This window comes from Duganella margarita (assembly GCF_009857535.1).
Lineage (GTDB): Bacteria > Pseudomonadota > Gammaproteobacteria > Burkholderiales > Burkholderiaceae_D > Rugamonas > Rugamonas margarita.
In genome coordinates this window covers 1-57,193 of record NZ_WWCS01000014.1, presented here as the reverse complement: position 1 = coordinate 57,193, position 57,193 = coordinate 1, and the positions used below count along the sequence as shown (strand labels likewise).

Sequence of the window (57,193 nt, the reverse complement as noted above, 5' to 3'; positions counted from 1 at the left end):
GTGTGCCACCCAGATAGGCGGCGCGTTCGCGCGCCATGCGCAGGCCGAACTTGCCGGCCGCGAGCGCCTGGTCGGCCAGCACCGGACCGCTCAGGCCGACGCCATTGTCCTTCACCGTCAGCATCACTTCATCTTCGTTGTCATCAACAATGACGTCGACTTCGGTCGCCTGCGCGTGGGCGGTGATGTTGCGCAGCGCTTCTTCCAGCGTGTGCAGCAGCACGATGCCGTGGCTGCGCGGGCAATCCAGTTCGTCCTCCGGCAGGCTGCAGCGGGCGGTGATGCCTTGCTGCTCGCCGAACTGCTCCACCAGCTCATCCAGCGCCACGCGTACGCCGAGGAATTCGAGCTTGTCGTTCCACAGCTTGAGCTGCATCTGGCGGTTGGTTTCAACGATCTGGCCCAGCAGTTTTTTCATGTGGCCGGCGCGGTCCTGCAACGCCGGTTCCGGCGGCAGCTTTTGCATCAGCAGGCCGAGGTGCATGGTGAGCGCCGTCAGCGACGAGCCCAGGCTGTCGTGCAGCTGGCGCGACAGCGAGCGGCGCTCGTTATCCCAGCAGGTGTGCACGTGCCCGAGCAGATCGCTCAGGTCGGCGCTGCGCAGCGCATCTGCCGGGGGAGTAGGAGGTTCTTGCGATGCCGGTACGGACATGGGTTTTTCTCGTTAAAGTCAGACGGACGACGGTGTGACCCGATCATACCCGAGCTTTGCCGGTCGTGGCGCACCGTGGGCAAGCGTGCGCCGCCGTGCGCGCAACCGGGCGCTACTGTTTGACCGGCACCTGGGCGCAGGTATCGATCACCTCCATCAGCTGGTCGATGTCGACCGGCTTGACCAGGTGGCGGTCGAAGCCGGCTTCCATCACGCGCCGCAGGTCTTCCGCCAGGCCGTAGCCGGTCAGGGCGATCAGCTTGATGTCGCGCGTGGACGGGTCGGCGCGCAGCCGGCGCGCCACTTCGTAGCCGTCGATGCCGGGCAGGCCGATGTCGACCAGCGCCAGGTCGGGCTGGTGGTGGCGCGCGGCGTCCAGGCCCAGCAAGCCGTCGGCGGCCGCGGTGACGTCGTAGCCGTAACCGCCCAGCATCATGGTCATCATTTCGCGGCCGTCGTCGTTGTCTTCGATCAGCAGCACGCGCGGCTTGCCGTGCTCGCTCAGCGAGGTGACCGGCGGCGCCAGCGGCGCCACCTGGTGCTCGATGCGCGGCATGCGCAGCGTGAAGGTGCTGCCGCGGTTCTCGCCGGCGCTTTCGGCCTCGACGCCGCCGCCGTGCAGCTCGGCCAGCCGGCGCACCAGCGACAGACCGATGCCCAGTCCGCCCTGTGAACGGTCCAGCGTGCTGCTGCCCTGGACGAAGACATCGAACACATGCGGCAACAGCTCGGCAGCAATGCCGACCCCGGTATCGCGCACGCTCAGCACCACATCGTCGTTTTCGGTCCAGGTGCGCACTTCGACGCGGCCGCCGGGTGGTGTGTACTTGAGGGCGTTATCGAGCAGGTTGCTGGTGATTTGTTCCAGCCGGGTCGGATCGCCGTCGATCCAGCCGGCGTCCAGGTCCTGCACCAGGTCATAGTCGGTGCTGCGGCCGGTGGCGCGGCAGGTTTCCAGCGCCGTCGCCACCAGCTTGGACAAGTCGAGCGGCACGCGGTTGAGCAAAATCTTGCCCGACATGGCGCGCGACAGGTCCAGCAAATCGTCGACGATGCGGCCCAGATGCTGGCTCTGGCGCTGGATGATTTTTTTGGCGCGCTGCACGCCGTCGACCGACACGCCGGGAAGGCCGATCAGCGAAGCGGCGCTGCTGATGGCGCTGAGCGGATTGCGCAGCTCATGGCCCAGCATGGCGAGGAATTCATCCTTGGCGTGATTCTGCCGCTCCATCGACTTGCGTTCTTCGATTTCGCGGGTCAGGCGCTGGTTGGTGGCGGTCAGTTCGGTGGTGCGCTGGCTCAGCTGGCGCGCCTGCTTCTTCAGCTCCTCGTTCTTCATGGCCAGCGCCACGAACACTGCGATCTTGGCGTACAGCACCTGCGGAATGACCGGCGTGAACAGGAAATCGACAGCGCCGTGCTGGTAAGCCTTCAGGCGGTCCAGCTCGTCGGCGAGGAAGGCGGTGATGAAGATGATCGGGATATCGGCCGAGCGTGCGCGGGCGTGGATCGCTTCGGCGGTTTCAAAACCGTCCATGCCGGGCATGTTGACGTCCAGCAGGATCACGGCGAAGTCGTGCATCAGCACCTGGCGCAGCGCCTCCTGGCCCGAGCGCGCGGCCAGAACTTCATAGGCTTCCTGCTCGGCCCATTGGGCGAGCAGGCTGGTCAGCGCGAACAGGCTGTTGGCGTCGTCATTGACGACCAGGATCTTGGGTTTATCGATTTTAGGCACGGGTTCTCTGCACGCGGCAAGATGCACAATTGATCATAACAAGCGGGTAAATGAAAGTCAAAAACAGCCGGGTTGAAGCGAACGCGGGAAGCGGCGCACCGGAACAGCGTTCGCTTCCGCACAGACCCGGCGGCGGCTTGCTGTCAGAGTGGGCCAGGACGTCAACTTAAAGGATTCCATCATGAACATCGATACTGTCGTGGACAAAGAATATGTAGGCCACAGCTTCCGCGCGCTGGCCGATGCACCGACCAGCGCCTTGCGCGGCCTGAGCGCCAAGGACGCCAAAGCGTTGACGCAAGCGTTCAACGTGGTCACGGTGCGCGACCTTGCCAACCTGGAGTTTGTCAAATGGGCGGTGGCGATCACCACCCTGGCCGAGCTGGAGCAGGAAACCCCGGCCGAGCAGGCGCGCGAAACGCTGCTAGACAGCGCCGTGGAAATGACTTTCCCGGCCAGCGATCCGGTGTCGATTGATTCCGGCATTACCCGCATTGAAGTCCCTCCGGATGTGGTGAACGCGCATGAAGACCATCAGCATGCCGGCAAGGTGGAAGAGTCCACCAAGACCGGCCTGAAGGAAGAGGCAGCGCACTAAACGCGGCTGCAGCATGAAAAAAGCGGGCCGCGGCCCGCTTTTTTCATGCCGGCGTGGCGGACATGGTGTGGTGCTGGGTTGGCTGGTTGCGCATCGACTGCGCGGTGCAGCAGCGGTTCTTGCCGGAACGCTTGGCTTCGTACAGGGCGCCATCGGCGGCGGCGATCAGGGCCGCGACCTCGGTGGCGTCGTCCGGGAACAGGGCGACGCCGATGCTGGTCGACAGTTGCAGCGTCAGGCCGTTGACGACATACGGCTGGGCGACTGCCTCGATCAGCTTGTTGGCAGGCTCCTGGGTGTCGCCGACATGGGCGATGTCGCCCATGACGATGACGAACTCGTCGCCGCCGACGCGCGCCACCGTGTCTTCCTTGCGCGAACAGCCGACCAGGCGCTGCGCCACCTGCTTGAGGATGTCGTCGCCGTAGGCATGGCCGTGGGTGTCGTTGATGGCCTTGAAGCCGTCCAGATCGAGATACATGACGGCGGCCTTGTTCTGCTGGCGCGACGCGTGCTGCAAGACGGTGGCGATGCGGTCTTCCAGCAGACGGCGGTTGGGCAGGGCGGTCAGCGGATCGTGCAGCGCCAGTTCCTGCTGCTGGCGGCTGTACTGCGCCAGTTCCTTGTACAGCAGGCGCACTTCCAGCATATTGTGGATGCGTTTGTGGACTTCCAGCAGATCGAAGGGCTTGCTGATGAAGTCGCGCGCGCCAGCTTCCAGCGCGGCGATCTTGAAGCTCGGCTGCGCGGTCAGCGCCAGCACCGGCAGGTAGCCGCCCTGTTCGATTTCCTTCAGGCCCTTCATGACCTGGAAGCCGTTCAGGCCTGGCATTTGCAGGTCCAGCAAAATCAGGTCGTAGCACTGCTGGCGGTGCAGCGGGCACACCTGTTCCGGCAGCATGGTGGAGGACACATCGGTATAGCCGGCCTCGCGCAAAATCTCCAACATCAGTTCGACGTTGTCGGCGCTGTCATCCACCACCAGGATCTTGGCGTTCAGGATTTCGTCTCGGCTCGGCATGATGGTCTCAGTCTTTTACGTTTAATAGTAATTCGATAATAGCGCAATGTTGGGGTGGTGCGCCGCACACAAGCGTATTTATTTCCTTGTGGAAATTATACTACGCTGTTTCGTATAGTTTTGTAGTGTATCAAGAGTTCGTTAGATTGCTTGTAGGACATTGCCGCGTCATGAAGTAGGAGTTGTAAAGTTGCCGCATGGAAATTTATTCACGCTTGTGATCATCGTGATATCGATTTCAACGCGGACGATTATGCCAGCCGGCGAGTAGCGCCCATGGCGGCCACCTTGGCGATCAATTCGTTCGGCTCCACCGGCTTGGCGATGTGCGCCAGAAAGCCGCTGGACAGCGCCTTGATGCGGTCCTCCGAGCGGGCAAACGCCGTCAGCGCGATGGCCGGCAGGTCGCCGCCACGCGCCGGTCCCAGCGCGCGGATCCGGTCCAGCAGGCCGTAGCCGTCGACCTCCGGCATGCCGAGATCGCTGACCATCAGGTCCGGCCGCTCGTGTTGCAGCAGCAGCAGGGCTTCGGTGGCGGTGGCGGCGGTCAGCACCTCGGCGTTGCAGTCGGACAGGATGCGCCGGATCAGTTCGCGCGCATCGTCCTCGTCGTCGACCACCAGCACTTGCAGGCCGCTTAAATCATGCGCCGCACCATGTCCGCTGGTGACCGGCGGCAGCGGCTCGTTGATCGCCTGGAGCGCCTCGTGGCGCGGCAGCCGCAGCGTGAAGCAGGCGCCGCGGCCTTCGCCTTCGCTGGCCACGCTGATGGTGCCGCCATGCTGCTCGACCAGATGCTTGACGATGGCCAGCCCCAGCCCCAGACCGCCATGCTCGCGGGTGGTGGTGGAATCGGCCTGGCGGAAGCGCTCGAACACATGGCAGAGGAAGTCGGCCGGAATGCCGATGCCACTGTCGCGTATCGTGAAGGCGATCTGGTCGCCCTCGCGTTCCACGCCCACAGTGACCACGCCGCCGCGCGGCGTGAACTTGAGCGCGTTGCTGAGCAGGTTCCACAGGATTTGTTGCAGCCGGTGCGGGTCGCCCACCACCATGCCGGGCGCGACGGCGAATTCCTTGTCGATGCGGATCTGCTTGGCCTCGGCGGCCGCGCGCACCGATTCGATGGCGGCGGCGGCAATCGCGGCCGGCCCCAGCGACTGCATCTCCAGCCTGACGCGGCCGGAGGTGATGCTGCTCATGTCCAGCAAGTCTTCGATCAGTTGGGCCTGGTTGCGGGCGTTGCGTTCGATGGTCAGCAGGCCGCGGTGCAGGTCGGCCTCGCCGCGGTTGCCCCGGCGCAGCACCTGGGCCCAGCCGAGGATGGCGGTGAGCGGCGTGCGCAGCTCGTGCGACAGCGTGGCCAGGAATTCATCTTTCAGCTGGCTGGTGCGTTCGGCCTCGGCGCGCGCCTGGCGCTCCGAGTCGAGCAGCAGCTTGCGCTCTTCGGCGGCGCGCTGCGAGGCTTCGTATAGCTGCGCGTTGTCAATCGCCACGGCGGCCTGGGCGGCAATGGCACCGATGATGCGCTCGGTGCGTTCGCTGAACATGCCCGGTTCCGGATGGCCGAACATCAGGCAGCCGATCACCGCGCCGCTGCGCAGCGCCACCGGCACCGCCAGGTAGCTGCGCACCAGCGGCTGGCCCGGCTGGCCCGGCGGGCCGTCCGGCGCCAGGTCGTCGCAGCGCACCGAGCCTTCGCCGATGCTGGAACTGAACAGGGCGGCGGCACGCTGTTCGGCGAAATGGGCGAAGGCGTCGGCGGCGCCGGTCGACAGCGTGTGCGGCGCCATGGTTTCGTTGGCGCCGTTGGTGGTGTGGTAGAAGAAGGCGCCAAAGCGGGCGCCGCTGATGCTGGTGGCGGCGTCGGTGACGTCCTGCAGCAAGGGATTGAGGTCGCGCTGCGAGGCCAGCGCGGCGCCGGTGCGGTTGAGCAGCTCGAGCACGGCGGTTTCGTCGCGCAACGCTTCCTGCGCGCGCTTGACCTGGTCGACATCGGTGCAGGTGCCGAACCACCGCAGCACGCTGCCGTCGGCGCGGTGGACCGGATTGGCCAGCATCAGGAACCAGCGGAACTCGCCGCTGGCGCTGCGGATCGGCACTTCCAGTTCAAACGGCGTGCCGCTGCGGCAGGATTGTTGCCAGTGGCCGATCATGGCGGCCAGGCAGTCTGGCGCATACACGCGCTGCCAGCCGTTGTCGGCCATCTGCTCCGGCGTGGTGCCGGTATAGTCGTACCAGCGCTGGTTGTACCAGACCACGGCGCCGTCCTGCTCGGCGATCCAGGCCAGTTGCGGCATGGAGTTGGCCAGTGCGCGCAATTCCAGCTGGCTACGGTGCAAGGCTTCCCTGGCGCGCAACAACTCTTCATGCGCGTCCGGCGCAAGAGGCAAGGGGCCGCTGGAGTCGTTCTGAACTATCATGCAGCCATTCTAGCCTCAACCCCCGCGCCGCCTCCGCACGGTTGGTGGCCCGTGCCGGCGGCTGCCAATCAGCCGGCGCGCAGGGTTGTGGCGATGTGTTCCAGCATGGTTTGCAGTTGTTCGATATCGTACGGCTTTTGCAAGGATTGGGCCGGAAATTCCAGGTGGCGGGTCAGCTCGTCGCCGTAGCCGGAAGCGAACAATATCGCCAGCTCAGGCCGCTGTTGCAAGGCCTGGCGCGCCAGGTCGACGCCGGACATGCCGGGCAGGCTGACGTCGGTGAACAACACGTCGAACTGCTGCTGGCCCAGCATCGGCAGCGCTTCCTCGCCGCTGGCCACCGCTTCCACTTCATGGCCGAGCGCGCGCAGCGTCTCGCACACCAGGTAGCGGGCGTCGTTATTGTCTTCCACCACCAGCAGGCGCAGCGGCGCCTGGTTGTCAGCGGCGGCGGCCGGGCGGGCCAGGGCCAGCGTGCACAGGATGCCGGCCACGCCGTCCACATCCTTCACCGGCGTGTAGTACAGATCCAGCGCCTGCTGCTCCATGCGGCCATCGCGCCACAGCGGCAGGGTGCAGCCGCGATAGCTCAGGCTGCGGCCTTCGCGGACCGGGGCCAGGGCGGCGCTGTTCCAGCTCCAGGCGGCCGGCTGCATGGACGGCACGTTGCCGCCGGGCGGGCGCAGGCTGGGCAGGCCGATCAGGGCGGCGTAAGCTTCGTTGTAAACCATGATTTGCTGCGGTCCCCACATCAGCAGCATGGCTTGCGGGGAGTTCAGCAGGATGTCGATGGTCAGGCGCAGGCTGGACGGCCAACTGGCGGCATCGCCAAGGGCGGTTTGGGACCAATCGGGCGTAGGCGGCGTGACGGCGGCAGGGTGATTCATTCGATGCGGCGCTCTCTGTTATCAGTCTTCTATCTGTCTTGTTAAAAGGCACAGCTGAGTGCATCCTACACGGTAAAAAAAAAGCCCGCTACAGGAGCGGGCTAAATCTATTTCCTTGGAGGAGAATAGAGGAGACAACTGCATAATGCTGCAACGCGCAAAAGAATGCAAATTCAAATTCGTAATGTGCGCAATCACTGGCATGAATGAAGCGAGGGAAACATGGCTGACGTAATCAAGCACCGCAAGGTGAAGATCGTGGTACTGGCGGCGGGCGAGGAGATCGGCGCGCATTGCCGCGAGGGCGATATCGCCATCCTGGCGGACAGCGCGGGCTGGTGGATCAAGTTTGTCGGCGCCGACGGCCATCTGGATTGCTATGGTGATCCGTATCCGTCTTACAACGAGGCGCTGTGGTCGGCCAAGGCAGCCGCCGAATTCGGCACTTGAAGTTGCCCCAAGCACAGAGTGCTGGACAAGCCCGGGGAGTGTCCCTATAATGCTGCTTCTTTCGAACGGCACGCTGTTTGAAAGGCTTGCAGTAAAGCAGTTTGCAAAGCGGTTGATTCGGTGTTTCGTGCGCTGAACCGATTAAATGATAGAAAATATCAAACTTTGCAAAACGAAATTGATGCTTTATAATGCCTGCACAGTGCGGCTGTAGCTCAGCTGGATAGAGTACTTGGCTACGAACCAAGGGGTCGTGGGTTCGATTCCTGCCAGCCGCACCAATCGTTTTACCGGGAGAATTGGAAGATTCTTCTGTTTTCAAACAAGAAAGTGCTGTTATAATCTTGTTTTGCGCGGCTGTAGCTCAGCTGGATAGAGTACTTGGCTACGAACCAAGGGGTCGTGGGTTCGATTCCTGCCAGCCGCACCAAAATTTAGTAAGTAGTCGGATATCGTAGTCCGGCTATGCTGTAATGTTTCGCGGCTGTAGCTCAGCTGGATAGAGTACTTGGCTACGAACCAAGGGGTCGTGGGTTCGATTCCTGCCAGCCGCACCAAAATTCGTGAGTAGAAGGGCCTGAAGAGAAATCTTCAGGCCCTTTTGCTTTACCCCGTCTTTTTTGCTCAACGTCGCCGAACTTGGCTTTTGCCGCGAAATGCCTGATGATCTATTGATCATAATAAAAGGGGAGCGCGGATGGCCATCATCACCACTATTGAAGACTTGCGCGTGCTGGCACAGAAGCGCGTGCCGCGCATGTTTTACGATTACGCTGATGCCGGTTCGTGGACCGAATCGACCTACCGCGCCAATAACGAAGACTTCGGCAAGATCAAATTCCGCCAGCGGGTGGCGGTCAACCTGGAGAACCGCACGCTGGCCAGCACCATGATCGGCCAGCCGGTGGCGATGCCGGTCGCGCTGGCGCCGACCGGTCTGACCGGCATGCAGCACGCCGACGGCGAAATCCTCGCGGCCCGGGCAGCGGAAAAATTCGGCGTGCCGTTCACCTTGTCCACCATGAGCATCTGCTCGATTGAAGACATCGCCGCCAACACCAGCAAGCCGTTCTGGTTCCAGCTGTATGTGATGAAGGACCGCGATTTCATCAATAACCTGATCGACCGCGCCAAGGCCGCCAACTGCTCGGCGCTGGTGCTGACCCTGGACTTGCAGGTGCTGGGCCAGCGCCACAAGGATTTGCGCAACGGCCTGTCGGCCCCGCCCAAGCTGACCGTCGCCAACCTGATCAACCTGGCCACCAAGCCGCGCTGGTGCCTGGGCATGCTGGGCACCCGGCGCCGCACGTTCGGCAATATCGTCGGCCACGCCAAGTCGGTGTCGGATATGTCGTCGCTGTCGTCATGGACTTCGCAACAGTTCGACCTTAGCCTGTCGTGGAAAGATGTGGAATGGATCAAGCAGCGCTGGGGCGGCAAGCTGATCATCAAAGGCATCATGGATGAGGAGGATGCGCGGCTGTGCGTGGAAAACGGCGCCGATGCGCTGATTGTTTCCAACCACGGCGGCCGCCAGCTGGACGGTGCCGAGTCGTCGATCGGCGCGCTGCCGCGCATTGCGGCGGCGGTCGGCAAGCAGATCGAGGTGCATATGGATGGCGGCATCCGCTCCGGCCAGGATGTCATCAAGGCGCTGGCGCTGGGAGCGAAAGGCGTCTACATCGGCCGGCCCTTCCTGTACGGACTTGGGGCGATGGGCGAGCAGGGCGTGAGCAAGTGCCTGGACATCATCCGCAACGAACTGGACCTGACCATGGCCTTCTGCGGCCTGCGCGATGTGTGGCAGGTTGACCAAAACATTTTGTTGCCGGGGAGTTTTTGATGCTGGATCAGCCGACAGGACAGACGTACGAAGCGGCCAGCGCGCTGCCGCCCAGCCAGCGCATCCATCTGGTGCTGCTGGGCGTCGAGGATGTAACGCGCTCGGCCAAATTTTACGAGGCGCTGGGCTGGACCCGTTCGCCGACCGGCAACGATGGCTTCGTCAAATTCAATATGGGCGGCTATGCGATCTGCCTGATCAACCGCGCCGATTTCGCGCGCGATGCGCTGGCCTCCAATACGGACAAGCCTGGCTTCTCCGGCGTGGCGCTGATCCATCTGGCACGCAGCGTGGAGGACGTGCCGCGCATCCTGGCCCAGGCGGTGGCGGCGGGCGGCGTAATCGTCAAGCCGGCCACCCGCACGGACTGGGGCGTGGCGGGCTATTTCAAGGACCCGGACGGGCATCTGTTTGAAGTCGATTATGAAACCGTGTGGGCCTTCGACGCGCAGCACCATTTGCGCGTGGATGAGGTCAATATCGTGTAAGCTGCTGGCCTCATCAACAAGAAAGCCACCATGAAACATCTGATCTCTTCTTGCGCAATCGGCCTGACGCTGGCCCTGACCTTGTCCGCCTGCGATCGCAACAAAACGCCGGAGACCGCGCCGGCGTCGGCGCCGGCCGCCACTGCCGCTGACGCTGCTCCTGCTGCCGCGGTCACCGCGCTGCAAAAAAATGACACCGTTGTCGGCACCGGCACGGAAGCCAAGGCTGGCGTCACCGCCATCGTCAACTACACCGGCTGGCTGTTTGTGCCGGGTGCGCCCGACCAGCATGGCGCCAAGTTCGATTCGTCGATTGGCCGTGAGCCGTTCAGCTTCAGTCTCGGCGCCGGCCAGGTTATCCCGGGCTGGGATGAAGGCGTGCAGGGCATGAAGGTGGGCGGCAAACGCACCCTGATCGTGCCGGCCGCCATGGGTTACGGCGCAAACGGCGCCGGCCCGATTCCGCCGAACGCCACGCTGATCTTCGACGTCGAACTGCTGGACGTCAAGTAATTCACCCCACCACGTTGCGTGGCGCGCCCGCGTGCCACGCGTCGATGTTGTCGATCAACTGATCGACCAGCGTCTGCATCGCCTGGGTGCTGGCCCAGGCCGAGTGCGGCGTCAGGATGAAGTTGGGCAGGCGCAGGTTGAGCAGTACATTGTCGGTCGGTGGCGGCTCCGTCACCAGCACGTCGAAACCGGCGCCGCCGATCAGGCCGCTGCGCAGCGCATCGGCCAGCGCCACTTCATCCACCAGGCCGCCGCGCGCGGTGTTGATCAGCAGCGCGCTGCGCTTCATGCGGATCAGTTCCTTGGCGCTCAGCATATTGCGGGTCTGGTCGGTCAGCGGCAGGTGCAGGCTGATCACGTCCGACGTTTCCAGCACCTCGTCAAAGCTCGCTTCGCGCACGCCGTCCGCAGCCGCATCGGGCAGCGGCGAGCGGTTATGCACGATCACTTCCATGCCGAACGCGCGCGCGATCTGCGCCGTGGCCTTGCCCAGCGCGCCGTAGCCGAACAGGCCCAGCCGGCTGCCGGCCAGGTCCGAAATCGGATGGCCGAACAGGCAGAAGCGTTCCGACTTCTGCCACAGTCCCGCCGCGATATCTTCCCGATACGCCACCAGCTGCCGGCGCAAGGCCAGGATCAGCGCAAACGTGTGCTCGGGCAGCGTGTGCACCGCGTAGTTGCGGATATTGGTGACGACGATGCCGTGCTCCTTGGCCGCCGCCAGGTCGACGATATTGGTGCCGGTAGCCGCCACCGCGATCAGCTCCACGTCCGGCAGCTGCGCCAGCGCGTCGGCGCCAAGCGCCACTTTGTTGGTGATGACGATGGTGGCGCGGGCGTCGCGCAGGCGTTGCACCGTCTCGCCGGCCGGCGTGGATGGATATTCGGTCCACTCGTGCGCAAACGACGGCTTGCGGACGTTGGCGATGACGCTGTCGCGGTCCAGGAAGACAATGCGGTGGGTTTCAGTCATAGAGCTACCTCCAGCGGTGTGGCACGCGCGGGCATCTTCGGCAGGCGCATGCCGGGGTGATTGGAAAACAGTTCGGCGACCCATTCGACGAACACGCGCACCTTGGCCGACAGGTGGCGGTTCTGCGGATAGACCACGTGGATCGGCAGCGGATCGCTGATCCAGTCCTCGAGCAGCAGTTCAAAGCGGCCGTCCTTGAGCATCGGCTCCATCATGAAGTTGGCCATCTGCACGATGCCCAGCCCGGCGATACCGGCCGCAATGTAGGCATTGCTGTCGTTGAGCGCGATGTGGCCGGGCAGGGCGACCTGCACCCGCTCGCCGTCGCGGGTAAAGTCCCAGTCGAAGATTTTACCGGTGCGCGCGGAAAAATAGTTGACGCAGCGGTGGCGCATCAGTTCGTTCGGGTGCGCCGGCCGGCCGTAACGTTCCAGATAGGCCGGCGAGGCGCAGGTGACGAAGTGCAGAATGCCGACCCGGCGCGCGATCAGGCTGGAATCGCCCAGCGCGCCGCCGCGCACCGCGCAGTCGACGCCTTCCTCGATCAGGTCCACAGGGCGGTCGCTGCAGCCCAGTTCCAGTTGGATGTCCGGATACTGTTCAAAAAACTGCGGCAGCGCCGGCACGATGACGTCGCTGGCCAGGCCGGTGGGGGCGTCGACGCGCAGCCGTCCGGACGGGCTGAGCCGGGTACGCGACAGCGACTCCTCGGCCTCGCGCACGTCGGACAGGATGCGCAGGCAGCGCTCGTAATAGGCCGCGCCGTCGGCCGTGACGCTGACGTGGCGCGTGGTCCGGTGCAGTAGTTTGACCGCCAGCGCGCCTTCCAGCGCCTGGATCAGGGTGGAGACGGTCGCCTTGGGCAGCTGCATGGCGTCCGCCGCGCGCGTAAAGCCGCCGGCGTCCACCACCTGCACAAATACTTCCATCGCTTGAAGTTTATTCATCTTTGATCCTATTGTTCGGAATCCTGAACAATCAATTCGACTTTGCCATCTTTATCGGATTGTAGATCAAGTTTAAGATTGCTGTACTGCACAAAGTAAAAGACGAAGAAAGGAGGACTCATCATGAAATATCGGGATGCAATTTTTGCAATGCTTACACTGGCACTGACGTCGGTGGCACTGGCAGGCGTGGTTTATACGGATGCTTATTCCCATAGCGCCAGGGCAGAGGTGCGCGGCGTTCGCGCGCTGACGCTGGTGGCTAGCGGCGAAAAGCCCTGCGATCCTGCTAACATGCTGTCCTCCAACGAATCAGGAACGGTGCAGCAATGAACAATCCAATCGAGGCCCTGCCGGTATTATCGGACCAACTCAAAATCCGCAGCCTGGAAGTCAAGGGCGCGGAAGGTCCACTGGCCGCGCGCCTCTATACCAGCGGCGATGCCGGCGCCAAGCGCGACATGCTGCTGGTCTTCTTCCACGCCGGCGGCTTTGTCGGTGGTGACCTGGAAGATGCGGATATGTTCCTGCGCCATTTGGCAGACGACAGCCAGCACGTTGCCGTGCTAGCCTCGGCTTACACGCTGGCGACCGCGAAGCCATTCCCGGCCGCCGTGGAAGATGCACACGCCGTCCTGGTCTGGGCCAAGAAGAACAAGGCCAAGCTGGGCTGGACCGGCAAGCAATTGCTGGTGGCCGGGATTGAAGCGGGCGCCAACCTGGCAGCTGTCTGCGCGCTGATGTCACGCGATCGCGGCGGCCCGGCCTTGGCCGGCCAGGTGCTGGTGATGCCGATGCTGGACCCGGGACTGACCACCTGCTCGATGCGCGAGATCCAGGCCGAGCCGGAGTTGCTGGATGTGGCCGACGCCTGCGCCAAGGCCTACCGTGGCTACCTGCCGAACGCTGCCGACCGCACCCATCCCTATGCCTCGCCGCTGCAATCGAGCCGCCTGAAGAACCTGCCGCCTGCGCTGATTCTGTCGACCGAAGACGATCCGCTGCGCGACGAGGCGGAACAGTACGGCGCCAAGTTGATTGGCTGCGGCGTCAAAACCACTGTCCGGCGCATGCAGCCGGCGCCCCTGAAGGATGCGGGGGCACGTAATGAATGTGCCTGTCGTTGTTCGGCACTGGGAGAAATCGCCAGTTTCATCGCTGGCCTGGAACGGTCCGAGACGCCGTCAGCCGCATAGGATTCCCCACTTCTTAAAGTAGTACCGAGTTACGTCCCCACTGGCTTGCCAGCGGGGCGCTAGTACCGTGTTTTCTCGATTTTTGCTGAGACCGCCCGGTGCCGCCCTTTCCATTAATTATTTTCATACAAAAAGGAATTAACATGAAAACCGTTAACTCAATGACTGCTCTCGCCCGACCGCTGGTCGCCGCGCTGGCATTGGCGGGCCTGGCCGCATTCTCACTTTCCGGTTGCGGCGAAGCAAACAGCAAAGCCGACGCACCACCGGCCGCTGCCGGCGGTCCGCCGGTATCGGCGGCACTGGTTGTCGAGAAAACCATCACCGAGACGCAGGAGTTCTCCGGCCGTCTGGAAGCCATTGACCAGGTGCAGATTCGTCCGCGCGTGGGCGGCTTCATCACGGCCATCAACTTCAAGCCGGGTTCGCAGGTGAAAAAAGGCGAAGTGTTGTTCGTCATCGATCCGCGTCCATTCCAGGCCGAAGCCAACCGTGCCGAAGCGGCCGCCAGCTCGGCGCGCGCCAAGACCGAACTGGCCAAGGTGGAACTGGTCCGCGCTGAAAAGCTGCTGGCCGACAAAGCCATCGCCCAGCGCGAATACGATACCTCGGCGTCGAGCTTCAAGCAGCTGGAAGCGGACGCCCGCGCCGCCCAGGCCCAGTACGAAACCGCCAAGCTCAACCTGAGCTACACGCAGGTGACGTCGCCGATCAACGGCCGCGTGTCGAAAGCGGAAATCACGCTGGGCAACCTGGTCGATCCGTCGGCCGTGCTGACTTCGGTGGTGTCGCTGGACCAGATCTACGCCTCATTCGACGGCGACGAAGACACCTACCTGCGCGTCGGCGCCGCCGCTCACCAGGGCAAACCGGCCAGCGTGAAAATCGGCCTGGCCAACGAAACCGGCTTCCCGCACGAAGGCAAGCTGGAATTCGTCGACAACCAGCTCGACCCGCGCAGCGGCTCGGTGCGCATGCGCGCCATCCTGGTCAATGCCGATGGCCTGCTGGTGCCTGGCCTGTTCGCCCGCGTGCAACTGGCCGGCAGCACCGGCGCCAAGCCGACGCTGCTGATCAACGACCGCGCCATCAACACCGACCAGAACCGCAAGTTCGTCTACGTCGTCGGCAAGGACAACAAGGCCGAGTACCGTCCGGTGCAACTGGGTCAGCAAGTCGATGGTCTGCGCATCGTGCGTGACGGTCTGAAAGCCGGCGAGAAAATCGTCGTCAACGGCCTGCAGCGCGTGAAGCCGGGCGCCCCGGTCACGCCGACCACCGTGGCGATGGACGCCGATCCGCTGGCCGCTGAAATGAATGCCAAAAAAGACCAGAAAGTAGCCGCTGCTGATGGTAAAAAAACGGGCACTTCCAAGGAATAATTAAAAATGAATATCTCTCGATTCTTTGTCGACAAGCCGATTTTTGCGGCGGTCCTGTCGATCATCATCTTCGTCGCCGGCTTGATCGCTATCTTCAAGCTGCCGATCTCGGAGTACCCGGACGTGGTGCCGCCATCGATCGTGGTGCGCGCGCAGTATCCGGGCGCCAATCCGAAGATCATCGCCGAAACCGTGGCTGCGCCGCTTGAGGAACAGATCAACGGCGTCGAGAACATGCTGTACATGTCCTCGCAAAACACCTCGGACGGCGCGCTGGCGCTGACCGTCACCTTCAAGATCGGCACCAACGTCGAGCAAGCTGAAACCCAGGTGCAGAACCGCGTCCAACGCGCGTTGCCACGCCTGCCGGAAGAAGTGCGCCAGATCGGTGTGACGACCGTGAAGTCGTCGCCTAACCTGACGATGGTGGTCCACCTGAATTCGCCGAACGGCCGTTACGACGACCTGTATCTGCGTAACTACGCGGTGTTGAACGTCAAGGATCAACTGGCGCGCCTGCCCGGTATGGGCGAGGTGCAGCTGTTCGGTTCCGGCGACTACGCCATGCGCGTCTGGCTCGATCCACAGAAAGTGGCCCAGCGAGGCCTGACCGCCGGCGACGTCGTAGACGCCGTCCGCGAGCAGAACGTGCAGGTCGCCGCCGGTGTGATCGGCCAGGGTCCGGCCGAAGGCGCGGACTTCCAGCTGACCGTGAATACCCAGGGCCGTCTGCAGACGCCTGAGGAATTCGGCAACATCATCCTGAAGACCAACGCCGATGGCGCGGTCACGCTGCTCAAGGATGTGGCCCGTCTGGAAATGGGCGGTAACTCGTACGCCCTGCGTTCGCTGCTGAACAACAAGTCCGCAGTGGCGATTCCGATTTTCGAAGCGCCTAACGCCAACGCGCTGCAACTGTCGGCCGACGTGCGCGCCACCATGGCCCGCCTGTCGAAAGATTTCCCGGAAGGCGTCGAATACAGCGTTGTATACGACCCGACCCAATTCGTGCGCGAGTCGATCGACGCCGTGATCCACACCCTGGTCGAAGCGATCATTCTGGTGGCGCTGGTGGTGATCATCTTCCTGCAAACCTGGCGCGCGTCGCTGATTCCTCTGCTGGCCGTGCCGGTCTCGGTGGTGGGGACCTTTGCCGTGATGCTGGGCTTCGGCTTCTCGATCAACACCTTGTCGCTGTTTGGCCTGGTGCTGGCGATCGGTATCGTGGTCGATGACGCCATCGTGGTGGTGGAAAACGTCGAACGCAACATCGAAAACGGCCTGTCGCCGCATGACGCGACCATCCAGGCGATGAAAGAGGTGAGTGGTCCGATCATCGCGATTGCGCTGGTGCTGTGCGCGGTGTTCGTGCCGATTGCCTTCGTCTCCGGTCTGTCCGGCCAGTTCTACAAGCAGTTCGCCCTGACCATCGCGATTTCGACCGTGATCTCGGCATTCAGCTCGCTGACGCTGGCGCCGGCGCTGTCGGCCGTGCTGCTGAAACCACACGACGCACCGAAAGATGCGCTGACCCGCGGCATGGACAAAGTCTTCGGTGGCTTCTTCCGCTGGTTCAACCGCTTCTTCAACCGTGCTTCGCATGGCTATGAGGGCGGCGTGAAAGGCGCGCTGAAACGCAAGGGCGGTTCGCTGATCGTCTACGCGGTGCTGGCTGTCGCTGCTGGCTTCATGTTCAAGATCGTGCCGCCGGGCTTCGTGCCGCCGCAGGACAAGGGCTACCTGATCGGTTTCGCCCAGCTGCCTGACGCCGCATCGCTGGACCGTACCGACGCCGTGATCCGCAAGATGTCGGAAATCGCCAAGGACATTCCGGGCGTCGATAACTCGATCTCGTTCCCTGGCCTGTCGATCAACGGTTTCACCAATGCGCCTAACGCCGGTATCGTGTTCCTCGGCCTGAAGCCGTTCCACGAGCGCACCAAGCCGAATGAAACGGCGGAGGCAATCGCCGGTGAAATGAACAAGCGCATGGGCGCAATCGAAGGCGCCTTCGTGCTGGTGCTGTCGCCGCCACCGGTCAGCGGTCTGGGTACCACCGGCGGCTTCAAGCTGATGATCGAAGACCGTGACAACCTGGGTTACGACGAGTTGTACAAAGCCGTGCAAGCGGTGCAGATGAAGGCCTGGCAGAATCCGAAACTGGCCGGCGTGTTCTCCAGCTACCAGATCAACGTGCCGCAGCTGTTCGCCGACATCGACCGCGCCAAGGCCAAGCAACTGGGCGTGCCGCTGAATACGATCTACCAGACCTTGCAGATCAATCTGGGCTCGCTGTACGTGAACGACTTCAATCAGTTCGGCCGCACCTATCAGGTCCGCGTCCAGGCCGACAAGCAGTTCCGTTCGCACGCCGAAGACATCGCGCAACTGAAGGTCCGCAACAACAAGGGCGAGATGATTCCGCTGTCGTCGCTGATGCGCGTCAAGGATAGCTATGGCCCGGATCGCGTACAGCGCTACAACGCATACGTGGCGGCTGAAATCAACGGCGGCGCCGCACCTGGCGTATCGACCGGTGAAGCGCAGGCTGAAATGACCAAGATCGTCAACGAAGTGCTGCCGAAGGGTATTGGCTACGAGTGGACCGAGCTGGTTTACCAGGACATCCTGTCGGGTAACACCATGATGTATGTGTTCCCGCTGTGCGTACTGCTGGTGTTCCTGGTGCTGGCGGCGCAATACGAAAGCTGGACCCTGCCGCTGGCGGTGATCCTGATCGTGCCGATGTCGATCTTCTGCGCACTGGTGGGCGTGAAACTGACCCACGGCGACAACAACGTCTTTACCCAGATCGCGCTGTTCGTGCTGGTTGGCCTGGCGTCGAAGAATGCGATTCTGATCGTGGAGTTTGCACGGGAGCTGGAGCACCATGGCCGCACCGTCGTTGAAGCTGCGCTGGAAGCTTGCCGTCTGCGTCTGCGTCCGATTCTGATGACGTCGATCGCATTCATCATGGGCGTACTGCCGCTGGTGTTCTCGCACGGCGCCGGTTCCGAGATGCGTCATGCAATGGGTGTGGCGGTGTTTGCCGGCATGCTGGGCGTGACCTTCTTCGGCCTGTTCCTGACGCCGGTGTTCTACGTCCTGCTGCGCAAGCTGGCGATCAAGATGGAGAAGAAAAAACCTGCCGTGGATGGCGATGCCGCTGCGGTAAAACTGGAAGGGAGCCACTAATATGGTCAACTCGATGAACAAGCTGCAGATGATCGCCAAGGGCGTAGCGCCCATCCTGGCGGCCTTGCTGATGACCGCCTGCGCAGCGCCGGAGTTCAAGCAACCTGCGATGGACGTGCCAACCGCGTTCAAGGAATCGCAACAACCGGCGGCTACTCAAACCGCCGCCGACGGCAGCACCTGGAAAGCGGCGCAAGCCGCCGAAGCCCAGCCGCGCGGCGAGTGGTGGCTGGCTTTCAATGATCCGGCCCTCAATGAGCTGATCAACGAAGCCACCCGCGCCAATGCCAACCTGGCGGTGGCGGCGGCCCGCGTCAAGCAGGCGCGCGCGATTGCCGGTATCGCTGAAGCGGACCGCATTCCGCAAGTCGGCGTCGGTGTCGGCGCCCAGCGCCTGCGCCAATCGGATGTGGAACTGGGCCTGCCCGCCGGTACGCCGGTGGCGCCGGCCAAGGTGTTCAGCGCCAACCTGACGGCCAGCTACGAGGTCGATCTGTTTGGCCGCGTATCGTCCAACGTCGCTGCGGCGCGTGGCGACGCGGCGCAGGTTGAAGCGACCTACCGCTCGGTGCTGCTGTCGGTGCAGGCGGATGTGGCGCAGACGTATTTCCGTCTGCGCGCCACCGACGCCGAACTGGACACGCTGGCCCGCACGGTGCAGACCCGCGAAGAAAACGTCAAAGTCAACCAGCGTCGTTTCGACCTGGGCGACATCGGCGAATTCGATCTGGCGCGCGCCAAAACGGAACTGGCGACCTCGCGTGCCGAAGCGATTGGCCTGCAGCGTCAACGCGTGACCACCGAGCATGCGCTGGCGGTCCTGCTGGGCAAACCGGCAGCCAGCTACACGGCCGGCAACAGCCCGCTGCTGGATGGCACGCTGCTGCCGCTGATTCCAGCCGGCCTGCCATCGACGCTGCTGGAGCGCCGTCCGGACATCGCCGCCGCCCAGCGCGCGATGGAAGCGGCCAACGCCCGCATCGGCGTGGCGCGTTCGGCGATGTTCCCGTCGCTGATGCTGAACGCGAATGCGGGCGGCGTCTCGGGTAACACCGTAGCCGACGTGTTCAAATGGAGCAGCCGTTCGTGGCTGCTGGGCGCGGCGCTGTCGATGCCGCTGATCGATGGTGGCCGCAACAAGGCCAATATCACGCGCAGCGAAGCGGCGCTGGAAGAATCGGTCGGCACGTATCGTCAAAGTGTGCTGACGGCGTTCGCGGAAGTGGAAGACAATCTGGCGGGCCTGCGGATCCTGGCTGGCCAGACGGTGCAGATTGAAGATGCAGTAGTATCGGCGCGCCGTTCGGCCGATCTGGCGCAGAAGCTGTATTCGGCAGGCCGCTCCAGCTATCTGGATCTGCTGGACGCGCAGCGCAATCTGGCGACGGTGGAGCGCACTGCGGTGCAATTGCGCGGCAATCGCGCCGTGACCACGGTGGCGTTGATTCGCGCCCTGGGTGGTGGCTGGGACGGCGCTGGCGCCGCACCGACAGTCGCGCAGAACTAAGCGCAGCAGCAATGCAAAAAAGCGGACTTCGGTCCGCTTTTTTTTTCGCCCGTCACTCCCGCACAAGCGGGAGTCCATGCTGAGCGAGCGTTCTATGGTCCCCCGCGTTCGCGGGGGCGACGGCTCATTTCGTGACGACTGGCGCAGGCGCAGCTGCGGCTTCAGTTTTTTCGGTTTTGGCGTGCGCTTTGGATTTGGTTTTCACGGCCTTGGCGTGGGCATCGGCCTTGTCGGACTTTTCTTCCGCCTTGGCGACAGCGACGTCTTTCTTGGCATCGGCTTCTACCTTGGCGGTCTTGGCTTCTGCCTTGACCTCAGCCTTGGTTTCTTTAGCTTCTGCCTTGGCGGCGGTCTTGGCTTCCTTGGCTTCTGCCTTGGCGGCAGCAGGGGTAGGGGCAGGAGTCTGCGCAAAAGCAGCGGTTGCGAACAGGCCGGCGATCAGGGTAGCGATAATTTTGGTCATGATTCAATCCTCTATCAGGTTTTTCTGGGCCCGGGACAATTCCCGCGTCTCTGAGCAAAAAACGCGGCCCGGATTGCTAGCGTTGACGGTCTTTACAATCGCTTACAAGTTAGCCAGCGCACGGTTTTATGCCGGCGAGGGGCATAGGCTGGCGACATGAAAGACTCGCTTAAAACCTACAAGGCCAAACGTAACTTCGCCATCACCCCCGAACCTGCCGAAGGCGGCGACGAGGGCAGGGAGGCGCTGACGTTTGTCATCCAGAAGCACTGGGCTTCGCGTCTGCATTACGATTTCCGCCTGGAGCTGGATGGCGTGATGATGAGCTGGGCCGTTCCCAAAGGCCCCAGCTACGACATGCACGACAAGCGCATGGCGGTGCACGTCGAGGACCATCCAATTTCCTATAACGACTTTGAAGGCACCATCCCGCCCAAACAGTACGGCGCGGGCAAAGTGATTATCTGGGACAAGGGCACCTGGCATCCGCTGGACGATCCGCGCAAGGCGCTCAAGGCGGGTAACTTGAAATTTGAAATCCACGGCCACAAGATGCATGGCCGCTGGGTGCTGGTGCGCATGAAGGGCAAGGGGGAAAAGCAGGAGCCCTGGCTGCTGATCAAGGAGAACGACGAATACGCGCGTCCGGCGGCGGAATTCAGCGTAGTGGACGAGATGCCCGACAGCGTCAAGGCGTTGCCGATGCCAGGCGACGCCGGGCGGCCCGTCGCCGCATCGGCACGCATGGCGGAGAGTGCCGCCGACGGCGCGCAAGCCGCAGCGGAGGCGCCCAAGGCCACGCTGCCTGAAAAGCTGTCGCCGCAACTGGCCACGCTGGTGGACGCCCCGCCGTCAGCGGTGGAGGAGTGGCTATTTGAAATCAAGTTTGACGGCTACCGCATCCTGGCCCGCATCGACGGCAAGGACATCCGCCTGATCACCCGCAACGGCAACGACTGGACCCACAAACTGAAACCGCTGCACGCGGCGCTGATTAAAATGAAGCTGCCATCCGGCTGGTATGACGGCGAAATCGTCGTCCACGACGACAACGGCCGTCCCGACTTCGGCCTGCTGCAAAACGCCTTCGACGAAGACAATCCCGGCGACATGGTTTACTTCATCTTTGACCTGCCGTTCCACAACGGCCGCGATCTGCGCGACCTGCCGCTGGAACAGCGCCGCGCCATGCTGGACAAAGTCCTCGCCAGGCGCCAGACCGACACCGTGCGCTTCAGCGCAGCACTGGACGCCACGCCGCAGGATATGATCGCCGCCGCCTGCCAGATGGGGCTTGAAGGCATCATCGGCAAACGCCGCGACTCGCGCTACACCGCGCGCCGCAGCGGCACCTGGATCAAACTGAAATGCGGCCAGCGTCAGGAATTCGTCATCGGCGGCTACACCGATCCGCAGGGTACGCGCAGCGGTTTCGGCTCACTGCTGCTCGGCACTTATGACAAGGACGGCAAGCTGCAATACGCCGGCAACGTCGGCAGCGGCTTCAATGCCGCTTCGCTGGCCGATCTGAAGGCCAAGATGGACAAGCAGGCTGCCGACAAAAGCCCGTTCGCTCCAAGCCGTGACATCGATAAAAAAGCGCACTGGCTCAAACCCGTGCTGGTGGCCGAAGTGGCCTTTGGCGAATGGACGCATTCCGGCTCGATTCGTCACTCCGTCTTCAAAGGTCTGCGCAAGGATAAAAAAGCCAACGCCATCGTGCGCGAACAAGCGGCGCACATCAAGGAGGAACCCGCGATGCAAACCGCCGTTGAGGGCACGCTGCCCAAGTCACTCAAAGTCACCAATCCCGACCGCGTCATCGACAAGCAAAGCGGCGCCACCAAGATTACGCTGGTGCGCTACTACGCGCTGGTGGCGCCGTTGATGCTGCCCCACTTGAAAGGCCGTCCGGTATCGCTGGTGCGCGCGCCGGAAGGCGTGGGCGGCGAACTGTTCTTCCAGAAGCACGCCGAAGTGTCGCGCATGCCGGGCGTGAAGCAGTTCAAGCAATCGCTGGATCCGGACCATCCGCCAATGCTGGAAGTACCGACGGAAGAGGGCCTGCTCTCGGCCGCACAGATGAACGTGGTGGAGCTGCACACGCAAAACGCCAACGGCAGCAGCTACGAAAAGCCCAACCGCATGATCTTCGACCTCGATCCGGGCAAGGGCGTCACGTGGGATCAGGTGAAGGAAGCGGCGCAACTGATGCGCGCTTTCCTCACCGAGCTTGGCCTGCCGGCCTTCCTCAAGACCAGCGGCGGCAAAGGCCTGCACGTCGTGGTGCCAGTCAAGCCTGGCTATGGCTGGGATGATGTGAAGTCCTTCTCGCAAGCCATCGTCGCGCACATGGCGGAGACCATCCCGGAACGCTTCGTCCTGAAAAGCGGCCCGCGCAACCGCGTCGGCAAAATCTTCATCGACTACCTGCGCAACGGACGCGGCGCCACCACGGTATGCGCATGGTCGGCCCGCACGCGGCCCGGCTTGGGCATCTCGGTGCCGATCACCTGGGAAGAATTGGATGGCCTGCAAAGCGCGGACCACTGGACCGTGAACAATGTGCACACACGGCTCGACGTCGGCAACACGCCATGGGACGACTACGCCAAGTCCGCCAAGGGACTGGCTCCCGCCATGAAACTGATGAAGTTCAAACCGGGTCAAGGCTGATCGGCGTTTCTTCCGCATCACCCATGCGCAAGCCCCACCAGCACTAAAACGTGAGATTTTGCGTGTTTTCCGCTGGGCAAAAATGTTATTCTCGCAGCTATTAGCCGATTTCGGCTGCGCAATGGATAACCTCAGGACTCAAATGTTCTGCCCCGTTGCAACAGTCAAAATGACGCTGTGGCGCTGCATTGCTATCAATGCCGGACGCAATGAATTGTGCCGCCTGGCAGGACCGGGTAAAGCGCCGTCGACCTAGAGGGCAGCTGCAATCAAACATGGAGAATATGATGGTAGTAAAATTTTTTAGTCATAGGTCTTTTGCTGACCGGCTGTGCTAGCCAGTCTCCGTCTCAGCAGGCTGCAAACAGTCCACAACAAGTGATCTCAATGGCAGCGGAATCCGCACCTCAATCGGTATCCACAACTGTGGAGCTGCAAGTACTGGCTGTTGGAAACCAGCGCGGCATTACTTACCTTAATTCGGAGTCGGACTATCGTGACCAAAGGAATGTCTCGATTGCGATCTCTCCAGAGTCAAAGATAAAGGTCGAAGCTGTATTTGGTGGCGAGCTTTCAAAGGCTGCCATTGGTAAACATATCTTGGTAAAAGGGACCGCCAAACGGGTGACAATCTGGTTTTTTGACAACAATGGCCAGCGTAGTGACAAGTATTATTATCAAACACAAATTTTAGTATCGAATCCGGATCAGATCCAGATTATCTAAGGCGATTGCTTGATATGCCTGCTGGGTTATCTAGCTTGAACGCCGCCGTTCTGCAAAAAACAACGCTCGGCCAACACCGGTTAACGGTCAGAAGCAGTCGCTTGGCTTACGTGACAAACGGTGTATTTTGGCAGCTTCCAGTTCTGCTAGGATGCGGCATCGCCAGACCAATCAAGCGCGAAGGATGTTCAAATGCCAAACTCGAAAACGCATGAGTATCGAGGTCATCATGTTACCGTTGGCGTGGATCAAAAATTTCCATTGGACAAATTTTCTGGAAATTATCTGGTAATGAGTTTGGGCGGCAGCGTGGTCTGTCGGGGGAAAACCGCTATTGTGGATAGCGAGAACGTGGCAGCACATCTAGCTTTCAGTTTGGCACTCGAAGCTATCGATATCGAACTCAGGAAGCCGGAATATTGAACCCTGATACGTAAATAGTGCCTGCCGATTTCGGCCACAAACGTCCTGTCGAGTCGCGTGCGCCAACAAAATTCCCAAAAAATTTGCGTGAAAAGTGAAAATGAGTTTCTTTAAGGGAAATGCAATGTACACCGTGCCATGGTTTTTTTGTCGAGCTTGGAATTCTGGATGGCGGCCCATCACGGCGGCGATAGGAAGTACATTGCCGCAGTTGGATTCGGTGGTTTAGCGGTGCTGTTCTATTTTGGTCAGAAGCGCCGTTATGAGGCGTCCCGGGCTAGCAAAAAAATGAAACTTAATTTGGGCAGCTGACGGCCGGAACCGGACCTTGCGATCACGTCTAGTTTGACCTATGAGCTTATGACGTACATCTTTTTGATAACCTATGGCAGTTTATTTTAATCTTGGCCACGGCATCAAGTCGCGAGCACGCTCGGCAAATTACCCCTGGCCATATGATATTGATATTTGCTTTGATGCAGTTCGATATCCCATAGCTTTTAGCGAGGGCGTGGGGCTCGGCTCGGCAGGTTGCGCCGTAGCCGCGACTGAAGCTTTGGAGCAAAAGTGGCGCGACCACTTTGAAATCACGAAATTATCGTGGCTTATTCCGTACATTGAGAATCTAGCACAAGGGATTCCGCTACCTCGAGACGAAATTATAGGCCGCTTCATAGAATTGAACGGCAGGGAACCCGGCATTTATGAATCGAAATTCTCCTGAGGGCCACTAATGGACGTTCCATTCAAGCTTACGAAAGTCATTCAACATGATTACAAAAAATTTCGACAAGAACGGGGTAACAGTGCAGCTTTCTTTTAGCGAGATTTTGATAATTAACAATGCGTTAAACGAGATTTGTAATGCATTTGGCCTCAGTGATTTTGAAACGCGTATAGGTGCGACAGTCGAAAAGACTTCGGCTTTGTTAAAGAGTGCGGGACAGCTGCTGGAAAGTTCCGACAATGGAAACTCAACCGATAATGTGGTGCACTGACTGCCAAATTCGGGCTGGCCGCGTTCGGCCATAAGCCGACGCTCGCAAGTGGTTACTGCGTATTTAAACTCACGATAAACGAATGAGTTCCGAAGTATCGATTTATAGGCACTTTGGGGAACAATCCCAATTCGCCATTGTTTGCGCTCATGAACCGTTTGGAAGTGAGCCACGCCGCGTGTTCGGCAGAATGTGCATTCGCGCGGGCGATAAGGTATTAGGTGATTTTGACGAGCCAGCCTGCATGCTAAACGTGACTGCGAGCCACCTTCAGGCAATCCTGGAGCATCTTCCGAAGATGGATTGTGCCATTTTCCTGGACCAGAGCGATGCATACGCATGGGACCTCATCGACAAGGCGCTTTACCTTGATGATGACCGCTCTATAGAAGAAGTTGTCCCGGATTCTAAACGCTTTTACCAATACGACTTTCTGACTAACGGAGGTGAGTCGTTTGACAAGTCAAAATCCTTCATAGTTCGAGACGGGGGCAGTGTACGATTGCTTTTTAAAACAGGCGATGACGCTTTGGAGAGCATGAGAGTGGAAGTCGGAACATTTTGCGCAGTTGTTCGAGCGTTCCTTGATTGGATTGATAAAGGTGGAAACTAACAGCCAACTTGTCGGCAAGCGGCCAAATGCAGACGTAAACGCCGCAGTTCGTTCAACACACAATTAAAACATGACCACTTCGCAGCGTTTTGCAGCATGGAGTTCACCTCGTAGGCTCGCAGAGCTCGGAGAATTCTATGAGGCGGTAAATAGTGCACCAGAGTCTGTATCGGACGCTGAGCTTATCCAGAGAATCACTGGGACATTTTGGCCAACAAACTGCTGGGCCTTTGTGGAACAAGCATTCGCGATTATTGCACCAGCCTGTGCAATGCGGCCTCATTTAGTTCGTGAGCTAATTGCCCATCCAATTGAGGCTATGATTGCCGGTGGACTACTAGACGAGAATGAGGTCATTGCCCAGGGAGTGGCATTTGCAAACAAGATTGATCCTTATGTCGAGCCATCACCCGACGGCAGGCGGTGGCTGTTAGAGCAATTGCCAAAGTTTGAGGCCGAGGTGGTTGATGTCTATCGGCAGAAGTATCATGAGGCCTCCAATTGAAGGCGCGTGCCGCAGTCGGCCATTAGCAATGGGATGGACTCCTCTTCACCTATCGGCGTCTAGGCGCCTAAACTGGAGTTTCGACACAACCAGTTAAGGAGAAGGAGTCCACCATGAAGATTATCCGCGTCGGCGTCGATCTGGCCAAGAGTGTCTTTCAAGTGCACGGGGTTGATCGTTGCGAAAAGGTCGTATGGCGCAAGAAGCTAAGTCGTACAGAATGGCTGTCGGCATTGCTAGAGAAAATTGAGCCGGGCTGCGAAATTGGCATGGAAGCCTGTGGTGGCGCATATCACTGGGCTCGGCAATTGCAGAAGCGGCTTCACTGTGAAGCTGATTGCACCTCAGTTCGTCAAGCCGTATGTGAAGAGCAACAAGAACGACGCGAACGATGCGGAGGCAATTTGTGAATCGATGAGCCGTCCGAACATGCACTTCGTCGCGATCAAATCTGTAGAGCAGCAGGACTTACAGGCGATACACCGGATCAGGGCTGAGTTATGTAATCAGCGCAGGGCCAAGGGCAATCAGATTCGCGGCCTATGTTCCGAGTATGGCTTGGTAGCGCCAAGGGAAATGATCCAGTTGCGAGCAGCCGTGCCTTGCTGGCTGGAGGATATGGAGAATGGTCTGACGATACGGTTCCGTCGCATGCTGCGCGGCTTGTGGCTTGATCTCATGAACCTGGAACTCAGAGTTAAAGAATTGGATCAGGAAATTGAAATTGCGGCGGCTACCGATCCGGTCGCCACCAGGTTGCAGCAACTGCGCGGCGTCGGCCCGATCATCGCCACAGCGATCGTTGCCAACGTCGGCGATGCGAAGCAGTTCAACAGTGGCAGGCAGATGGCGGCATCGCTGGGGCTAACGCCACGGCAGAACAGCTCCGGCGGCAAGGAACGATTGCTGGGCATTACGAAACGCGGCGATGCTCAGCTGCGAACGCTGTTGATTCACGGTGCTCGTTCAGTTTTACGAACGGCGGCCAGCAAGAATGATCGGATGAGTCGCTGGGTAACACACATTGCTCAGACGAGGCACCATAATATCGCGGCGGTCGCGCTAGCCAACAAGACGGCGCGTATCGCCTGGGCGATGATGACCAAGGGCACGGACTACCAGCCTGGTCCGGTGACAGTTTAAACAGAGAGCGGCTAGTACGTAAAAAGGAGTATCCAACCACGATTGCGAAACAAGCCGTTGATGGCCAACAGGTCGAACCGGCGCTGGCAGAACCCGAGAATGTCTGTGGCCTTCGAGCCCGAAATAGCGATAGGGAACCGGCGCGCGAATAGCCCATTATGGTCCTTGCCCGACGACGGGCAAAGCAGTTAGAGACCGAATATACGTGAGCAGTCGTACCTAAAAGTCAAAGACGGAATGTTTGCAAACGAGGAGGAGTACATATACGGCCTTTCACTTGGAAGCTTCCAGGTAATGTTGTTGCGCTTTGTCTCTGGAGTGCGAGAGATGCACTATGTCCGAGCTATAAATTCTTGATGAGATAAGGAGGAATAAATGCATCTAAGTTGGTACAGCAAACCTGTTGGATTCGCTACATCTGCATCTACTCCTCCACCTGCACTAGCTGATGAGCGTTTAATGAGACCTTGGGAGTCAACGGGGTCATTTTGGATACCTAGTAAGCCCGAGCAACAATGTTGGGGGACTATGTCTTTCAAGCCTGGCAGCGGAATAGAGGTCACATTAGAGGGAAATCTTTTCGGAGGACGTAATCCGCCTAGACCTCTTGAGATTCCAGTGATTCATGGACGCTTGTTTAACGGTGCATTATGTTCCATATTTTCCTGCTGGTGCGCAGTAGAAATCTTCAATGGGCAGTTCTTCCGAACTAGGGTGTCAGCACGTCTATCGGTTGGTGGGGGACACTGGGATAATCCAGAGAATTGTGAACTCGAATGGGTTCAGGTTAAATTCTCCCATCTTAATGATTGGTTTAGTGCTCCATATAAGCTGGAGTATGAACCGGGAAACTATAAGGTTTGTAAGATTTCTTTCAGTCCTGACGACCTTATGACCGAGCTAGTGTTCAAAGATGTCGTGGTTGAGTTAAAAACACATTGCGCGCATTCGATACCGAATTTGGCTTCACCGGATGGTAAAAATTGGCCGTATAGTTACCAACTTGTACTAATTCCGAAAGAACCCCAAGACCTCTCTTGGTATATTGAATTAATAGCGTCAATTCGAGAACTGTTTGTATTTCTAATCGGAAGTGGAGTGTACACACTGGACTTAAGCGCGTCACAACCAAGTGAGAGCGCTGCGAAGATGGCTTATTTGCATTATCCAGTTACCGTACCGAGGGCCATTCGCGTAGATGCAGATTATTTTTCGACCCGGTTCGCTGACTATGGGGGGAAAATTCCAGAAATAATTAAGACTTGGTTTGAGCGAGAGTTGGAGCTAAGAGTGCCTGCTGCAACCTATAGAGAATTGCTTTGTTCGGATGGCGCCTCCCCCGCGACTATCCTGCTGCGGACTGTTCAGACACTTGAGCACCTCTATGGATTGCTTTGGCCTACTGATTCGAAGTATGCAAAGAAAGCAACTTTTAAGCGATTTATTCAATGGATGAGAGAAGGTTTCCCCTCCAGCCTTGAGCATGTCCCATCAGAGGAAATGACAAAGCTCGAACAACATAAGGAAACGATACTTTCTCGTATCGGTGGCATCAACGATTTGTCACTGCGAAGTAAGCTTGAACACCTCTTTAATAGAATTCCGCAACATAGTCTCATGCCGATTTTGGGCAATCCACCTAGTTCCGAGGAATTTTTGAGAAAATTCATTCCAAGGCTGGAAGCGACTCGACACTATTTAACCCATTACAATCCGGAGCAGCATGAGTTAGCATTCAAGCCTGCTGAAATTGAAGATGCCGCACTATTATGTTGGGCCGTGCTTACGTTCTGGATGGGGCATAGCCTCGGCCTCAACCAAATCGATTCCGGAAAAATGGCACTTCAAGCAAAAATGGCAATGTTCCTGATTAATTCAGACGTAAAGTTATGAAAGGCACCTCGCTTCGGTTGAAGTTATTTTCGTTACTGAACTAACTTAGGGTTTTTCTCTAATTCATATATGGCAACCTTTGACCGCTTTGGGGCGCAAGCCGACCTTCGTTTCATATGACAGTTAAGGCTCCACGCAAAGGATTGGTATTCCATTGCAATTAATATCAACTGGTTCCTGGAGTCCGCGCTATTGTTCCTCACGCAGCTTTGCGGCTGGCGGCGGGTTTGCGTTTGGCGGCGGTGGTGTGCGCGGAGGGCTTGGCGCTGCTTTTCGCGGCAGGCTTGTCCACTGGCTTGGCTGCCGGCTTTGCGCGCGTTGCAGAGGTGGATTTCGCGGCGCGTGGCTTTGGCTTGGCCGCGACTTCTTCCTCCTCCTCTTCGTCCTCCTCCTCGATCGGAGTGGTCTTCGCGGCAGCGCCTTTGCTGCCACGCTTGCCCAGGCTATTTTGCAGCAGCGCCACCAGGTCGACCACGTTGGACGCCTTCGGCGCGCTGGGTTCGGCCTCCGGTGCAGTAATCGTTTTGGTTTGGCCGGCTTTGATTTTTTTCTTGACCATGGCCAGCACGTCTTCCTTGTAGGTGTCGTGGTACTGCTCCGGCTTCCATTCCTCGCTCATGCCGTCCACCAGCGACAGCGCCATCTTCAATTCTTTGTCGCTGATGCCGGCCGCTTTCAAGGTTGCCGGCGGCAGCTTCAATTCCTCGGCACTGCGGATCTCGGTCGCGTAGCGCAGGGTATTGAGGACGATCTTGTCCTCCACGCACACCAGCGCGCACAGATGCTGCTTGGTGCGCATCACTACTGTGGCGATGCCGATCTTGCCAGCCTTGCGCAGGGTTTCGCGCAACAGCGCGTAGACCTTGTTGCCACCCTTTGATGGTGCGAGGTAGTAGGGCGTCTCGTAGTAAGTCAGCGGCACGTCGGCCGCCTCCACAAACGCCACGATGTCGATGGTCTGCGTCGCCTCCACATTGGCGCGCTTCAGATCCTCGTCCGACAGCACCACGTATTCGTTATCCTCGTACTCGTAACCCTTGACGATATCGTCCCACGTCACCTCTTTGCCGGTCTTCTTGTTATAGCGCTTGTAGCCGACCGGCGAAAAGTCGCGCCGGTCCAGCATGGTCAGGTCCAAGTCGTGCTCCTGCACCGCGGTGTACATCTCGACCGGGATATAGACCAGGCCAAAGCTGATCGCCCCTTTCCACAACGCGCGCGCGGCCATCGCTTAGCCGCCCACCGAACCGGTCACCGGCAGCACAATGCCGGTGATGTAGCTGGAACAGGACGGCGCCGCCAAGAACACGTACGACGGCGACAGCTCCTGCGGCTGCGCCGGGCGTTTCATGTCGGTGTCGGCGCCGAATTTGACGATATCCTCGGGCGACGCATCGGCCGGATTCAACGGCGTCCATACCGGCCCGGGCGCCACCGCATTCACGCGGATGCCTTGTTCCAGCAGGTTGGACGCCAGCGACTTGGTGAACGCGTGGATCGCCCCTTTGGTGGTGGAGTAGTCCAGCAGATTCTCCGCGCCTTGCAGTCCGGTCACCGAACCGGTGTTAATGATTGACGCGCCGCGCTTCAAGTAAGGCAGCACGGCCTTGGCCATGTGGAAGTAGCCGTACACATTGGTTTTCATGGTCAGGTCGAAGCGGTCTTCGGTCAGGTCGGTCAGCTTTTCCGCATGCTCCTGGAAGGCGGCGTTGTTGACCAGGATGTCGAGCCGGCCGAAACGCTCGTGCGCCTGATGGGCGGCGTCGCGGCAGAACGCTGCGTCGCGTACGTCGCCGCGCAGCAGCAGGCAGCTCTGGCCCTCGGCCTCGACGTAGCGTTTGGTGTCCTCGGCGTCCTGGTCTTCATTCAGGTAGATGATGGCGACGTCGGCGCCTTCGCGCGCGTACAGCACGGCCACCGCGCGACCGATACCCGAGTCGCCGCCGGTGATCAGCGCCGCCATGCCGGCCAGCTTGCCGCTGCCGTAATAGTCGGGCGCTAGGAATTCGGGTTTCTGCTGCATGTCCGCTTCCAGTCCCGGTTTGTCCAGGTGCTGGGATGGCATTGGCGCGCCGGGGTAGACGTGGCCGGCAGTTTGCACGGGGGCCTCACTCTTGGCGACGCTGGCGCGCGGTTCCTGGCGATCCTGTTGATCCTGGCGCTGCTGGATTTCACGCTGCAGACTGGCGCTGCCAGCATCGGCCTTGTTTTCCGATTGTGACATGGTGCTCTCCTTAATACATGAACACCCAGTATTGGCGCGGGTCTGTTGCATGACGGTACGCTTGTTCACATAGTGCGCGCCTTCATAAAATTTTTGCAAAAAGATTGCTAATTTTGAACTCTATGGCACACTATCGTTCGAGGAACAAACAAAACAAAAAAGATACTAGGGGAGTCACACCATGTCGCAAGTCTACAGCCGGTCGAACAGCACGGGCGTCTTCTTTAATCCCGGCGCCGAGCGGCGCGCGGAATTCCAATCCTGCTGTGGGGAAATGTTCTCCCAGTTGCTGCTGTGCGACCACGTGGACGCGGTCGGCGCCGCCCTGGCCAAGCGCGAGGCGGACCTGCTGATCCTCGACCTCAACGGTTTTGATCACCTGAACCAGCTGGCCGGCTTCGGCGCCTTGATCCGTGGGCGCGCCGGCGCACCGATCCTGGTACTGTGCGCTTACGAACATAGCGCCTGGCTGCCGGAACTGATGGCTTACGGCGGTTTCGACTACCGCATCTGCACGGTGCTGAACGACGAGTTGCAGCAAGCCGTGGCCCAGGCCCTAATGGTGCCTGCCGATCCCGCCGCCGCCATGCAGCAAGAGCTGCTGGACAAGGAAAAGGAGTTGCGCGACCTGCTGGGCGTGCAGCGCAGCCTGCAGCGGGCGCTGGCCGGTATCGACACCATCAATACCATGGCCTCGCAAATTTGTCTGGCGCTGTGTAACTTCCCTGGGGTGCGCCATACTTCGGTGATGCATATCAAAGAGCGCGGCGATCTGCAACTGGTAGCGCAGGAGGCCCGCAATCATCTCGATCTGGGCCGCTTGCTGGAGCGGCGCGACCATCTGCTGCAATCGCCGCTGCGCGACGTCTTCCCGGCGCTGATGGCGGCGGCGCGCGGCGAAATGGTGCTGCTGGATGCGCCGGAGAAGGCCGGTAATCCGGAACTGGCCATGGCGCTGCATGATCGCAATGTGCGCATGGTGCTGGCCCTGCCGTTGTGCGCCGAACCCGGTGGCCCGAGGATGGGTGCCATCTGCCTGATGTTCGACCGTTACATCAGATTCTCGCGCGAGCAGTTTGCGTGCTTCGCCAGCCTGGCGCAGTTTGTCAGCTTTGGTATCGGCATGAGCGAGTTAAAGTACCGCAACGACGCGCTGGCCGGTCAGCTGTCGCAAATGAGCACGGTGGACGCGGTCACCGGCGCCGGCAACCGCCGTGCCGGCGAGGATGCGCTGGACAACGAAATCCGCCGCGCGCGCCGTTATGGCCTGCCGCTGGCGGTGCTGTCGTTCGACGTCGGCAGCTTCCACTCCACCAGCGATTTATACGGCGCACCGGTGGGCGAGGCGGCGCTGCGCAAGATCGCCGAGACGGTGCACGGGCGCCTGCGCACCTCGGACACGCTGGCGCGCATGCGCGGCGAAGAATTCCTGATCGTCGCCACGCACACTAACGCGGACGACGCCATGCGGCTGGCGGAAAAACTGCGCGGCGCAGTTGCGGAGACCGATTTGCCGCTGGCCGGTCATGGCGCCGCCGTCAGCATGACGCTGAGCGTGGCGCAGGTCGGCGCGGAAGAGGGGAGCGACGCGGTGCTGGATCGCCTCGACGCCGCGCTGCACCGCGCCAAGCGCGCGGGCCGCAACGGTATCGAGCTGGCCGCCTAGATTTTTTCCAGGATGGTGGCGATGCCCTGGCCGCCGCCGATGCACTGCGCGGCCAGCGCATAACGGCCGCCGGTGCGTTTCAGCAGCGCCGCCGCCTTGCCGGTGATGCGCGCGCCGGTGGCGCCCAGCGGGTGGCCGATGGCCATACCGCCGCCGTCAATATTCAACACCTCCGGCTTGATGCCCAGCTCCCGCACGCAGGCCAGCGCTTGCGAGGCGAAGGCTTCGTTAATCTCGGCGACGTCGATGTCAGCCGCGGTCAGGCCGGCCAGCCGCAGTGCTTTCTGCGTGGCGGGAATCGGACCGATGCCCATCAATGCTGGATCGCAGCCCACCGCCGCCATCGAGACGATACGCGCGCTGGGCGTCAGGCCGTGTTTGCGGGCGAATTCTTCGGTGGTCACCAGCACCGCCGACGCGCCATCGGTCAGCGGCGACGAGGTGCCGGCAGTAACCACGCCATGTTCCGGATCAAAGACAGGCTTCAATGACGCCAGCGCCTCCAGCGTGGTGCCGGGACGGATGCAGCCGTCTTCCGCAATCACGTCACCGTTGGCGGTGGTGATGGGGACGATTTCGTCGCTCAGCAAGCCGGCGGCGCGGGCTGCGGCGGCCTTCTGGTGCGATTGCAGCGCCAGCACCTCCTGATCGGCGCGCGACACTTCGTATTTGCGGGCGACGTTTTCGGCGGTGTCGCCCATGCTGATGTAGGCGTCGGTTTCCGCCAGCAGCTGCGGATTGGGCGAGAAGTTAAAGCCGCCCTGCGGCACCATGGTCATCGACTCCACGCCCACGCACAGGTAGGCTTCGCCCAGGCCTGCCTCGATATTGGCGGCGGCGATGTGGACCGCCGACATGGACGAGCCGCAGAAGCGGTTGATGGTCATGGCGCTGACTTCATGCGGAAAGCCGGCCAGCAGCGCGACGATGCGCGCCAGGTTGTTGCCCTGCGAGGACTCGGGATAGGCGCAGCCGAGGATGACGTCGTCCAGCAGTTTCGGATCGATGCCGGTGCGCTCGATCAGCCCCTTGACCACTTGCGCGCCAAGATCGTCGGGACGGACTTCGGCCAGCTTGCCCTTGCGGGAGAAGTGGAACGGCGAACGGGCGTAGGCGCTGATGACGGCTTTCATGATGGTTTCCTTTAGATGATGATCGCAATGATTGATATATTATGCTCGTACTGTATAATGTCAATAGATTAGAAGTGGGAGTCCAAAATGAAAGTCAGCAGGGAACAAGTGGCGCTCAACCGTGAGCGCATCGTGGAAACGGCCGCGCGGCTGTTCCGCGAAAAGGGCTACGACGGCATCGGCGTGGCCGATCTGATGAAGGGCGCCGGCCTGACGCACGGCGGCTTTTACGGTCACTTCGACTCGAAGGAAGATCTGCTGGCCGAAGCGGCCGCGCACGCGCTGAAAAAATCCGTCGAGCGCTGGGAAGGTTATTTGTCCGCTGGCCCCGACGCGGCGCTGGAAAAAATCTACGACGGCTATCTGAACGAGCAGCATCGCGACCATCCCGAACTTGGCTGCGCGGTTACTGCCTTGGGGCCGGACGTGGCCCGCCTAGGTTCCAAGGCGCGTCACGCGATGACCGAAGGCGCGCGCAGCCAGATGGCGATCCTGGAGCAGCTGATGCCCGGCGCCGACGCCGCCGAGCGGCGCAAGCAGGCGCTGGCCAACTACGCCGCCATGGTCGGCGCCATCGTGCTGTCACGAGCGGTGGATGACGAGGCGCTGTCGCTGGAAGTGCTGGAAGCGGTGAAGGCCGCGCTGCCTGGCTAGCCGCAAAAATCTAAGCCGGCTTGGTGAATTTCGTACTTGTGGCGGCACGCCGCTCCGCGCAGAATAGCGCGCATGGAGACCACAACAAGACGCAGTTTCATGATCACGGCGGGACTGGCCATGGCCTTTCCCGGTTTGGCCCGGGCGGCCGTGCAGGACACCACGCGCGGGGCGCAGGAAAGCCTGTCGCTGTGGTACGAGCAGGCCGCCGGGCCGTGGGTGGAGGCGCTGCCGGTCGGTAATGGCCGCCTTGGGGCCATGTGCTTCGGCCGCATCGCGCAGGAGCGCATCCAGCTCAATGAGGACACGCTGTTTGCCGGCGGTCCGTATGATCCCAATAATCCCGCTTCTCTGGCGGCGCTGCCGCAGGTGCGGGCGCTGATCGACGCCGGCAAGTTCAAGCAAGCGGCGGACCTGATCTCGGCCTCAATGATGGGCCTTCCCAACACGCAGATGCCATATGGCGCGGCGGGCGATTTGCTGCTGGACTTCCAGGGCATAGCCGGCGGCACGGCCTACCGGCGCTGGCTGGACCTCGACACCGCGATCGCCTCCAGCCGCTTCACCGACGGCGGCACGCATTACAAGCGCGAAGTGTTCGCCAGCGCGCCGGACCAGGTGGTGGTGATCCGCCTGAGCGCCAGCGGCGGCGTGATGAATTTCGACCTCGGCTACCGCCACCCGCTGGAAACCAATTACGGCGTGACCGATTACACCGGCGCCAAAATTTCGTCGGCCACTGCCGCGCCGATGCCGTGGGACTATCGCGAACCGGTGCGCGCCAGCGAACGTCCGTCCTCCTTGTCGCTACGCGCCGACGGCGCTGATGCGCTGTTGATCGAAGGCCGCAACGTCGCCGCCGCCGGCATCCCCTCGGCGCTGCGTTACGCGGTGCGCGTGCAGGCGCTGGGCGACGGTACGATCACGCCGCGCGAAGACCGCATCGAAGTGCGCGGCGCCACCTCGGTCACGCTGCTGGTGGCCACCGCGACCAGCTATGTCAGCTACGCCGATGTCAGCGGCGATCCTGTGAAAAAGGTGCGGGAGCAGACCGCCGCAGCTGCCGCCAAGCCGTATGCGCAGCTGCGCAGCGGCCATGTACGCGCGCATCAGATGCTGTTCCGCAGGCTGTCGCTGCGCATCGGTTCCGATGCCGCCGATCCGCGTCCGACCAACAAACGTATAGCACTGGCCGAGCAGCAGCCCGATCCCGGCCTGGCTGCGCTGTACGTCCAGTACGGACGCTACCTGCTGCTGTCGTCGTCGCGGCCGGGCAGCCAGCCCGCCAACTTGCAAGGGTTGTGGAACGAGGGCACCAATCCGCCGTGGGGCGGCAAGTACACCATCAACATCAACACGCAGATGAATTACTGGCCGGCGCAATCGGCCAACATCGGCGAATGCGTGGAGCCGCTGCTGCGCATGGTGGAAGACTTAAGCGTGACCGGCGCCGTCACCGCCGCCAGAGGCTACGGCGCGCGCGGCTGGATGGCGCACCACAATACCGATTTGTGGCGCGCAGCCGCGCCGATCGACGGACCGCTGTGGGGCATGTGGCCGTGCGGCGGCGCGTGGCTGTGCCAGGCGCTGTGGGATCATTACGACTACCGCCCGGACGAGGCTTACCTGCGCCGCATCTATCCACTGCTGAAAGGCGCGTCGCTGTTCTTCGTCGATACACTGGTGGAGGATCCCAAGGGCAGGGGATTGGTGACGTCGCCTTCCATCTCGCCCGAGAATGAGCACCACCAAGGTGTCGCCACCTGCGCCGGTCCCGCCATGGACCGCCAGATCATCCGCGACCTGTTCGGCTGGACGCTGCAGGCGCACACGCTGCTCGGCGATGACGACCAGGCCTTCGCCGCCGAACTGCAAGCCAAACGCGCGCGCCTGCCGGTGGACCGCGTCGGCGCGCAAGGCCAGTTGCAGGAATGGCTGGAGGATTGGGATGCCGGCGCGCCGGAGCAGCAGCACCGACACGTCTCGCATTTGTATGGCGTGTATCCGAGTGAGCAGATCAACGTGCGCGATACGCCGGAGCTGATCGCTGCCGCTAAAGTCACGCTCAACACGCGTGGCGACAAATCGACCGGCTGGGCCACCGCCTGGCGCCTGGCCTTATGGACGCGCATGGGTGAAGGCGAACGGGCCTACGCCATCCTGCAAGGACTGCTCGGCCCCGAGCGCACCTATCCGAATATGTTCGACGCCCACCCCCCGTTCCAGATCGACGGCAATTTCGGTGGCACGGCGGCGATCCTGGAAATGCTGGTGCAATCGTGGGGCGGCGAAATCCGCCTGCTGGCTGCCTTGCCGCAGGCATGGCCCGAAGGCAGCGTGCGCGGCGTGCGGGCACGCGGCGGCGTTGAAGTGGACCTCGACTGGTCGCAAGGCGGCCTGCAACAGCTGCAACTGCGCGGCAAGCCGGGACAGGCGGTCAAGGTGCGCTACGGCGACCGCCTGACCGAGATGAAACTGGACGGCAAAGGCCGCGCGCGCATGCAGGGCTGAGTTATTGTCCGGCCGGCGGCTGCCACAGTTCGACCTTGTTGCCCTCGGGGTCGACCACCCAGCCGAATTTACCGTATTCGGAATCGTCGGTTTTGTCGAGCACCTGGCAGCCTTCTTCGCGCAACGCTTGCAGCAGGGCGGTCAGGTCGTCGACGCGGTAGTTGATCATGAACGGCGCGGTGCTGGGCGCGAAGTGGTCGCCGCCGCTTTCGCCGATCGACCAAATGGTCGTTTCCGACCCCTGCCAGGTGAAGGCGGCGCCGCCCCATACCTGCACGTCGATGCCCAGATGCTTCTGATACCAGGCGCGCAGCGCCACTGGATCTTTTGCCTGGAAGAAGATGCCGCCAATGCCGGTTACGCGCTTCATAGGACCTCCCTGATAAGTTGTTCACATTATCATATTGAAAACGGTGTGCCGCAATATGAGTTTTTCGCATGAGCTAATTTGGTAAACGCATTTAAGGTAAACTGACGTTTTTCTGTACAGTGGAATCGCAATGCTGCAATGGCTGAAGCACTACCGGCGTGACCAGCTGCCTGGCGACATCAGCGCCGGCCTGGTGGTGACGATGATGATGATCCCGCAGGGCGTGGCTTACGCGGTGGTGGCGGGGCTGTCGCCGGTGGTGGGACTTTATGCGAGCATCCTGCCGCCCATCGTCTATGCTCTGTTCGGCAGCAGCATGACGCAATCGGTCGGCCCGATGGCGATTGTCTCGCTGATGACGGCCGCCGTGATCGGGCCGCTGGCGCCGCCCGGTTCGGCGCTGGCCGGCGTGCTGGCGGCGCAACTGGCGCTGGTGTCGGGCGCGGTGCTGCTGCTGTGCGGCCTGCTGCGCATGGGCTTCCTGGCCAACTTCTTTTCGCGTCCGGTGATGAGCGGCTTCACCGTCGGTTCGGCCATCGTCATCGCTTACGACCAGCTGCATACGCTGCTGGGCGCCGCGCTGCCGCATGTGCACATGCCGAGCGCCGTGCTGGGTGTCGGCACGGTGCTGTTGCTGGTGCTGTCGCGCCAGTATCTGGCCGGCCTGCTGAAGCGCTGCGGCCTGCCGCCGGCGGTGGCCGACATCGGCGCCAAGCTGGCGCCGATGGTGGTGGTCCTGGGCGGCATCGTGCTGATGGCGACCACCGGACTGGCGGAGATGGGCGTGCGCACCACCGGCGCCATTCCGGCCGGCCTGCCGCACCTGAACCTGGCCACGTCCAGCCAGCACTGGCGCGCGCTGCTGCAACCGGGGCTGCTGATCGGCTTCATCGTGTTCCTGATGTCGATGTCCGGTGCGCAGGCGCTGGCGCTCAAGCGCAATGAGAAGCTGGTCAGCAATCACGAATTGATCGGCCTGGGCGCGGCCAATGTGGCCAGCGCGCTGTCGGGCGGTTTTCCCGTAACCGGCAGCCTGTCGCGTTCCGCCGTCAATTTCGCGGCCGGCGCCAACACGCCGCTGGCCAGCCTGATCACCGCCGGCTTGCTGGCCTGCGCGCTGCTGGCCCCGACCGGCTGGCTGGCACTGCTGCCGATGCCGGTGCTGGCCGCCACCATCATTGTCGCGGTGCTGGGCATGCTGGAGCTGGGCATCCTGCGCACCGCCTGGGAATATGACCGCGGCGACGCGCTGGCCTGGGGCGCGACCTGTCTCGGTGTGCTGGTGATGGGGGTGGAAGCCGGCGTGATGGTCGGCGTGGCGCTGTCGATGGGCACCTTGATCTGGCGCGCCAGCCGGCCGCACATCGCGGTGCTCGGGCGCATCGCCGGCACTGAACATTTCCGCAATATCGAACGCTATCCGGCTGAAACGCAGCCGGAATTGCTGGCGCTGCGCATCGACGCCAATCTGTTCTTCGGCAACATGGATGCGGTGACCGAACGCATCGAATGCGAGCTGGCCACGCACCAGAGCGCCCGTGACCTGCTGCTGGTGATGTCGGCGGTCAATTCGATCGACACCACGGCGCTGCTGGCGCTGGCCGAATTGAACCAGAGCCTGAAGCGGCGCGGCGTCGGCCTGCACCTGGCCGAGGTCAAGGGACCGGTGATGGACCGTCTACGTAATAGTACGTTGCTGCAGCAGCTGAACGGCAAACTGTTCCTCAGCACCGCCAATGCCTTCGATCAATTACATATCGCTAAGGATGTTGCTTAGCCGCAAATATGCATGGACTTCATGCGGGATTGAACCTATGATCTAAGACGTTACTATCAAGATTAACCTCAGAAGAATGGTTTGCCGATGTTGGTCCGTCTTGCCCGCCGTGCCGCAAAAGTCTCGATCGCCGTCTTCGTCAGTGTGACACTGACTGCGGTGGTGACGCTGGTGCTGACCACCTTCGCGCTGTATTTCTACCAGGTCGAACGCGCGCAGCGCTGGGAGCAGTTGCGCAAGACGCTGGCCAACAGCGCCGACGAACTGGCCGCCGCCGTGGCGCTGCCGGCCTGGAACTTCGACGAGACCCAGATCGTCACCATCATGAAGAGCGGCTTGAGCAACCGCGACCTTTACGCCAGCGCCGTGGCGCCGGTGGCCAGCAGCCATCCCTTCATCCTGACCCGCAACGAGCAGGCGCAACTGGTCCCGGCCGAGCGCTTGCCGGCCGATCCCGACCTGCTGTCCGAGCAGCGGCCGATCGTGGCGGGTGGGCAGAATATCGGCACCATCACCGTCTACGCCTCGCCGGCGCAACTGGTGGTGCAGCTGCGCCAGCGCCTGTACACCATCGCCGGCCTGATTTTCGTGCTGGACGTGACGCTGGTGCTCAGCCTTTACCTGCTGCTATGGCAGCTGATCCTCAAGCCGCTGACCAATATCGAACGCTACGCCGCCAGCGTCAAGGCCGGCCAGAATTCCGGCGTGGAGCCGCCGCGCAACTGGTATAGCGGCGAACTGAAAACGCTGAACGCGTCGATCCGCGAGATGGTGCGGCTGATGGAGAGCCGCTACGTGGCCATGCATGCCAGCGAGGAGCGCCTGCAGATCGCCTCCAGCGCGGCCGCCATCGGCATCTGGGACTGGAACATTGCCAACCGCCAGATGGTGTGGGATGAGCAGATGTACCGTCTGCACGGCATGGAGGGCCGCAAGCTGGACGACCCGTTCGAGGCGTGGCGCAAGATGGTGCACCCGGACGATGTGATGCCGACCGAGATGCTGCTGCAGCAGGCGCTCAACGGCACCGCCGAATTCGACATCGAATATCGCCTGATCTGGGCCGACGGCACGGTGCACTACATGAAGGCCGACGCCATGACCTTCCGCGACACCGACGGCCACGCGATGCGCATGGTCGGCGTCAATTACGACGTCACGGACAGCCGCATGGCGGAGCAGGAGCTGCGCCGTCACCGCATCCACCTGGAAGAGCTGGTGGCCGAGCGCACCAATGCGCTGTCGGTGGCGGTGCGCCAGGCGCAGGCGGCCAACCGCGCCAAGAGCACCTTCCTGGCCAATATGAGCCACGAGCTGCGCACGCCGCTCAATTCCGTGATCGGCTTCTCGCGCTTGATGGCCGATTCCAAGAACATGCTGCCGGAAGAGAAGCGCAACCTGGCCATCATCCACCGCTCCGGCCAGCATCTGCTGACGCTGATCAACGATATCCTCGAGCTGTCCAAGATCGAAGCCGGCCGCGCCGTGCTGCAAACGGAAGTGGTCCATCTCAACGATATGCTGCAGGAAGTGCTGGACATGGTCAGCATGCGCGCGGTGCAGACCGGCGTCGAACTGGTGGTCGACAGCGTCGGCCTGCCGGTCAGTGCGCGCGTGGACGGCACCAAGCTGCGCCAGGTGCTGTTGAACCTGATGTCGAACGCGGTCAAGTTCACCGCGCAGGGCAAGGTCACGCTGAAGGTGCGTGGCGCCTCGCACAACGGCCAGTGCGAACTGACGTTTGCCGTCATCGACGATGGTCCCGGCATCAGCGCGGACGACCAGTTGCGCATTTTCGAGCCGTTCATCCAGGCCGATGGCCCGGGCGCGAAAGAAGGCACCGGCCTTGGCCTGACCATCTCGCGCGAATTCGTGCAGCTAATGGGCGGCACGCTGGCGGTGCAATCGGCGCCCGGGCAGGGCGCGACCTTCTATTTCACGGTGAGTGTGCAGGTGGCGGACGACGCGCCGCAGCCAGGCGAGGATGAAGTCGCCGCGCTGGAGCCGCAGCAGCGCCGCCGCATTCTGGTGGCGGACGATAACGCCGACGGCGGCGCGCTGATGGAAAGCCTGCTGACGCCCCTCGGCTTTGACGTTGCGGTAGTGGGCGACGGCGTGCAGGCGCTGGCCATGGTGGACGTATGGCAGCCGGACCTGGTATTCATGGACTGGCGCATGCCGGCGCTGGACGGCATCAGCGCCACGCGCCAGATCCGCGCCAATCCCGAGATTGTGCAGCCGGGGATCGTGATGCTGACCGCGTCCGCTTTTGCCGAGCAATGCGAGGAAGCGCTGGCCGCCGGCGCGGACGAATTCATGCGCAAGCCGGTGGAGCAGGCGCAGTTGTACGCGGTGCTGGAGCGGCAGCTTAATTTGCAGTTTGTGCGCCGCCATCGCGCCGCTGTGCGCCGCCTGCCGCCGACGCCGCTGGAACGCGGCGATTTGCAGCGTCTCGATGCGGCGCTGCGCGAGGAATTGAAAGTCGCCCTGCAGGAGCTGAACCTGGCGCGCGTGGCCGCGCTGCTGGCACCCTTGCCGCCGGCGCTGGCCGACGTGGTGGCGCGCATCGGCCACATGGTGCAGCTGCACCAGTATCCGCAATTGTGCGCTTTGCTCGACGACGCGGGGAACGAATTGGAGCCTATCGCCTGACGGGTATATTATAGTAGTGAACAGATGGGCAAATTGGCGAAAGACTTTTACATGCACCGGGATTTGTCGGAACAACACACCAAGGGCGAAGTGCTGATCGTGGAAGACACGCCGGCCTCGCTCAAGCTGCTGAGCGATCTGCTGACGGAAGCGGGCTACTACGTGCGCCAGGCCCCCAATGGCGAACTGGCGCTGTGGACGGCGCAATCGCGGCCGCCGGAGCTGATCCTGCTGGACGTGCGCATGCCCGGCATCGACGGCTTTGAGGTCTGCCGCCGCCTCAAGGAAAATCCGGACCTGAGCCAGGTGCCGGTGATCTTCCTGTCGGCCCAGCATGACACCGACGACAAGGTGCGCGGCTTTGCGCTGGGCGCGGTCGACTTCATCGCCAAGCCGTTCCAGGCCGAGGAAATCCTGGCCCGCACCGACGCCCATGTGCGGCTGGGCCGCGCGCAGAAGGCGCTGGCGGAAGAACGCGCGCTGCTGGAGGAGCGCGTGGCCGAACGCACCGCCGAACTGGCAAAGGAAATCGAGCAGCGCCGCGCCAACGAGGAGTTCCTGCGGCTGGCCAGCCAGGTGTTCGAGGCGACCCAGGACGCCATCGTCGTCACCGACCGCGAAGGCCGCATCGTCGCCACCAATCCCGCGTTTACGCACATCTCCGGGTACGCCGGCAAGGAAGTGCTGGGCCAGAACGCCAATCTGCTGCTGGCCAGGGAGCCGGATCTGGCGGCCTTCGACGCGCTGGTGCAATCGGTCATCAAGAGCGGTCACTGGTCGGGCGAGATCCTGGCGCGCCGCAAGAACGGCGAAACCTATCCCGGCCTGCTGAGCGCCTCGGTGGTGCGCGACGCCCAGGGGCAGGTGGTCAACCATGTGGCGGTGTTCATGGACATCACCGAGCGCAAGGCCGAGCAGCACCTGATCGATTTCCTGTCCAACCACGACGCCCTGACCGGTCTGCCGAACCGCCTGCTGGCGCGCCAGCGCTTTGCGCAGACGCTGAATGCGGCGCGGCGCGAGGGCCGCTGCGTGGCCGTCATGTGCCTGGACCTGGACCGCTTCAAGAGCATCAACGACTCCTACGGCCACGACATGGGCGACAAGGCCTTGCAGGTGGTGTCCCACTACCTGACCGAGACCGTGCGCGAAGGTGATACCGTCACCCGCCAGGGCGGCGACGAATTCCAGATCATCGTCGCCGACGACGCCCAGCTGAGCGCCACCATCACGCTGGCACAGAAGATCCTGGCCGGCCTGCGCAAGGAACTGGTGATCGACGGCCAGCAGATCACCGTCACCTCCAGCATCGGCATCGCTGTCAGCCTGACCGATGGCGAGAGCTTCGATGAGCTGGTACGCAACGCCGACACGGCGCTGTTCCGCGCCAAGGAAATCGGCCGCGATAACTACGCCTTCTTCACCGAACGGATGGACGCGGAAATCCGCGACAAGCTGGCGATCCAGGGCCAGCTGCGCGGGGCCATCGCGCGCGACGAATTCGAGGTGCACTATCAGCCGCAGGTGTGCCTGAAGAGCGGCGCGGTGGTCGGCGCCGAGGCGCTGCTGCGCTGGGACAACGCGGTGCTGGGCAAGGTGCCGCCCAACCGCTTCATCCCGCTGGCCGAGGAGTATGGCCTGGTCAATTCCATCGGCGAATGGGTGCTGGAAAGCGTCTGCGCGCAGATGAAAGTGTGGCACGAGCAGGGTCTGGGCAAGATCAAGGTGGCGGTTAACCTGGCGGCCGGCCAGTTCGCCAACGACGCCACCGTGCCGTATGTGGAAAGCACGCTGCGCAAGTTCGGCGTGGCGCCGGAATACCTGGGCCTGGAAATCACCGAAGGCACGGTGATGGGCGATCCGAACAAAGCCGTGGCGGCGCTGCGCCGCCTGAAGGACATCGGCGTCAGCATCTCGCTGGACGACTTTGGCACCGGTTACTCCAGCCTGAGTTATCTGAAGCGCTTCCCGATCGACGTGCTGAAGATCGACAAATCCTTCGTCGACGACGTCACCACCAACAGCGCCGACGCGGCGATTGCGTTGTCGGTGATTTCGCTGGCGCACAACCTGAATATGCGCGTGATCGCCGAAGGCGTGGAAACCCGTGAGCAGGTAGAGTTCCTCACCGCGCGCGGTTGCGACGAGATGCAGGGCTATTATTTCAGCCGCCCGATCAATGCGGAAGGCTTCACCGCGCTGATGCGCGAACGCCGCAATCTGTTGACCATGTAATCAATCATCCCCTGGAGTGTTATGGAAAAGAAGTTCAGCACCGCCATCGCCGGTGCCTGCATGTTGTTGTGTCTCGGCGCCTCCGCCGCCACGCCGGCCGTCAAAGCCGGTCCGTCGGACGCTCAGTTCAAGGCGGTCTACACCCAGGAATGGAAATGGCGCCTCAGCCAGAAAATGGAAGACGGCGAAGATGACGACGACAGCGGCGTCTCGGTCTCGCTGCCGCGCGTCGATCTGGCCACGCAGAACAAGCGCCTGGCCTATTGGCAGGACGTGATGAAGAAACTGGACGGCATCAAGGAAGCGCGCCTGTCGCCGCCGGAGCGCATCAACTACCAGGTATACAAGGCGCAGATCGCCGCCTTCATCGCCGCACAGCAGTTCAAGGATTATGAGAAGCCGCTGAACGCCGATACCGCGTTCTGGTCCAACATGGCCGGCACTGCGCGCCGCTCGATGACCAAGGAAGCGGAGTTCCGCGACTACATCAAGCAGCTGGCGGACGTGCCGCGCTACTTCAACGACGAAATCGTCAACATGCGCGTGGGCCTGGCGCGCGGCTTTACGCCGCCGAAGGTTACGCTGACCGGCCGCGATGGTTCGATCACGTCCGTGACCGACGCCAAAACGCCGCAGGACACCGTGTTCTACCTGCCGTTCAAGACCATGCCGGCCTCGATCCCGGCCGACAAGCAGGAGCAGTTGCGCCAGCAAGCCATCAAGGTCATCGCCACCGACGTCATTCCAGCGCACCAGACGCTGTTGAAGTTCATGCGCGAGGAGTATGTGCCGAAGTCGCGCGAAGACCTGGCGGCCGAGAGCCTGCCGGACGGCAAAGCCTATTACCAGTCGAAGATCGTCGAATTCACCACCACCTCGATGAGCGCGGACCAGATCCACCAGATCGGCATCGCCGAAATGGCCAAGATTCGCGGCGAGATGCAGGACGTGATCAAGCAGGTCGGCTTCAAGGGCGACCTGCCGGCCTTCCTGCACTTCCTGCGCACCGATCCGCAGTTCTACGCCAAGACGCCGGACGAGCTGCTGATGCGCTCGGCCTGGGTGGCCAAGAAGTTCGACGGCAAGGTGTCGCAATACTTCGGCTACCTGCCGCGCCGCCGCTTTGCTGTGATCCCGGTGCCGGACGACCAGGCGCCGTTCTACACCTCGGGCCGTGGCGGTCCCGGCGTCTATCTGGTCAACACCTACAACCTGCCGGCGCGCGCGCTGTACAGCATGCCGGCGCTGACGCTGCACGAATCGGCGCCGGGCCACGCCTTCCAGATGCCGATCGCGATGGAGCAGAAGGGCCGGCCGCCGTTCCGCAACGCCTACATCTCGGCCTATGGCGAGGGCTGGGCGCTGTACACCGAACGTCTGGGCGCGGAGATGGGCATTTACGAGACGCCGTACGAAACCTTCGGCATGCTGAGTTACCAGGCCTGGCGCGCATCGCGGCTGGTGGTCGATACGGGCATCCACAGCAAGGGCTGGACGCGCAAACAGGCGCAGGACTACCTGCATGAAAACACCGCGCTGTCCGACCACGAGATCGAAACGGAAGTGGACCGCTACATTTCGTGGCCGGGCCAGGCGCTGTCCTACTACCTGGGCGAGATGAGCATCATCAATGCGCGCAAGAAGGCGGAGCAGGCGCTGGGCGAGAAGTTCGACATCCGCGCCTTCCACGACACCGTGCTGCAACTGGGGTCGGTGCCGCTGCCGGTGCTGGAGGCGCGCATCGACCAGTTCATCGCGGACGGCGGCAAGAGCCCGTATCCCGATCTGGAGTGACAATGTGTGTATTTCTGGAGAGATTGTTTAATTAAAATACCATACCTTTCGACACTCTCTCCGGTTCACAACTTGAAAAACACTCTTCTTGCAGTAGCAATGGCCAGCGCCTTGCTGGCCATTCCATCCCACGCCCAGGACGCGGCGCCCGCAGCGGCTCCAGCCCCGGCACCAGCACCAGTGCCGCCGGCCGCGCCGCCCAAGCCGCCGGAAATCTTCAAGCCGGAAACCGCCGCCACACTGCGCGCCGCGCAGAAAGAGGTGCAGCTCGCCGTGGGCAAGGAAGTCAATATGGGCAAGATGCTGGCGCTGTACACCAAGTTCAAGTTTTCGCCTGAGCTGCAGCCCAAGCTGAAAGAGATCTTCGGCACTGAGCGGCCGTTCGCAATCCAGCGCGTGGCCAACGGTCCCAAGGGCCAGATCAACTACGTCGGCGGCCTGGCGCCATACACCTACCTGCAAGGCAACGGCACCGATTTCACCTGGACCGAGATGGCGTTGAAGCTCTCGACCGACAAGGCCGGCCGGGCGTTGAATACGGACAGCACCTGGCCGTCGCTGATGGTGACCCGTCCCGGCGGTTCGGTCAGCTTCAACGATATCAGCATGACCACCCGGGCCGTGTACGGCGCCGATCAGGTGGGCTACGGCACGGCCCTGATTAAGGTTGGCAGCGTGGTGGTGCGCGATTCGGCACCCGGCAGCCGCGAGATCAAGGAAATGATGCGCTTCGAGGGCGTGGAGGCCAAGTCGGACGTGCGCCGCCGTGGCGCGATGGCGGAAATCGTCTACAGCAATACGATCAAGGCGATTGTGGTTGGCGACGAGCGCGTCGAGCGCAGCAACTTTGCGATCCGTATCACCAACGTACCTGCCAAGGCGCTGGCGGAGATGACCAAGCAGTTGCGCGACCAGCAGGGCGCCAATATGGAAGACCAGGCCGAGGTGAAACGCACCTTGAAAACGATGACCGATTTCGGCAAGCGCATGATCGCTGCCGGCGCCACGCTGTTCATCGACGACATCAGCGCCGCGTACCGCGGCAATGTGGCGTCGCTGAAGGGGCGCGTCAGCTTCCAGAAGGTGGTGGAGGCCGATTTTGGCAACCTCAACGCGCTGATGAAGAAGATCGCGGCACACTTTGAAGTGCGGGTGCCGGTGGCGCTGGTGCGCGACGTGGCGCGCGTCTTCGCCGGCAAATCGGTCGATCCGTCGGCGCCGGATGCGGCTAAGCAGATCGACGCCGGCGCCGATGCGATGGTCAGCATGGTGGTCGGCAAAACCGTCAGCGGCGGCTTTGGCACGCTGGTGCAGGATGAACTGCGCACCGTGATCGACATCAAGGACGGCAAGGTGACGGTCAACGGGAAGGCGATCGAGGTGCCGGCGGGTGTGCTCAACAGCCTGAAAGCCCAACCGGCGCCGCAGCCGGTGCAGGCGCCGGTACCAACAGCGAAGCCGGCGCCGGAGCCAAAGGCGGAAGCGCAGTAACTAGCCGCGCAGCATGTCGCCCGCGATCCAGTCCAGCACTGGCGGGCGATTCGGCTGCCAGCCCAATTGCCTGCGGGCGCGCTCACCGCGCACGCGGCTGTTGGAGCCCAGGCCGTACGATGCCATTTCGTAGCCCCATTCTTCCTTGGCCAGTTCCAGTGGCCAGTCTTGCGCCGGACCCAGGTTCAGCGCCTTGGCGATGGCCGCGCTCATCTCGCCGAACGATGCTTCGCCACTTTCCACAAAATAGAAGGCGCCGGCTTCGGTCTTTTCCAACGCCAGCAGGTACAGGTCGACCACGTCGTCGATGTGCACATTCGACCAGATGTTGCGGCCCGGGCCCACGTGGCGCACCACGCCGCTCTTGCGCGCCTGCTTGAGGAGGCGTGGCAGCTGCACCGAATCGCGCGGCAGCGCGCCGTGGCCGTAGATCAGCGTATTGCACAGCACCGCCGAGCGCACGCCCTTTTTGGCCGCGTCCAGCACCAGGTTGTCGATGGCCACGCGCGCCGCCTTGTCCTCGGTGGGGGCGGGCAGATTGTCTTCGTAGTAGATTTGGTCGGTGCCTTCGCCGCCCGAGGCGTCGCCAACGATGCTGGAGCCGCTGGTGTGCAGGAATACCTTGCCGCTGCCGGCCAGCGCGTCGATAAAGGCTTCCACCGCCGCGCGGTTGTCGCTGCTGGCGGCGTTGATGACGGCATCCGCCGCCTGCGCCTGCGCGATCAGCAGGTCGCGGTCGGTCAGCGCACCCAGCACGCCGGTGACGCCGATCTTCTTCACTTCGTCCAGTTGTTCGGGCTTGCGCACCAGGCCAACTACTTCATGGCCGGCCTTGACCAGGCCTGCGGCAATCGAACCGCCGATAAAGCCGGCTGCGCCGGTAACGAATACTTTCATGTGCTGCTCCCGAATGAATACTAGAAGCAGACAGTATGGGGACCGCGCCGTTGCACACCAATAGCGCCGGAGTCAAAGCTCCCTTGCGCCAGTTTCAAGAATCAGAAATACACGGTGGCGGTCACGGTGGATTTGTAGGTGTCCGGCTGCGGCGTTGCCTGTGCCGGTACGGAGCCATACACGGTCAGCGTTTGTACCGAGCCGGTGCCGGTGCCCGATTTGGTGTCCGTGCCCTGGGTGTTGCCCCAGTTGCCGCCGCCGGCCGTCATGGCCAGGTTGAAGGCGACCGTGGTGGCGGTGTTGCCGGCGGTGGTGCCGGCCATCAGGCGCGCGGAAGTGCTGGAACCTGCCACCGTGCCGGCGTTCAGGCCCACATTGTAGGGGGTAGTGTTGGTGCAGGTGACTTGCAGCGAGCTGTTGACCGATACCGTGGAGGCCAGCACGCCCTGCGACTGGCCGAAGTCCAGCGGTGCGGCGGCGATGGTGCAGTCGGCGATGATGGTCAGCGTGACGTCGAAGGTGTTGGTCTTGCTGCCGTTGCTATACACGGCGGCGCCGCCGATCAAGGGGGCCAGCATGGCGAAGACGGTTGCTGTGGCGGCGAAGCGGGTGAGGAGGTGGCGTGCCATGGTGATTCTCCAGTAAGGGCTATAGATAGATCGTTGCCGCTACGCTGGGGCGGTGTTGGGTGAGACTGGGGGGGAACTTAGCGCGGGCTTGGGCGCTGGGGAGATACTGTGTCGCGTCGTCAGCTGTTGTAAGGCTGGCGGCGGAAAGAAAGGTGTCGCTTAGAAGTAGATGGTGGCGGTGATCGTCGACTTATAGGTATCTGGCTGCGGCGTGGCTTGTGCAGGAACCACGCCATATACCGTATGGGTTTGCGCGACGCCGGTGCCGGTGCCCGATTTGGTGTCGGTGCCTTGCACATTACCCCAGTTGGTGGAGCCGGCAGCCTGGTACAGATTGAAGGCGACGGTGGTCGACGTATTGCCGGCGGTGGTGCCAGCCATCAGGCGCGCCGAGGTGGTGGAGCCGGCGACCGTACCAGCGTTCAGGCCGATGTTGTACGGCGTGGTGTTGGTGCAGGTGACGTTGAGCGAGGTGTTGACGCTGACGTTGCTGACCAGCACACCTTGGGTCTGACCGAAGTCCAGCGGTGTGGCGGCGATGGTGCAGTCCGCGATGATCTTCAGGGTGACGTCGAAGGTCGATGTTTTTGCGCCGTTACTATAGACGGCGGCGCCGCTCAGGAGTGGCAACAGCGTGGCGCTGAACGCGGCAACCAGGCCGATGCGAGATACGGATTTGCTGATCATGATGCTCTCCTTTTAAGTTAAGTGAAGGTTGTTTTGGCGCTTTGCATGACAACTTTTATTTCCGCGCCTCAATTAAATCCATTATTCCCCAGCAGTAAAAAGCCTGCTTTTGTAATGTGCGGCAATACTTTTGCCGGCGTAGAAAAACCAAAATTTATTTGCCGGGCGGCACTTTTTTACAACAGCCAACTTTTGCGGCAAGCGCCAATCCTTCTAGTTATAGCGATTGGCAGTCACTTGCACCACATTGGTGCGGGGTGCCGCCTAACGGTGCGGGCGATCGGCAGGATTGCGACTTTCCGCTGGCATGGCGATTGCATAGGACAGAACATTATTTCTTCTGCGTGGTTTTATGCCCGATTGCACCGTACCGCGTGACCTCGCCGCCAGCAGTAGCGCCTGGCAGGCCAGTCTCACGCTCGGTTTTGCGGATGACGCCGGCACCACGCGGCTGCTGGACAAGCTGCACTACGGCCCGCTGCGCGTGCAGAAGGCGCTGTATCCGGAAGACGCCAGCGTATGCCACGCCATCATCGTCCACCCGCCGGGTGGCGTGGTGGGCGGCGATCAGCTGGAAATCGACATCGGCGTCGGCGACCGCGCCCACGCCTTTATCAGTACGCCCGGCGCGGCCAAGTGGTACCAGGCCAACGGCAAGGTGTCGCGCCAGTCGGTACACCTGCATGTGAACCGCGACGCGGCGCTGGAGTGGCTGCCGCAGGAAACCATCTTCTTCGACACCGCCGACGTGGTGCTGGACCAGCATGTGGAACTGGCGGCCGGCGCCACCTTCATTGGCTGCGAGATCCTGTGCATGGGCCGGCGCGGTTCGGGCGAGGTATTTAATAGCGGCCGCATTCGCCAGCGCAGCAGCATCCGCCGCGATGGACGTTTGATCTGGTGGGAGCAGGGCGACATGCTCGGCGGCCGCCTGGATAGTCCGCTGGCGCTCAACGGCCGCACCGTGTGCGCCACGCTGACCGCCGCCGGCAAGCCGCTGCCGGCTGCTGTATTAAATGACTTATTGGCCGAGATCCGCGCCGACATCGCCGCCGATGGCGAGCATGTATTCGGCGTGACGCAGACCAAAGGCGTGCTGGTGGCACGTCACCTGGGCGACGATAGCGAAACCGCGCGTCGCCTGATGCTGAATGTATGGCGCCGCGTGCGTCCGCATCTGCTGGAGCGCGAGGCCGTCACGCCGCGCATCTGGCAAACCTGAAAGAGCCGAAAGAGAAAAACGACATGGACCTGACTCCACGCGAAAAAGATAAGCTGTTGATTTTTACTGCGGGCATAGTGGCGGAACGCCGCCTTGCGCGCGGCCTGAAGTTGAATTACCCGGAAGCGGTGGCGCTGATCACCTGCGCCATCATGGAAGGTGCCCGCGACGGCAAAACTGTCGCCCAATTGATGTCCGACGGCGCGCGCATTCTCACGCGCGCCGACGTCATGGAGGGTATTCCCGAAATGATCCCGGACATCCAGGTCGAAGCGACGTTCCCCGACGGGAGCAAGCTTGTGACCGTCCACAATCCCATTCCATAAAGGAGTTCATCATGATCCCAGGGGAATACAAGCTTGAAGAGGGCGAGATCGCCCTCAACGCGGGGCGCGAAACCATTTCTGTCGTGGTCACCAACCAGGGCGACCGCCCGGTGCAGATCGGCTCGCACTTTCATTTTTTTGAAGTCAATTCGGTGCTCAAGCTGGAGCGCTGGAAGGCCTACGGCAAGCGCCTGAATATCGCCGCCGGCACCGCTGTGCGCTTCGAGCCGGGCCAGCAGCGCACGGTGGAACTGGTGACGCTGGACGGTGACCAGGAAGTCTATGGCTTCAACGGCAAAGTAATGGGCAAGCTCACCACACCACCAAAAAGCTAAAAGGCTCTCATGGCTACAATCTCGCGCCGTGCCTATGCCGAAATGTTCGGTCCCACCACGGGGGACCGCATCCGGCTGGCGGATACCGAACTGTTTATCGAAATTGAAAAGGACTACGCCACCTACGGCGAAGAAGTGAAATTCGGCGGCGGCAAAGTGATCCGCGACGGCATGGGCCAGTCGCAGCGCGTTGCCGCCGACGTGATGGACACGGTGATCACCAACGCGGTGATCGTCGACCATTGGGGCATCGTCAAGGCCGATATCGGCTTGAAGAACGGCGTGATCGCCGCCATCGGCAAGGCCGGCAATCCGGACATCCAGCCGGATGTGACCATGGCGATCGGCGGCGCCACCGAGATCATCGCAGGCGAGGGCATGATCGTCACCGCCGGCGGCGTCGACACGCACATCCATTTCATCTGCCCGCAGCAGATCGAGGAAGCGCTGATGAGCGGCGTGACCACCATGATCGGCGGCGGCACCGGGCCGTCGGCCGGCACCTCGGCCACCACCTGCACGCCGGGACCGTGGCATCTGCATTCGATGCTGCAGGCGGCCGATGCGTTTCCGATGAACCTGGGCTTTCTCGGCAAGGGCAATGTCAGCCTGCCGGCGCCGCTGGAAGAGCAGGTACGCGCCGGCGCGATCGGCCTGAAACTGCACGAAGACTGGGGCAGCACGCCGGCCGCGATTGACAACTGCCTGTCGGTGGCCGACAGGATGGACATCCAGGTAGCGATCCACAGCGACACGCTGAACGAAGGCGGCTACCTGGCCGACACGCTGGCGGCGTTCAAGGACCGCACCATCCACACCTTCCACACCGAAGGCGCGGGCGGCGGCCATGCGCCGGACATCATCGCGGCGGTGGGCGAATCGAATGTGCTGCCATCGTCGACCAATCCTACGCGTCCTTACACGGTGAATACGCTGGACGAGCATCTGGACATGCTGATGGTCTGCCATCACCTGGATGCGGCGATTACCGAAGACGTGGCGTTTGCCGAATCGCGCATCCGCCGCGAGACCATCGCGGCCGAAGACATCCTGCACGACCTCGGCGCGATTTCGATGATGTCCTCCGACTCGCAGGCCATGGGCCGCGTCGGCGAAGTGGTGATGCGCACCTGGCAGACCGCGCACAAGATGAAGGTGCAGCGCGGGCCGCTGGCGCCGGATTCGTCGCGCAACGATAACTTCCGCGTCAAGCGCTACATCGCCAAGTACACCATCAATCCGGCCATCACGCACGGCATCGCGCATGCGGTGGGTTCGCTCGAAGTGGGCAAGATCGCCGACATCGTGTTGTGGAAGCCGGCCTTCTTCGGCGTCAAGCCGCAGATGATACTGAAAGGCGGCATGATCGCCGCCGCGCTGATGGGCGATCCGAATGCGTCGATTCCGACGCCGCAGCCGGTGCATTACCGGCCGATGTTCGGTTCTTATGGCGGCGGCTTGAAGAAGTCGTTCACCTTCGTGTCGCAGGCGGCGTATGACGCCGGCATCGGCGATGCGCTGAAACTGAACAAGACGCTGATCGTGGCCAAGGGCATGCGCGCGCTGCGCAAGTCCGACATGATCCACAACAGCCTGGCCCCGAAGATGGACGTCAATCCCGAAACCTATGAAGTGCGCGCCAATGGCGAGTTGCTGGTGTGCGAACCCGCCGCCGTGCTGCCGATGGCGCAGCGCTATTTCCTGTTCTGACGATGCTGACCGCTTTATGTTGACCTTATTATGCTGACCTTACATACCAAGATTGCACACGCCGAGGCCATCGCGGCGCAACTGGTGCTGCCATACGAACTGCGCGAGAAATGCCGGCTGCGCGCCACGCTGGATAGCGGCGAAGAGGTGGCGGTATTCACCGTGCGCGGCACTGTGCTGCGCGACGGCGACCTGCTGACCGGCGAAGACCAGCGCGTGATTCGCGTGGTCGCCGCGCCGGAGCCGACTTACAAAGTCACGTGTCCCGATGCGCACGCGCTGCTGCGCTGCGCTTTCCACCTCGGTAATCGCCACACGCAGGCGCAGGTGGGTGATGGTTTCCTGCGCATCCGCGCCGATGCGGTGCTGAAGGAGATGCTGGCCGGGCTGGGCGCCACGGTGGTGGAAGAGCAGGCGGCGTTCGAGCCGGAATCCGGCGCGTATGGCGGCGGCCATGGCCATCATCATGACCATGGACAAGGACCGCTGGCGCCGATCCCGCTGCGCCAGAAGATCCACCGTCCGAGCGACCCGAAATGACTCGCAACCCGTCGTTCCGGCGTACGCCGGGACCCATGCTGAGCATCCTGGTCCGCATTCTATGGATTCCGGCCTGCGCCGGAATGACGGGGCGGTGATGGAGGCGGCTGCGCTGCTCAACCTGTTGCAATTCGCCAGTCCGGCCCTGCCGATTGGCGCGTACAGCTATTCGCAGGGGCTGGAGGCGGCGCTGGAAAGCGGCACGGTGCACAACGCCGATACCGCCCGCGCCTGGATCGTCCGTCACCTGCACGAAGTGGTGGCGCAATGGGAAGCCCCGGTCACCTGGCGCCTGATGCAAGCCTGGTCGCGGCGCGACTGGCAGGCTGTCAGCGACTGGAGCGAAAAATTCATCGCCTCGCGCGACAGCAGCGAATTCCGCGCCGAGACCATCCAGATGGGCTACTCGCTCACCAAGCTGGTGGCCGAATTGGGCATTACCGATGCCGACATGCTGGCGCAGCTGCAAGGCGCAGCCGAAGTCGCGCTGCCGACCGCCTTCAGCTGCGCCGTCGCCGCTTTAAACATCCCGCACGACGCAGCGCTGCTGGCGATGCTGTTCGCGTGGGCGGAAAACCAGGTGCTGGTGTGCGTCAAGTCCGTACCACTGGGGCAGGTGGCCGGCCAGCGCATGCTGCTGTCGCTGCGCGCCGACATCGAAACCGCCGCCCGCTACGCGCAAACCGTCAGCGACGACGATATGTGCAACTGGGCGCCGGGCCTGTCGCTGCTGTCGATGCAGCACGAAGTTCAATACAGCCGTTTATACAGATCCTGAAAGAGTAAACATGACGACATCCAATCCACTCCGCGTCGGCATCGGCGGCCCGGTAGGCTCGGGCAAGACCGCCCTGTGCGAAATGCTGTGCAAGGGCATGCGCGACCACTACGACATGGCCGTCATCACCAACGACATCTATACCAAGGAGGACATGGAGATCCTGCTGCGCGCAGACGCCTTGCCGGCCGAGCGCCTGATGGGCGTGGAAACCGGCGGCTGCCCGCACACCGCGATCCGCGAGGACGCCTCGATCAACCTTGAAGCCATCGCCCGCATGCAGGCCGACTTCCCGGACCTGGACCTGATCCTGGTGGAATCCGGCGGCGACAACCTGGCCGCCACCTTCAGCCCCGAACTGTCGGACCTGACCATCTACGTGATCGACGTCGCCGGCGGCGAGAAGATTCCGCGCAAGGGCGGTCCGGGCATTACCCGTTCCGATCTGCTGATCATCAACAAGACCGACCTGGCGCCGCACGTCGGCGCGGACCTGGACGTGATGGCGCGCGACGCCAAGCAACAGCGCGGCAATCGCCCGTTCGTGTTCACCAATCTGCGCAGCGGCGAAGGCGTGAGCACCGTGATCGACTACATCCGCCAACAGGGCTTGCTGGACCAATAAAGGAGAGACCATGAACAAGACACTCACCGCCGTCGCACTCATCGCGCTGGGCACCGCCAGCACCAGCGCCCTGGCGCATCCCGGCGCCGGCGCGCACACGCACGGCTTCCTGCAAGGTTTTGCGCACCCGTTTACCGGCCTCGATCACTTGCTGGCGATGCTGGCGGTGGGCGCCTGGAGCGTGCGCCAGCCGAACGCCAAGTGGCTGCCGGCCACCTTCGTCGGCATGCTGTTGGTCGGCATGGCCAGCGGCGCGCTGGGGCTGAGCATTCCCGGCCTGGAAACCGGCATAGGATTGACGGTGGCCTTGATGGGCGTGTTGCTGGTGGCGGCGGTGCGTTTACCGGCGTCGGCCGGCGCGGCGATGGTCAGCGTATTCGCCATCCTGCACGGTAACGCTCACGGCCACGAGCTGCCGCAGGCAATCAGCGCGGCCGGCCTGCTGGCGGCCAGCCTGCTGCTGGTGTATGGCGGGAGTCTGCTGGGCCGCGTCAGCCCGGCGCTAGCGGTCAAGGCCTCGGGCGCGGCGATTGCCGCCACCGGCGTGATGCTGGCGGCGACGGCGTAAAACTTATTTGCGCTCTTCGGTGCGGCGTTCCTGCAGCTCGATGGGCGCCTGATTTTGCGGATACAGGCCCTGGTGGCCGGCGTAGACGGCGCGGATCGCGGCCATGTCGGCTTGCTGGTCGCCGCTCAAATGCAGGTGGTCGACCACGCCCAGGGTCTTGTTCGGATAATCGATATACACCAGGCACAGCGGCACCTTGGCTTCCAGCGCCAGGTGATAGAAGCCGCTCTTCCAGTTGGGGCGGTAGCTGCGCGACGCTTCCGGCGTGATGGCCAGCCAGTACCAGTCGGCGGCGTTGATGCGTTCGGCCTGCGAGCGGATCATGCCTTGCGGCGCGCTGCGGTCGACCGGCTCGCCACCCAGCGCGCGGAACCACCCGCCCAGCGGCGATTTGAACAGCGAGTCCTTGGCCAGCCAGCGGAACGGCAGGTTCAGCGCCCATTTGCCGAACAGGCCGACGAAGAAGTCCCAGTTGGAGGTGTGCGGATACACCACCACGATGCCGCGCGGACCGGGCAGGGGGCGGTACAGCATGCGCCAGCCGAACAGATTCAGCACCCGCAGCGACGCCCGCTGCGGCCAGCTCGGCAACGCAGCCGGTTTCAATTCAAAATCACTCATCTCACACCACCCAGTTGTTGTTTTAGGCTTTATGCACTATTGACAGGCTGTTATCCGCCTGCTTAAAAAGCAGCGCGCATTCTATATGGGCCTTGGCGGTGGGGCAAGCCTTGAACTTTTCATATCATTTTCCGTCCAACGTCACATGACGACGAAAACGATACTCTGCGTGGGCGTCGGCGAGTTGGGCTTGGCGCCAGACTGGGAGGTGATCCATGCGGGCACGCTGGCCGAGGGCCGCCGTCATCTGAAGGCGCGGCCGTGCGCCGTCGGCCTGCTGCTGGTGCGGGAGACCGACAATTGCGCGGAGCTCGGCGCCTTCCTGCTCGATCACTGGACGCTGCACTGGATCGCCGTGCTGCCGCCGGCCGCGCTGGAACGTCCCGCGTGGCGCCAGTTGCTGCGCGATCACTGCAGCGATTACCATACCTGGCCGCTGGACCACCAGCGGCTGCGCCATGCGCTGGGCCACGCGCTCGGCATGGCGGCGCTGCGGGC

General features: G+C 61.9%; 52 protein-coding genes, 3 tRNA genes and 1 pseudogene (1 of these 56 cut by a window edge). 40 read left to right on the top strand and 16 right to left on the bottom strand.

Annotated features, from left to right (window positions below):
* Together GTP55_RS20175 and GTP55_RS20170 are read right to left on the bottom strand one after the other, a co-directional pair.
* Positions 1-652, bottom strand: partial view of a sensor histidine kinase gene (locus GTP55_RS20175; RefSeq protein ID WP_161046649.1) — the 5' portion only. 74 nt of this gene lie to the left of the window's left edge; 652 of the gene's 726 nt are visible here — the first part of the coding sequence; it begins with the start codon at positions 650-652; its stop codon lies off the left edge, out of view.
* A gap of 112 nt (positions 653-764) precedes the next feature.
* A complete protein-coding gene (locus GTP55_RS20170; RefSeq protein ID WP_161046648.1) occupies positions 765-2,387 on the bottom strand; it encodes a response regulator in 1,623 nt (540 codons plus the stop codon).
* Between the two features lie 181 nt (positions 2,388-2,568).
* Between GTP55_RS20170 and GTP55_RS20165 the strand changes: the two genes are divergently transcribed.
* Positions 2,569-2,985 (top strand): hypothetical protein, encoded by a 417-nt coding sequence (locus GTP55_RS20165; protein WP_110848221.1) that lies wholly within the window; start codon positions 2,569-2,571, stop codon positions 2,983-2,985.
* Positions 2,986-3,028: 43 nt separating this feature from the next.
* On the opposite strand, the gene GTP55_RS20160 is transcribed toward GTP55_RS20165, so the two are convergent.
* The 3 genes from GTP55_RS20160 to GTP55_RS20150 all read right to left on the bottom strand — a co-directional run bounded on the left by GTP55_RS20160 (position 3,029) and on the right by GTP55_RS20150 (position 7,316).
* Positions 3,029-4,006, bottom strand: coding sequence for a diguanylate cyclase domain-containing protein (locus GTP55_RS20160; RefSeq protein WP_161046647.1), 978 nt, complete (start codon positions 4,004-4,006; stop codon positions 3,029-3,031).
* 251 nt (positions 4,007-4,257) lie between these two features.
* On the bottom strand, positions 4,258-6,429 hold the full coding sequence (locus GTP55_RS20155; RefSeq protein ID WP_161046646.1) for a hybrid sensor histidine kinase/response regulator: 2,172 nt from the start codon (positions 6,427-6,429) through the stop codon (positions 4,258-4,260).
* A gap of 68 nt (positions 6,430-6,497) precedes the next feature.
* A complete protein-coding gene (locus GTP55_RS20150) occupies positions 6,498-7,316 on the bottom strand; it encodes a response regulator (protein WP_161046645.1) in 819 nt (272 codons plus the stop codon).
* A gap of 222 nt (positions 7,317-7,538) precedes the next feature.
* Between GTP55_RS20150 and GTP55_RS20145 the strand changes: the two genes are divergently transcribed.
* From GTP55_RS20145 to GTP55_RS20115, 7 genes are all read left to right on the top strand, one after another.
* Positions 7,539-7,766, top strand: a complete 228-nt coding sequence (locus GTP55_RS20145; protein ID WP_161046644.1) for a hypothetical protein — start codon at positions 7,539-7,541, stop codon at positions 7,764-7,766.
* A 204-nt stretch (positions 7,767-7,970) separates the two neighbouring features.
* Positions 7,971-8,047, top strand: a tRNA-Arg gene (locus GTP55_RS20140).
* A gap of 72 nt (positions 8,048-8,119) precedes the next feature.
* A tRNA-Arg gene (locus GTP55_RS20135) sits at positions 8,120-8,196 on the top strand.
* Between the two features lie 50 nt (positions 8,197-8,246).
* Positions 8,247-8,323 (top strand) — tRNA-Arg (locus GTP55_RS20130).
* 140 nt (positions 8,324-8,463) lie between these two features.
* The gene (locus GTP55_RS20125) at positions 8,464-9,609 is read left to right on the top strand and encodes an alpha-hydroxy acid oxidase (RefSeq protein ID WP_161046643.1); all 1,146 of its coding nucleotides are present in this window, start codon (positions 8,464-8,466) and stop codon (positions 9,607-9,609) included.
* Entirely contained in the window at positions 9,609-10,097 is a 489-nt protein-coding gene (locus tag GTP55_RS20120) for a VOC family protein (RefSeq protein ID WP_161046642.1), read from the top strand. Before GTP55_RS20125 ends, GTP55_RS20120 begins: the two co-directional genes overlap by 1 nt.
* 30 nt (positions 10,098-10,127) lie before the next feature.
* Complete coding sequence (locus tag GTP55_RS20115; RefSeq protein WP_161046641.1) at positions 10,128-10,610, top strand: FKBP-type peptidyl-prolyl cis-trans isomerase; 483 nt, start codon at positions 10,128-10,130, stop codon at positions 10,608-10,610.
* Position 10,611: 1 nt separating this feature from the next.
* Here the strand turns inward: GTP55_RS20115 and GTP55_RS20110 are convergent, their stop codons facing one another.
* Both GTP55_RS20110 and GTP55_RS20105 read right to left on the bottom strand, forming a co-directional pair.
* Positions 10,612-11,583 (bottom strand): D-2-hydroxyacid dehydrogenase, encoded by a 972-nt coding sequence (locus GTP55_RS20110; protein ID WP_161046640.1) that lies wholly within the window; start codon positions 11,581-11,583, stop codon positions 10,612-10,614.
* On the bottom strand, positions 11,580-12,530 hold the full coding sequence (locus GTP55_RS20105; RefSeq protein WP_161046639.1) for a LysR family transcriptional regulator: 951 nt from the start codon (positions 12,528-12,530) through the stop codon (positions 11,580-11,582). Before GTP55_RS20105 ends, GTP55_RS20110 begins: the two co-directional genes overlap by 4 nt.
* A gap of 123 nt (positions 12,531-12,653) precedes the next feature.
* On the opposite strand from GTP55_RS20105, the gene GTP55_RS20100 reads away from it, so the two are divergent.
* The 5 genes from GTP55_RS20100 to GTP55_RS20080 all read left to right on the top strand — a co-directional run bounded on the left by GTP55_RS20100 (position 12,654) and on the right by GTP55_RS20080 (position 19,810).
* Positions 12,654-12,863 (top strand): hypothetical protein, encoded by a 210-nt coding sequence (locus GTP55_RS20100; RefSeq protein WP_161046638.1) that lies wholly within the window; start codon positions 12,654-12,656, stop codon positions 12,861-12,863.
* Positions 12,860-13,726, top strand: coding sequence for an alpha/beta hydrolase (locus GTP55_RS20095; protein WP_161046637.1), 867 nt, complete (start codon positions 12,860-12,862; stop codon positions 13,724-13,726). The genes GTP55_RS20100 and GTP55_RS20095 overlap by 4 nt, the downstream gene beginning before the upstream one ends.
* A gap of 143 nt (positions 13,727-13,869) precedes the next feature.
* Positions 13,870-15,108 (top strand): efflux RND transporter periplasmic adaptor subunit, encoded by a 1,239-nt coding sequence (locus tag GTP55_RS20090; RefSeq protein WP_161046636.1) that lies wholly within the window; start codon positions 13,870-13,872, stop codon positions 15,106-15,108.
* Positions 15,109-15,114: 6 nt separating this feature from the next.
* Positions 15,115-18,303 carry an efflux RND transporter permease subunit gene (locus GTP55_RS20085; protein ID WP_161046635.1) on the top strand — a complete coding sequence of 1,063 codons (3,189 nt, stop codon included), beginning with the start codon at positions 15,115-15,117 and terminating at the stop codon, positions 18,301-18,303.
* A 13-nt stretch (positions 18,304-18,316) separates the two neighbouring features.
* Positions 18,317-19,810: an efflux transporter outer membrane subunit gene (locus GTP55_RS20080; protein ID WP_161046713.1), complete on the top strand. Its 1,494-nt coding sequence runs from the start codon at positions 18,317-18,319 to the stop codon at positions 19,808-19,810.
* Positions 19,811-19,934: 124 nt separating this feature from the next.
* On the opposite strand, the gene GTP55_RS20075 is transcribed toward GTP55_RS20080, so the two are convergent.
* Positions 19,935-20,273, bottom strand: coding sequence for a hypothetical protein (locus GTP55_RS20075; RefSeq protein WP_161046634.1), 339 nt, complete (start codon positions 20,271-20,273; stop codon positions 19,935-19,937).
* A 156-nt stretch (positions 20,274-20,429) separates the two neighbouring features.
* Here GTP55_RS20075 and ligD point away from each other — a divergent pair, with 156 nt between their 5' ends.
* The 9 genes and pseudogenes from ligD (at position 20,430) to GTP55_RS20030 (ending at position 29,250) form a co-directional block, all read left to right on the top strand.
* Positions 20,430-22,949, top strand: coding sequence for a DNA ligase D (gene ligD, locus GTP55_RS20070; protein WP_161046633.1), 2,520 nt, complete (start codon positions 20,430-20,432; stop codon positions 22,947-22,949).
* Between the two features lie 387 nt (positions 22,950-23,336).
* Entirely contained in the window at positions 23,337-23,675 is a 339-nt protein-coding gene (locus GTP55_RS20065) for a hypothetical protein (protein ID WP_161046632.1), read from the top strand.
* Between the two features lie 192 nt (positions 23,676-23,867).
* The gene (locus GTP55_RS20060; protein WP_161046631.1) at positions 23,868-24,098 is read left to right on the top strand and encodes a hypothetical protein; all 231 of its coding nucleotides are present in this window, start codon (positions 23,868-23,870) and stop codon (positions 24,096-24,098) included.
* A gap of 168 nt (positions 24,099-24,266) precedes the next feature.
* Positions 24,267-24,410 carry a hypothetical protein gene (locus GTP55_RS20055; protein WP_161046630.1) on the top strand — a complete coding sequence of 48 codons (144 nt, stop codon included), beginning with the start codon at positions 24,267-24,269 and terminating at the stop codon, positions 24,408-24,410.
* Positions 24,411-24,483: 73 nt separating this feature from the next.
* Positions 24,484-24,822, top strand: coding sequence for a hypothetical protein (locus GTP55_RS20050; RefSeq protein ID WP_161046629.1), 339 nt, complete (start codon positions 24,484-24,486; stop codon positions 24,820-24,822).
* A gap of 356 nt (positions 24,823-25,178) precedes the next feature.
* On the top strand, positions 25,179-25,709 hold the full coding sequence (locus GTP55_RS20045) for an Imm42 family immunity protein (protein WP_161046628.1): 531 nt from the start codon (positions 25,179-25,181) through the stop codon (positions 25,707-25,709).
* Between the two features lie 70 nt (positions 25,710-25,779).
* The gene (locus tag GTP55_RS20040) at positions 25,780-26,214 is read left to right on the top strand and encodes a hypothetical protein (RefSeq protein WP_161046627.1); all 435 of its coding nucleotides are present in this window, start codon (positions 25,780-25,782) and stop codon (positions 26,212-26,214) included.
* Positions 26,215-26,327: 113 nt separating this feature from the next.
* Positions 26,328-27,357: pseudogene (locus GTP55_RS20035) on the top strand (IS110 family RNA-guided transposase).
* A 375-nt stretch (positions 27,358-27,732) separates the two neighbouring features.
* Positions 27,733-29,250, top strand: a complete 1,518-nt coding sequence (locus tag GTP55_RS20030; RefSeq protein WP_161046626.1) for an ApeA N-terminal domain 1-containing protein — start codon at positions 27,733-27,735, stop codon at positions 29,248-29,250.
* Positions 29,251-29,449: 199 nt separating this feature from the next.
* Here the strand turns inward: GTP55_RS20030 and ku are convergent, their stop codons facing one another.
* Entirely contained in the window at positions 29,450-30,478 is a 1,029-nt protein-coding gene (gene ku / locus GTP55_RS20025; RefSeq protein WP_161046625.1) for a non-homologous end joining protein Ku, read from the bottom strand.
* 3 nt (positions 30,479-30,481) lie between these two features.
* Positions 30,482-31,474 (bottom strand): SDR family oxidoreductase, encoded by a 993-nt coding sequence (locus tag GTP55_RS20020; RefSeq protein ID WP_202423798.1) that lies wholly within the window; start codon positions 31,472-31,474, stop codon positions 30,482-30,484.
* 181 nt (positions 31,475-31,655) lie between these two features.
* Between GTP55_RS20020 and GTP55_RS20015 the strand changes: the two genes are divergently transcribed.
* Positions 31,656-33,140, top strand: a complete 1,485-nt coding sequence (locus GTP55_RS20015; protein WP_229258071.1) for a GGDEF domain-containing protein — start codon at positions 31,656-31,658, stop codon at positions 33,138-33,140.
* Here GTP55_RS20015 and GTP55_RS20010 read toward each other — a convergent pair.
* Positions 33,137-34,273: a thiolase family protein gene (locus tag GTP55_RS20010; RefSeq protein WP_161046624.1), complete on the bottom strand. Its 1,137-nt coding sequence runs from the start codon at positions 34,271-34,273 to the stop codon at positions 33,137-33,139. The two genes, GTP55_RS20015 and GTP55_RS20010, sit on opposite strands and share 4 nt — an antisense overlap.
* Positions 34,274-34,360: 87 nt before the next feature.
* Between GTP55_RS20010 and GTP55_RS20005 the strand changes: the two genes are divergently transcribed.
* Both GTP55_RS20005 and GTP55_RS20000 read left to right on the top strand, forming a co-directional pair.
* Entirely contained in the window at positions 34,361-34,927 is a 567-nt protein-coding gene (locus GTP55_RS20005; RefSeq protein WP_161046623.1) for a TetR/AcrR family transcriptional regulator, read from the top strand.
* Between the two features lie 99 nt (positions 34,928-35,026).
* Positions 35,027-37,438, top strand: a complete 2,412-nt coding sequence (locus GTP55_RS20000; protein ID WP_161046622.1) for a glycoside hydrolase family 95 protein — start codon at positions 35,027-35,029, stop codon at positions 37,436-37,438.
* A gap of 1 nt (position 37,439) precedes the next feature.
* On the opposite strand, the gene GTP55_RS19995 is transcribed toward GTP55_RS20000, so the two are convergent.
* Entirely contained in the window at positions 37,440-37,808 is a 369-nt protein-coding gene (locus GTP55_RS19995) for a VOC family protein (protein ID WP_161046621.1), read from the bottom strand.
* Between the two features lie 130 nt (positions 37,809-37,938).
* On the opposite strand from GTP55_RS19995, the gene GTP55_RS19990 reads away from it, so the two are divergent.
* The 5 genes from GTP55_RS19990 (at position 37,939) to GTP55_RS19970 (ending at position 47,757) form a co-directional block, all read left to right on the top strand.
* Positions 37,939-39,585: a SulP family inorganic anion transporter gene (locus GTP55_RS19990; protein ID WP_161046620.1), complete on the top strand. Its 1,647-nt coding sequence runs from the start codon at positions 37,939-37,941 to the stop codon at positions 39,583-39,585.
* A gap of 87 nt (positions 39,586-39,672) precedes the next feature.
* A complete protein-coding gene (locus tag GTP55_RS19985) occupies positions 39,673-42,237 on the top strand; it encodes an ATP-binding protein (RefSeq protein ID WP_161046619.1) in 2,565 nt (854 codons plus the stop codon).
* A gap of 51 nt (positions 42,238-42,288) precedes the next feature.
* A complete protein-coding gene (locus GTP55_RS19980) occupies positions 42,289-44,472 on the top strand; it encodes a two-component system response regulator (protein WP_161046618.1) in 2,184 nt (727 codons plus the stop codon).
* Between the two features lie 21 nt (positions 44,473-44,493).
* Positions 44,494-46,266, top strand: a complete 1,773-nt coding sequence (locus GTP55_RS19975; protein ID WP_161046617.1) for a DUF885 domain-containing protein — start codon at positions 44,494-44,496, stop codon at positions 46,264-46,266.
* 72 nt (positions 46,267-46,338) lie between these two features.
* The gene (locus tag GTP55_RS19970; RefSeq protein WP_161046616.1) at positions 46,339-47,757 is read left to right on the top strand and encodes a DUF945 family protein; all 1,419 of its coding nucleotides are present in this window, start codon (positions 46,339-46,341) and stop codon (positions 47,755-47,757) included.
* Here the strand turns inward: GTP55_RS19970 and GTP55_RS19965 are convergent, their stop codons facing one another.
* The 3 genes from GTP55_RS19965 to GTP55_RS19955 form a co-directional block, all read right to left on the bottom strand.
* Complete coding sequence (locus tag GTP55_RS19965) at positions 47,758-48,654, bottom strand: NAD-dependent epimerase/dehydratase family protein (RefSeq protein WP_161046615.1); 897 nt, start codon at positions 48,652-48,654, stop codon at positions 47,758-47,760.
* 101 nt (positions 48,655-48,755) lie between these two features.
* Entirely contained in the window at positions 48,756-49,232 is a 477-nt protein-coding gene (locus GTP55_RS19960) for a spore coat protein U domain-containing protein (protein WP_229258079.1), read from the bottom strand.
* A gap of 210 nt (positions 49,233-49,442) precedes the next feature.
* Complete coding sequence (locus tag GTP55_RS19955) at positions 49,443-49,970, bottom strand: Csu type fimbrial protein (protein ID WP_161046613.1); 528 nt, start codon at positions 49,968-49,970, stop codon at positions 49,443-49,445.
* Between the two features lie 45 nt (positions 49,971-50,015).
* Between GTP55_RS19955 and GTP55_RS19950 the strand changes: the two genes are divergently transcribed.
* From GTP55_RS19950 to GTP55_RS19910, 9 genes are all read left to right on the top strand, one after another.
* On the top strand, positions 50,016-50,348 hold the full coding sequence (locus GTP55_RS19950; RefSeq protein WP_161046612.1) for a hypothetical protein: 333 nt from the start codon (positions 50,016-50,018) through the stop codon (positions 50,346-50,348).
* Positions 50,323-51,192: an urease accessory protein UreD gene (locus GTP55_RS19945; RefSeq protein WP_161046611.1), complete on the top strand. Its 870-nt coding sequence runs from the start codon at positions 50,323-50,325 to the stop codon at positions 51,190-51,192. Before GTP55_RS19950 ends, GTP55_RS19945 begins: the two co-directional genes overlap by 26 nt.
* A gap of 23 nt (positions 51,193-51,215) precedes the next feature.
* The gene (locus GTP55_RS19940) at positions 51,216-51,518 is read left to right on the top strand and encodes an urease subunit gamma (RefSeq protein WP_161046610.1); all 303 of its coding nucleotides are present in this window, start codon (positions 51,216-51,218) and stop codon (positions 51,516-51,518) included.
* Positions 51,519-51,529: 11 nt separating this feature from the next.
* Entirely contained in the window at positions 51,530-51,853 is a 324-nt protein-coding gene (locus tag GTP55_RS19935; protein WP_161046609.1) for an urease subunit beta, read from the top strand.
* Between the two features lie 9 nt (positions 51,854-51,862).
* Positions 51,863-53,563, top strand: a complete 1,701-nt coding sequence (gene ureC, locus GTP55_RS19930) for an urease subunit alpha (protein WP_161046608.1) — start codon at positions 51,863-51,865, stop codon at positions 53,561-53,563.
* A gap of 30 nt (positions 53,564-53,593) precedes the next feature.
* Positions 53,594-54,103 carry an urease accessory protein UreE gene (ureE, locus tag GTP55_RS19925; protein WP_161046607.1) on the top strand — a complete coding sequence of 170 codons (510 nt, stop codon included), beginning with the start codon at positions 53,594-53,596 and terminating at the stop codon, positions 54,101-54,103.
* Between the two features lie 97 nt (positions 54,104-54,200).
* Positions 54,201-54,881 carry an urease accessory protein UreF gene (locus tag GTP55_RS19920; protein ID WP_202423804.1) on the top strand — a complete coding sequence of 227 codons (681 nt, stop codon included), beginning with the start codon at positions 54,201-54,203 and terminating at the stop codon, positions 54,879-54,881.
* Positions 54,882-54,891: 10 nt separating this feature from the next.
* Entirely contained in the window at positions 54,892-55,506 is a 615-nt protein-coding gene (gene ureG, locus GTP55_RS19915) for an urease accessory protein UreG (protein ID WP_110848181.1), read from the top strand.
* 10 nt (positions 55,507-55,516) lie between these two features.
* Positions 55,517-56,074, top strand: a complete 558-nt coding sequence (locus tag GTP55_RS19910; protein WP_161046605.1) for a HupE/UreJ family protein — start codon at positions 55,517-55,519, stop codon at positions 56,072-56,074.
* 3 nt (positions 56,075-56,077) lie between these two features.
* Here the strand turns inward: GTP55_RS19910 and GTP55_RS19905 are convergent, their stop codons facing one another.
* The gene (locus GTP55_RS19905; RefSeq protein ID WP_161046604.1) at positions 56,078-56,695 is read right to left on the bottom strand and encodes a 1-acyl-sn-glycerol-3-phosphate acyltransferase; all 618 of its coding nucleotides are present in this window, start codon (positions 56,693-56,695) and stop codon (positions 56,078-56,080) included.
* Between the two features lie 145 nt (positions 56,696-56,840).
* On the opposite strand from GTP55_RS19905, the gene GTP55_RS19900 reads away from it, so the two are divergent.
* Positions 56,841-57,193: VpsR-related response regulator (locus tag GTP55_RS19900; protein WP_229258070.1), on the top strand; the 353-nt coding region annotated here is incomplete at its 3' end.

Coding starts and splice junctions, on each gene's coding strand:
- GTP55_RS20065 (WP_161046632.1), top strand. CDS start 23,337: ATGGCAGCGGAATCCGCACCTCAATCGGTATCCACAACTGTGGAGCTG.
- GTP55_RS20045 (WP_161046628.1), top strand. CDS start 25,179: ATGAGTTCCGAAGTATCGATTTATAGGCACTTTGGGGAACAATCCCAA.
- GTP55_RS20085 (WP_161046635.1), top strand. CDS start 15,115: ATGAATATCTCTCGATTCTTTGTCGACAAGCCGATTTTTGCGGCGGTC.
- GTP55_RS20095 (WP_161046637.1), top strand. CDS start 12,860: ATGAACAATCCAATCGAGGCCCTGCCGGTATTATCGGACCAACTCAAA.
- GTP55_RS19990 (WP_161046620.1), top strand. CDS start 37,939: ATGCTGCAATGGCTGAAGCACTACCGGCGTGACCAGCTGCCTGGCGAC.
- GTP55_RS19985 (WP_161046619.1), top strand. CDS start 39,673: ATGTTGGTCCGTCTTGCCCGCCGTGCCGCAAAAGTCTCGATCGCCGTC.
- GTP55_RS19905 (WP_161046604.1), bottom strand. CDS start 56,695: ATGAGTGATTTTGAATTGAAACCGGCTGCGTTGCCGAGCTGGCCGCAG.
- GTP55_RS19940 (WP_161046610.1), top strand. CDS start 51,216: ATGGACCTGACTCCACGCGAAAAAGATAAGCTGTTGATTTTTACTGCG.
- GTP55_RS19965 (WP_161046615.1), bottom strand. CDS start 48,654: ATGAAAGTATTCGTTACCGGCGCAGCCGGCTTTATCGGCGGTTCGATT.
- GTP55_RS20155 (WP_161046646.1), bottom strand. CDS start 6,429: ATGATAGTTCAGAACGACTCCAGCGGCCCCTTGCCTCTTGCGCCGGAC.
- GTP55_RS20165 (WP_110848221.1), top strand. CDS start 2,569: ATGAACATCGATACTGTCGTGGACAAAGAATATGTAGGCCACAGCTTC.
- GTP55_RS19960 (WP_229258079.1), bottom strand. CDS start 49,232: ATGCTGGCCCCCTTGATCGGCGGCGCCGCCGTGTATAGCAACGGCAGC.
- GTP55_RS20010 (WP_161046624.1), bottom strand. CDS start 34,273: ATGAAAGCCGTCATCAGCGCCTACGCCCGTTCGCCGTTCCACTTCTCC.
- GTP55_RS20040 (WP_161046627.1), top strand. CDS start 25,780: ATGACCACTTCGCAGCGTTTTGCAGCATGGAGTTCACCTCGTAGGCTC.
- ureC (WP_161046608.1), top strand. CDS start 51,863: ATGGCTACAATCTCGCGCCGTGCCTATGCCGAAATGTTCGGTCCCACC.
- GTP55_RS19910 (WP_161046605.1), top strand. CDS start 55,517: ATGAACAAGACACTCACCGCCGTCGCACTCATCGCGCTGGGCACCGCC.
- GTP55_RS20150 (WP_161046645.1), bottom strand. CDS start 7,316: ATGAATCACCCTGCCGCCGTCACGCCGCCTACGCCCGATTGGTCCCAA.
- GTP55_RS19955 (WP_161046613.1), bottom strand. CDS start 49,970: ATGATCAGCAAATCCGTATCTCGCATCGGCCTGGTTGCCGCGTTCAGC.
- ureE (WP_161046607.1), top strand. CDS start 53,594: ATGCTGACCTTACATACCAAGATTGCACACGCCGAGGCCATCGCGGCG.
- ligD (WP_161046633.1), top strand. CDS start 20,430: ATGAAAGACTCGCTTAAAACCTACAAGGCCAAACGTAACTTCGCCATC.
- ku (WP_161046625.1), bottom strand. CDS start 30,478: ATGGCCGCGCGCGCGTTGTGGAAAGGGGCGATCAGCTTTGGCCTGGTC.
- GTP55_RS20090 (WP_161046636.1), top strand. CDS start 13,870: ATGAAAACCGTTAACTCAATGACTGCTCTCGCCCGACCGCTGGTCGCC.
- GTP55_RS20050 (WP_161046629.1), top strand. CDS start 24,484: ATGGCAGTTTATTTTAATCTTGGCCACGGCATCAAGTCGCGAGCACGC.
- GTP55_RS20055 (WP_161046630.1), top strand. CDS start 24,267: ATGGCGGCCCATCACGGCGGCGATAGGAAGTACATTGCCGCAGTTGGA.
- GTP55_RS19975 (WP_161046617.1), top strand. CDS start 44,494: ATGGAAAAGAAGTTCAGCACCGCCATCGCCGGTGCCTGCATGTTGTTG.
- GTP55_RS20020 (WP_202423798.1), bottom strand. CDS start 31,474: ATGTCACAATCGGAAAACAAGGCCGATGCTGGCAGCGCCAGTCTGCAG.
- GTP55_RS19980 (WP_161046618.1), top strand. CDS start 42,289: ATGCACCGGGATTTGTCGGAACAACACACCAAGGGCGAAGTGCTGATC.
- GTP55_RS20110 (WP_161046640.1), bottom strand. CDS start 11,583: ATGACTGAAACCCACCGCATTGTCTTCCTGGACCGCGACAGCGTCATC.
- GTP55_RS20000 (WP_161046622.1), top strand. CDS start 35,027: ATGATCACGGCGGGACTGGCCATGGCCTTTCCCGGTTTGGCCCGGGCG.
- GTP55_RS19945 (WP_161046611.1), top strand. CDS start 50,323: ATGCCCGATTGCACCGTACCGCGTGACCTCGCCGCCAGCAGTAGCGCC.
- GTP55_RS20015 (WP_229258071.1), top strand. CDS start 31,656: ATGTCGCAAGTCTACAGCCGGTCGAACAGCACGGGCGTCTTCTTTAAT.
- GTP55_RS20100 (WP_161046638.1), top strand. CDS start 12,654: ATGAAATATCGGGATGCAATTTTTGCAATGCTTACACTGGCACTGACG.
- GTP55_RS20005 (WP_161046623.1), top strand. CDS start 34,361: ATGAAAGTCAGCAGGGAACAAGTGGCGCTCAACCGTGAGCGCATCGTG.
- GTP55_RS20060 (WP_161046631.1), top strand. CDS start 23,868: ATGCCAAACTCGAAAACGCATGAGTATCGAGGTCATCATGTTACCGTT.
- GTP55_RS19950 (WP_161046612.1), top strand. CDS start 50,016: ATGACAACTTTTATTTCCGCGCCTCAATTAAATCCATTATTCCCCAGC.
- GTP55_RS19920 (WP_202423804.1), top strand. CDS start 54,201: ATGGAGGCGGCTGCGCTGCTCAACCTGTTGCAATTCGCCAGTCCGGCC.
- GTP55_RS20160 (WP_161046647.1), bottom strand. CDS start 4,006: ATGCCGAGCCGAGACGAAATCCTGAACGCCAAGATCCTGGTGGTGGAT.
- GTP55_RS20125 (WP_161046643.1), top strand. CDS start 8,464: ATGGCCATCATCACCACTATTGAAGACTTGCGCGTGCTGGCACAGAAG.
- ureG (WP_110848181.1), top strand. CDS start 54,892: ATGACGACATCCAATCCACTCCGCGTCGGCATCGGCGGCCCGGTAGGC.
- GTP55_RS19995 (WP_161046621.1), bottom strand. CDS start 37,808: ATGAAGCGCGTAACCGGCATTGGCGGCATCTTCTTCCAGGCAAAAGAT.
- GTP55_RS20075 (WP_161046634.1), bottom strand. CDS start 20,273: ATGACCAAAATTATCGCTACCCTGATCGCCGGCCTGTTCGCAACCGCT.
- GTP55_RS20120 (WP_161046642.1), top strand. CDS start 9,609: ATGCTGGATCAGCCGACAGGACAGACGTACGAAGCGGCCAGCGCGCTG.
- GTP55_RS20145 (WP_161046644.1), top strand. CDS start 7,539: ATGGCTGACGTAATCAAGCACCGCAAGGTGAAGATCGTGGTACTGGCG.
- GTP55_RS20080 (WP_161046713.1), top strand. CDS start 18,317: ATGAACAAGCTGCAGATGATCGCCAAGGGCGTAGCGCCCATCCTGGCG.
- GTP55_RS20105 (WP_161046639.1), bottom strand. CDS start 12,530: ATGAATAAACTTCAAGCGATGGAAGTATTTGTGCAGGTGGTGGACGCC.
- GTP55_RS20030 (WP_161046626.1), top strand. CDS start 27,733: ATGCATCTAAGTTGGTACAGCAAACCTGTTGGATTCGCTACATCTGCA.
- GTP55_RS19935 (WP_161046609.1), top strand. CDS start 51,530: ATGATCCCAGGGGAATACAAGCTTGAAGAGGGCGAGATCGCCCTCAAC.
- GTP55_RS20115 (WP_161046641.1), top strand. CDS start 10,128: ATGAAACATCTGATCTCTTCTTGCGCAATCGGCCTGACGCTGGCCCTG.